At 35.7% G+C, this 57,671-nt stretch carries 52 protein-coding genes and 3 pseudogenes (1 of these 55 cut by a window edge); 42 read left to right on the top strand and 13 right to left on the bottom strand.

Translation table 11 applies throughout. The features are described from left to right. On the top strand, positions 1–740 hold a 740-nt coding region (locus ACIQZD_RS23155; RefSeq protein ID WP_402906762.1), incomplete at its 5' end, for a fibronectin type III domain-containing protein. Between the two features lie 694 nt (positions 741–1,434). Here ACIQZD_RS23155 and ACIQZD_RS23160 read toward each other — a convergent pair. Continuing rightward, positions 1,435–1,602: a hypothetical protein gene (locus ACIQZD_RS23160; RefSeq protein WP_402906764.1), complete on the bottom strand. Its 168-nt coding sequence runs from the start codon at positions 1,600–1,602 to the stop codon at positions 1,435–1,437. A gap of 288 nt (positions 1,603–1,890) precedes the next feature. Here ACIQZD_RS23160 and ACIQZD_RS23165 point away from each other — a divergent pair, with 288 nt between their 5' ends. From ACIQZD_RS23165 to ACIQZD_RS23220, 12 genes are all read left to right on the top strand, one after another. Further along, entirely contained in the window at positions 1,891–2,097 is a 207-nt protein-coding gene (locus ACIQZD_RS23165; protein ID WP_402906766.1) for a DUF5316 family protein, read from the top strand. A gap of 232 nt (positions 2,098–2,329) precedes the next feature. Continuing rightward, entirely contained in the window at positions 2,330–2,797 is a 468-nt protein-coding gene (locus ACIQZD_RS23170; protein ID WP_402906768.1) for a VOC family protein, read from the top strand. Between the two features lie 762 nt (positions 2,798–3,559). Continuing rightward, entirely contained in the window at positions 3,560–4,045 is a 486-nt protein-coding gene (locus tag ACIQZD_RS23175; RefSeq protein ID WP_402906770.1) for an HIT family protein, read from the top strand. 203 nt (positions 4,046–4,248) lie between these two features. After that, entirely contained in the window at positions 4,249–4,818 is a 570-nt protein-coding gene (locus ACIQZD_RS23180; protein ID WP_402906772.1) for a nucleotidyltransferase domain-containing protein, read from the top strand. A gap of 96 nt (positions 4,819–4,914) precedes the next feature. Further along, complete coding sequence (locus ACIQZD_RS23185; protein WP_317779035.1) at positions 4,915–5,142, top strand: hypothetical protein; 228 nt, start codon at positions 4,915–4,917, stop codon at positions 5,140–5,142. 82 nt (positions 5,143–5,224) lie between these two features. Beyond that, positions 5,225–6,469 (top strand): serine hydrolase domain-containing protein, encoded by a 1,245-nt coding sequence (locus ACIQZD_RS23190; protein ID WP_402906776.1) that lies wholly within the window; start codon positions 5,225–5,227, stop codon positions 6,467–6,469. Positions 6,470–7,214: 745 nt separating this feature from the next. Beyond that, positions 7,215–7,862 carry a type A chloramphenicol O-acetyltransferase gene (gene catA / locus ACIQZD_RS23195; RefSeq protein ID WP_402906778.1) on the top strand — a complete coding sequence of 216 codons (648 nt, stop codon included), beginning with the start codon at positions 7,215–7,217 and terminating at the stop codon, positions 7,860–7,862. A 480-nt stretch (positions 7,863–8,342) separates the two neighbouring features. Continuing rightward, positions 8,343–8,780 (top strand): hypothetical protein, encoded by a 438-nt coding sequence (locus ACIQZD_RS23200; RefSeq protein WP_402906780.1) that lies wholly within the window; start codon positions 8,343–8,345, stop codon positions 8,778–8,780. A gap of 253 nt (positions 8,781–9,033) precedes the next feature. Then, positions 9,034–9,744: a VOC family protein gene (locus tag ACIQZD_RS23205; RefSeq protein WP_402906782.1), complete on the top strand. Its 711-nt coding sequence runs from the start codon at positions 9,034–9,036 to the stop codon at positions 9,742–9,744. A 199-nt stretch (positions 9,745–9,943) separates the two neighbouring features. Beyond that, positions 9,944–10,351 (top strand): GNAT family N-acetyltransferase, encoded by a 408-nt coding sequence (locus tag ACIQZD_RS23210; RefSeq protein ID WP_260357148.1) that lies wholly within the window; start codon positions 9,944–9,946, stop codon positions 10,349–10,351. A 210-nt stretch (positions 10,352–10,561) separates the two neighbouring features. Beyond that, a complete protein-coding gene (locus ACIQZD_RS23215; protein WP_402906785.1) occupies positions 10,562–10,990 on the top strand; it encodes a cytidine deaminase in 429 nt (142 codons plus the stop codon). A gap of 256 nt (positions 10,991–11,246) precedes the next feature. Next, a complete protein-coding gene (locus ACIQZD_RS23220; RefSeq protein WP_402906787.1) occupies positions 11,247–11,519 on the top strand; it encodes a hypothetical protein in 273 nt (90 codons plus the stop codon). A gap of 477 nt (positions 11,520–11,996) precedes the next feature. Here the strand turns inward: ACIQZD_RS23220 and ACIQZD_RS23225 are convergent, their stop codons facing one another. Then, positions 11,997–12,473 (bottom strand): hypothetical protein, encoded by a 477-nt coding sequence (locus ACIQZD_RS23225; RefSeq protein ID WP_402906789.1) that lies wholly within the window; start codon positions 12,471–12,473, stop codon positions 11,997–11,999. Positions 12,474–12,776: 303 nt separating this feature from the next. Between ACIQZD_RS23225 and ACIQZD_RS23230 the strand changes: the two genes are divergently transcribed. The 22 genes from ACIQZD_RS23230 (at position 12,777) to ACIQZD_RS23335 (ending at position 32,062) form a co-directional block, all read left to right on the top strand. Further along, positions 12,777–13,589: an alpha/beta fold hydrolase gene (locus ACIQZD_RS23230; protein WP_402906791.1), complete on the top strand. Its 813-nt coding sequence runs from the start codon at positions 12,777–12,779 to the stop codon at positions 13,587–13,589. A gap of 775 nt (positions 13,590–14,364) precedes the next feature. Beyond that, positions 14,365–15,234: a hypothetical protein gene (locus ACIQZD_RS23235; protein WP_402906793.1), complete on the top strand. Its 870-nt coding sequence runs from the start codon at positions 14,365–14,367 to the stop codon at positions 15,232–15,234. A 489-nt stretch (positions 15,235–15,723) separates the two neighbouring features. Continuing rightward, positions 15,724–16,821: a sensor histidine kinase gene (locus ACIQZD_RS23240; RefSeq protein WP_402906795.1), complete on the top strand. Its 1,098-nt coding sequence runs from the start codon at positions 15,724–15,726 to the stop codon at positions 16,819–16,821. Then, entirely contained in the window at positions 16,818–17,462 is a 645-nt protein-coding gene (locus tag ACIQZD_RS23245) for a response regulator (RefSeq protein WP_402906797.1), read from the top strand. Before ACIQZD_RS23240 ends, ACIQZD_RS23245 begins: the two co-directional genes overlap by 4 nt. A gap of 132 nt (positions 17,463–17,594) precedes the next feature. After that, the gene (locus ACIQZD_RS23250) at positions 17,595–19,814 is read left to right on the top strand and encodes an MMPL family transporter (protein WP_402906799.1); all 2,220 of its coding nucleotides are present in this window, start codon (positions 17,595–17,597) and stop codon (positions 19,812–19,814) included. 559 nt (positions 19,815–20,373) lie between these two features. Next, positions 20,374–21,477: a spore germination protein gene (locus ACIQZD_RS23255; RefSeq protein ID WP_402906801.1), complete on the top strand. Its 1,104-nt coding sequence runs from the start codon at positions 20,374–20,376 to the stop codon at positions 21,475–21,477. A gap of 984 nt (positions 21,478–22,461) precedes the next feature. Beyond that, positions 22,462–23,391, top strand: coding sequence for an aminoglycoside phosphotransferase family protein (locus tag ACIQZD_RS23260; protein ID WP_402906803.1), 930 nt, complete (start codon positions 22,462–22,464; stop codon positions 23,389–23,391). 62 nt (positions 23,392–23,453) lie between these two features. Then, positions 23,454–24,029, top strand: a complete 576-nt coding sequence (locus ACIQZD_RS23265) for a histidine phosphatase family protein (protein WP_402906805.1) — start codon at positions 23,454–23,456, stop codon at positions 24,027–24,029. Positions 24,030–24,068: 39 nt separating this feature from the next. Next, the gene (locus ACIQZD_RS23270; RefSeq protein ID WP_402906807.1) at positions 24,069–24,521 is read left to right on the top strand and encodes a GNAT family N-acetyltransferase; all 453 of its coding nucleotides are present in this window, start codon (positions 24,069–24,071) and stop codon (positions 24,519–24,521) included. Between the two features lie 181 nt (positions 24,522–24,702). Further along, complete coding sequence (locus ACIQZD_RS23275) at positions 24,703–24,885, top strand: hypothetical protein (protein ID WP_402906809.1); 183 nt, start codon at positions 24,703–24,705, stop codon at positions 24,883–24,885. Between the two features lie 160 nt (positions 24,886–25,045). Continuing rightward, positions 25,046–25,666 carry a class I SAM-dependent methyltransferase gene (locus ACIQZD_RS23280; protein WP_402906811.1) on the top strand — a complete coding sequence of 207 codons (621 nt, stop codon included), beginning with the start codon at positions 25,046–25,048 and terminating at the stop codon, positions 25,664–25,666. A 291-nt stretch (positions 25,667–25,957) separates the two neighbouring features. Continuing rightward, the gene (locus ACIQZD_RS23285) at positions 25,958–26,170 is read left to right on the top strand and encodes a helix-turn-helix transcriptional regulator (protein ID WP_176474334.1); all 213 of its coding nucleotides are present in this window, start codon (positions 25,958–25,960) and stop codon (positions 26,168–26,170) included. 23 nt (positions 26,171–26,193) lie between these two features. Then, on the top strand, positions 26,194–26,565 hold the full coding sequence (locus tag ACIQZD_RS23290; protein WP_318687872.1) for a hypothetical protein: 372 nt from the start codon (positions 26,194–26,196) through the stop codon (positions 26,563–26,565). Between the two features lie 46 nt (positions 26,566–26,611). After that, positions 26,612–26,890 carry a DUF3784 domain-containing protein gene (locus ACIQZD_RS23295; RefSeq protein ID WP_318687874.1) on the top strand — a complete coding sequence of 93 codons (279 nt, stop codon included), beginning with the start codon at positions 26,612–26,614 and terminating at the stop codon, positions 26,888–26,890. Positions 26,891–27,490: 600 nt separating this feature from the next. Beyond that, complete coding sequence (locus ACIQZD_RS23300; protein ID WP_402906815.1) at positions 27,491–27,985, top strand: helix-turn-helix transcriptional regulator; 495 nt, start codon at positions 27,491–27,493, stop codon at positions 27,983–27,985. 66 nt (positions 27,986–28,051) lie between these two features. Then, positions 28,052–28,357 carry a hypothetical protein gene (locus ACIQZD_RS23305; RefSeq protein ID WP_402906817.1) on the top strand — a complete coding sequence of 102 codons (306 nt, stop codon included), beginning with the start codon at positions 28,052–28,054 and terminating at the stop codon, positions 28,355–28,357. Positions 28,358–28,615: 258 nt separating this feature from the next. Next, positions 28,616–29,029, top strand: a complete 414-nt coding sequence (locus ACIQZD_RS23310; protein WP_402906819.1) for a hypothetical protein — start codon at positions 28,616–28,618, stop codon at positions 29,027–29,029. A 228-nt stretch (positions 29,030–29,257) separates the two neighbouring features. Further along, the gene (locus ACIQZD_RS23315; protein ID WP_402906821.1) at positions 29,258–29,653 is read left to right on the top strand and encodes a hypothetical protein; all 396 of its coding nucleotides are present in this window, start codon (positions 29,258–29,260) and stop codon (positions 29,651–29,653) included. 398 nt (positions 29,654–30,051) lie between these two features. Beyond that, a complete protein-coding gene (locus ACIQZD_RS23320) occupies positions 30,052–30,561 on the top strand; it encodes a DinB family protein (protein WP_402906823.1) in 510 nt (169 codons plus the stop codon). A gap of 120 nt (positions 30,562–30,681) precedes the next feature. Beyond that, entirely contained in the window at positions 30,682–31,026 is a 345-nt protein-coding gene (locus tag ACIQZD_RS23325) for a YolD-like family protein (RefSeq protein WP_402906825.1), read from the top strand. Between the two features lie 56 nt (positions 31,027–31,082). Then, positions 31,083–31,349 carry a hypothetical protein gene (locus ACIQZD_RS23330; protein WP_402906827.1) on the top strand — a complete coding sequence of 89 codons (267 nt, stop codon included), beginning with the start codon at positions 31,083–31,085 and terminating at the stop codon, positions 31,347–31,349. Between the two features lie 530 nt (positions 31,350–31,879). After that, positions 31,880–32,062 (top strand): hypothetical protein, encoded by a 183-nt coding sequence (locus ACIQZD_RS23335; protein ID WP_402906829.1) that lies wholly within the window; start codon positions 31,880–31,882, stop codon positions 32,060–32,062. 307 nt (positions 32,063–32,369) lie between these two features. On the opposite strand, the gene ACIQZD_RS23340 is transcribed toward ACIQZD_RS23335, so the two are convergent. Beyond that, positions 32,370–33,092: a DUF5131 family protein gene (locus tag ACIQZD_RS23340; RefSeq protein ID WP_402906831.1), complete on the bottom strand. Its 723-nt coding sequence runs from the start codon at positions 33,090–33,092 to the stop codon at positions 32,370–32,372. Between the two features lie 68 nt (positions 33,093–33,160). Further along, positions 33,161–34,294: a three-Cys-motif partner protein TcmP gene (locus ACIQZD_RS23345; protein ID WP_402906833.1), complete on the bottom strand. Its 1,134-nt coding sequence runs from the start codon at positions 34,292–34,294 to the stop codon at positions 33,161–33,163. Between the two features lie 355 nt (positions 34,295–34,649). Here ACIQZD_RS23345 and ACIQZD_RS23350 point away from each other — a divergent pair, with 355 nt between their 5' ends. Together ACIQZD_RS23350 and ACIQZD_RS23355 are read left to right on the top strand one after the other, a co-directional pair. Further along, positions 34,650–36,158 (top strand): zinc-ribbon domain-containing protein, encoded by a 1,509-nt coding sequence (locus tag ACIQZD_RS23350; RefSeq protein ID WP_402906835.1) that lies wholly within the window; start codon positions 34,650–34,652, stop codon positions 36,156–36,158. A 166-nt stretch (positions 36,159–36,324) separates the two neighbouring features. After that, positions 36,325–37,839, top strand: coding sequence for a hypothetical protein (locus tag ACIQZD_RS23355; protein WP_402906837.1), 1,515 nt, complete (start codon positions 36,325–36,327; stop codon positions 37,837–37,839). Between the two features lie 590 nt (positions 37,840–38,429). On the opposite strand, the gene ACIQZD_RS23360 is transcribed toward ACIQZD_RS23355, so the two are convergent. The 4 genes from ACIQZD_RS23360 to ACIQZD_RS23375 all read right to left on the bottom strand — a co-directional run bounded on the left by ACIQZD_RS23360 (position 38,430) and on the right by ACIQZD_RS23375 (position 41,561). Beyond that, complete coding sequence (locus ACIQZD_RS23360; protein WP_402906839.1) at positions 38,430–38,678, bottom strand: hypothetical protein; 249 nt, start codon at positions 38,676–38,678, stop codon at positions 38,430–38,432. A gap of 354 nt (positions 38,679–39,032) precedes the next feature. Beyond that, a complete protein-coding gene (locus ACIQZD_RS23365; RefSeq protein ID WP_402906841.1) occupies positions 39,033–40,910 on the bottom strand; it encodes a pLS20_p028 family conjugation system transmembrane protein in 1,878 nt (625 codons plus the stop codon). Positions 40,911–40,930: 20 nt separating this feature from the next. After that, on the bottom strand, positions 40,931–41,353 hold the full coding sequence (locus tag ACIQZD_RS23370) for a hypothetical protein (protein ID WP_402906843.1): 423 nt from the start codon (positions 41,351–41,353) through the stop codon (positions 40,931–40,933). Between the two features lie 22 nt (positions 41,354–41,375). Next, the gene (locus tag ACIQZD_RS23375) at positions 41,376–41,561 is read right to left on the bottom strand and encodes a hypothetical protein (RefSeq protein ID WP_402906845.1); all 186 of its coding nucleotides are present in this window, start codon (positions 41,559–41,561) and stop codon (positions 41,376–41,378) included. 1,547 nt (positions 41,562–43,108) lie between these two features. Here ACIQZD_RS23375 and ACIQZD_RS23380 point away from each other — a divergent pair. After that, positions 43,109–43,816 carry an SH3 domain-containing protein gene (locus ACIQZD_RS23380; protein ID WP_402906847.1) on the top strand — a complete coding sequence of 236 codons (708 nt, stop codon included), beginning with the start codon at positions 43,109–43,111 and terminating at the stop codon, positions 43,814–43,816. Positions 43,817–45,817: 2,001 nt separating this feature from the next. Here the strand turns inward: ACIQZD_RS23380 and ACIQZD_RS26240 are convergent. Beyond that, a pseudogene (locus ACIQZD_RS26240) lies at positions 45,818–45,908 on the bottom strand (IS6 family transposase); the annotation flags it as partial. Positions 45,909–46,069: 161 nt separating this feature from the next. On the opposite strand from ACIQZD_RS26240, the gene ACIQZD_RS23385 reads away from it, so the two are divergent. The 4 genes from ACIQZD_RS23385 to ACIQZD_RS23400 all read left to right on the top strand — a co-directional run bounded on the left by ACIQZD_RS23385 (position 46,070) and on the right by ACIQZD_RS23400 (position 52,772). Continuing rightward, positions 46,070–47,410, top strand: coding sequence for a sensor histidine kinase (locus tag ACIQZD_RS23385; protein WP_402906849.1), 1,341 nt, complete (start codon positions 46,070–46,072; stop codon positions 47,408–47,410). Beyond that, complete coding sequence (locus ACIQZD_RS23390; RefSeq protein WP_402906851.1) at positions 47,407–48,042, top strand: response regulator; 636 nt, start codon at positions 47,407–47,409, stop codon at positions 48,040–48,042. Before ACIQZD_RS23385 ends, ACIQZD_RS23390 begins: the two co-directional genes overlap by 4 nt. Positions 48,043–48,456: 414 nt before the next feature. Continuing rightward, on the top strand, positions 48,457–49,797 hold the full coding sequence (locus ACIQZD_RS23395; RefSeq protein ID WP_402906853.1) for a peptide MFS transporter: 1,341 nt from the start codon (positions 48,457–48,459) through the stop codon (positions 49,795–49,797). Between the two features lie 599 nt (positions 49,798–50,396). Next, a complete protein-coding gene (locus ACIQZD_RS23400; protein WP_402906855.1) occupies positions 50,397–52,772 on the top strand; it encodes a M14 family zinc carboxypeptidase in 2,376 nt (791 codons plus the stop codon). Positions 52,773–53,305: 533 nt separating this feature from the next. On the opposite strand, the gene ACIQZD_RS23405 is transcribed toward ACIQZD_RS23400, so the two are convergent. From ACIQZD_RS23405 to ACIQZD_RS23420, 4 genes and pseudogenes are all read right to left on the bottom strand, one after another. Further along, a complete protein-coding gene (locus ACIQZD_RS23405; protein ID WP_402906857.1) occupies positions 53,306–53,635 on the bottom strand; it encodes an MFS transporter in 330 nt (109 codons plus the stop codon). 55 nt (positions 53,636–53,690) lie between these two features. Then, entirely contained in the window at positions 53,691–55,040 is a 1,350-nt protein-coding gene (locus ACIQZD_RS23410; RefSeq protein WP_483878410.1) for an IS4 family transposase, read from the bottom strand. A gap of 400 nt (positions 55,041–55,440) precedes the next feature. Further along, positions 55,441–56,877, bottom strand: a pseudogene (locus ACIQZD_RS23415) (alanine/glycine:cation symporter family protein). A 41-nt stretch (positions 56,878–56,918) separates the two neighbouring features. Continuing rightward, a pseudogene (locus ACIQZD_RS23420) lies at positions 56,919–57,671 on the bottom strand (glutaminase) (it continues 244 nt past the right edge of the window).

A 57,671-nucleotide genomic window follows, 5' to 3' on the forward strand; every position in this document is an offset into this window, starting at 1 on the left:
ATGAGATTTATCGATCGACATCAAGCACAGGTACGTATTCTAAGGTTGGAACGACGACATCCACAAGTTTTATGAATAGCGGCCTGACAACCAATCAATCGTATTATTACAAAATGAGAGCATACCGAACGGTCGGAAGTACGAAAGTTTATAGCAATTACTCAGCTATTGTTACGGCAAAACCGATACCAGCTGTACCAAGTTCAGTTAAAGCCGCATCTTCTTCCTATAATAGTGTAAGAACTAGTTGGACCGCAGTAAGTGGAGCAAGTGGGTATGAAGTATATCGGGCCACATCAAGCACAGGGACTTATTCTCTTGCAGGATCAACAACCTCAACAAGTTATACTAATACAGGACTTACAACGAATAAACCATATTATTACAAAATTAGAGCTTACAGGACCGTAGGAAGTATGAAGGTATATAGTAATTATTCAACTGTAGTTACTGCAAAACCAGTACCAACTGTTCCAACTAATTTTAAGGCAACCAGAATAAGTTCAACCAGCTTAAAGCTGACATGGGTCTCTGTATCTGGAGCAAGTGGCTATGAACTTTACAGGTCTACATCATTCTCAGGAACATATAATCTACTAAAAAGCACAACTTCCTTATATTATACAAATAGTAGTTTAACAACAGGAAAGACATATTATTATAAATTAAGAGCATATAGAACGGTTGGCACAACAAAGGTATACAGTGGTTGGACAACAATAATTAGTGCCAAACCTTAATTATTATTACCTGAATATGTATAAAAAGCTGACAAAATCAAAGCCCCCACTTCATACAGGAGGGGGCTATTTTCTTTTCACTTACAAACCCGTTCTTTTCTCCGATTTCAAGAGGAGAACATGGAAGAAGCAGTTTGAATGTATATGTTCTTTACAAGATAAGGAAAGCGTATGTGTTTTAGAGGAACACACCTTTTAGGACTCATAAATAATAAAGAGGTGAATGAGGTCCAACCTAGGATCCCCGCGAGTAGCGACCTATGCTCGCTCGGACATCACAACAAGTCTACAAGGCAAGGAGAACAAGGCTAAGGCCGAGGATAAAGAGAGGAACCCAAAGGCCAGGGATGCATTTCTCGTGGCGAGGCCAAGCCCGCGCATGGTCCAAAAATCATGAAGGCAGATAGATCCCCGCGAGTAGCAACCTATGCTAACCGGTAAGTACTGTACAATCTTACGGGTACGTTGATACATCCTTTATATATTATGGGGATGGATCACAGATACTAAACTCTTTTTGACATAAGGTGGAGCTCCTAAAGAATATGAAGGCTTATACAGTATGAATGCAAATATGGCGGCAGCTGAAAGTATAGTGGAGCGTGAAAAAAGTGGAGTATAGATTAACTAAACGCTGAACTGAATCATTAATATAGAGTACTCACCTTAATTGAATTGCAAGATAGGGGAGGAATTATTGGTGATTATGGGAGAACAGCAAAAGAGCGAAAGCAGAGGAAGCAACAAAAACTCCAGAAGAAAAAGCGGCTGAAGCCAAAGCCAAAGCTAAAGAAGCTGCAGAGAAAGCTGAATGCGTTTTTGAGGAGATCCGGGCATACCCTATTTTTTTACCTTTTCCCATAACTAACTCTTCCTTTCAACCTACTTATCTACTTCATTTATTATACAACTTAAATTTTACAAACAAAATCCACTTAAACTGGCATTTTTAAATGTCTATTATGAGTGTACTCAAAATTTACATTTTGCATTTGTGTTATTGTAACTTTGTGTTATCAACTAAATGAATCTAGTATGGAATTTTACTTGTGCAACTAACGGGGCAGGATAGTTCAATAAGAAACCCAATGAATCCCATGGTATAATATGTAATAAAAATACATAAGAGCCTCACAAGGGGGAGTTATTAATGTTTCAGTTTTTTCTTATTGTTGGGATAGTAAGTATTGTTATTTCAGGCGTTTTTATCGGAGCATGGACCGGTGGACAACAACAAAGAGCAAATTTTCATTCAGAAACAACAAGAAAACGAAGCTTTAGAACGAAATTAGCATTAATCTCGGGTCTCATAGCTGTAATATCTTTGGGGATTTCTGGATTAATATACTTTGTATAACAATACTTTGTTCGTCAACAAACGGGTCTTTACTTCAATAAGGAAGGTTGCTGAGGCAGCCTTTTTCTTATGGCACTAACGGGGCAGGATAGTTCAACAAAATTCTGATTTTACTCAAAAACTACAATTATAAATGTAGCTTGATTCAGGCTAATATCTGGATAATCCAAATATTGGTATGATACAGTAAATATAAGGAATTTATAGATATCATAACGAGGTGGGACGAGAAATGATAAAGGGTCTTTACGAGGCACATTTACCTGTAAGTAATCTTGAAAACTCAATAAAATTTTATAAAAAGTTAGATTTAGAAATTGCATATCAAAATGATAAATTAGCTTTCTTCTGGATTGAGAAAGGTAAAAGTTGGCTTGGTCTTTGGGAAACAAACCATGTAGAAATTCCGTACCATCCTTCAATACGCCATGTAGCTTTACAAATAGATATAGAGGACATGACATCAGCAAAAGATTGGTTAAATAGTAAAGGAATCGAAATTCGTACAACCTTTGACTTAACTGAGGAACAACAACCATTAGTTCTTGATAACAATCCACAAGCTCACGCAGCTATTTATTTTGATGACCCAGACGGAAATGCTCTTGAATTGATTGCTCCTTTAAGATTGGACTTTAAGGAATACTTTGGAGACATGTCATTAGAGGATTGGTATAGACGAAATACTGCTCACAACTAATTCTGCTCTGCTTCAGTAACGGATTATTGAGTTTAACAAGGGGATTGGTGGCAATCCTTTTCTTTATGGAACTAATGGGTGCTTTAGTTCTATAAGGGGTTACTGTGGCAGCCTTTTTCTAATGGAACTATCGGGGCAGGTTAGATGGATTGCCTGCCGAAGAATAGGAGTGGTTTGTATTTATGGCAATAACAAAGAAAAGATTTTTCATTAGTTATATAGTGGGTTTCATACTCATGTATATTGCAAGCTCTGGTCTGCAATACTTCAGGGGGCAAACGATAAATTGGTTAGAGAATTTAGCATACGCATTCTGTTTCGTAGCATTTCATTGCCTTTTTAGTTGGTTATGGGGAGATTTTGATAAGAAAAAAGCCGATCGCTAATACATAGTTTGTGTTAACTCTACAATAAGTCTTATAGAACTAACGGGTGCGTTAGTTCATTAAGGATCACAAAAATAATCAAGAAGATTAAAAAAATAAGTTGTGTTCGAAAAAGGGGAGGGTATAGATATTGCCTTCCCCTTTGTGTTTACAGATAAATTTATATGACGTATATAATGTACTCGATTTTGTATCTCAAAACAGTTAGAGATTGAATTGGTGCGGTTTTGAGTGGATTAATAACTATATGTACTCAAATTCATGTCCCCAATGTACTTATCTTTGTGTCTTCGTACAACGGGGTAGGATAGTTCAACAAGGGTTTGTTTATTTTTATCTTTTTAAGAGAGTTAATATTATGTTTTTGGAGGGAATTATGAGGGAAATTACTTTGTCTAATGGAAAAACAGTTGAAGTCGAATGTTTAAGTTGTGCTTTAACAAGTGGAGAAATAGAACCGGATGGTGGTGTAATAGTCGAAACTGAATATTTTCATGCTCACCAAGACGTTGCATATCCCATTAAAGGTTTAGTAATTTTAGCCTCTAAACGCCATATTAAGTGCTTTGACGAATTAAATGACTTAGAAAAGGTTGATTACATAAACTTATTATCTAAGATTAGAAAAGCTCAAAGGGAAGTATTAGGGATAGAACATGTTTATTACTTTTATAATGAAGATACTACTCACCATTTTCATACTTGGATGGTTCCTCGATATGAATGGATGTACGATTTTGGACGTTCTGTGGAATCTGTTAGACCAGTTTTGCTCCATGCAAGAAACAAATTGAATACTGATGAAAATGTAAAAAGTGTAATTGATGGAATTAAGGCTTTAAAAAAAGAACTATACACTTAATCCTTCCTTGTCCCACTAACAGTCGCTTTGGTAGCTCTTTTTCTTAATGAACGGGTGTAGCTGAAGATCGGAGCTGTCTTTAAGACAGCTTTTTCTTATGGAACTAACGGGGCAGGATAGTTGCATAAGGATTCAGTAAAGAAGTTTTTCAAAATAGAAAAAGAATAGATAAGGATATAAGTTTTTAAGTCTGGGGGATTCATATGCCATTTGAGCAATGTCATAGCATTACTTCTTTAATGTCAGGGTTTAATAAAACGTGGTTCTTTGCAGGTGGTTGGGCAATTGACCTTTTTATCGGCAGAGAAACAAGAGAACATCAAGATATAGAGATTGCACTATTTCGAGAAGACCCATTATATCTGAAGGAATATCTCAAAGAATGGGATTTTAAAAAGGTTATTAAAGGTAAATTCTACACTTGGGAAAATGAGTTTTTAGAGTTACCTATTCACGAAATACACGCTTTGAATAAGTCAAATGGAGATAAATTAGAAGTTCTTCTAAATGAAACAAAGGAAAATGATTGGAAATTCAGAAGGGATTTAACGATTTCCCATCCACTTAAGTCAGTTTGGAGTTATTCTGATACAGGCATTCCTTATCTAAATCCAGAAATTGTACTTTTATATAAAGTAAAAAACACAAGAGAAAAAGACCATCAAGACTTTATGGAGATAATAGACAAACTAGATAATCAGAGGAAAAAATGGCTTCATTACGCTATACAATTGCACGAACCAGAACACAAATGGCTTCAATTCTTAACATAATGTCATAAAGAACTAAAGGGGCAGGATAGTTGAAGAAGGAATTTGTATTTACTTCTAGAATATACATAATTAGGTAATATGGAGGTGGGTGCTTAAATGGATAAGGGCAGTATTTTCGCCCTGCTCGGCTCCAATGGGGCGGGCAAGACAACGGTTGTCAAAGAAGATTACTTACGGAATAATGGTGACTTTGAATTTGATGAAACCGAGAATAAACGTCCGATGAACATATGGCTCTATGCTAAGTGCAGGACATTTCTCGATTCTGATCACCCAGAACAGGATGTGAGTCATCTTTTGATTGCCAATATTCAGTCTCTTTGATGCATCGAACACGCTTTCAAGCATTGATAACAAAAGATGTAGAACAATAGGGCTGATAAAAAAGTAAAGAGAGGGAAACCAAATGAAAAAGATTACAACGGGACAAAGCAACACTGGCTTATCCGAAACAGGGCTACGCAGAATGCGCGACGTGCTGGCACGGCATGTCGAGTCCGGGAAGATTCCTGGGCTCGTCGCCCTGGTCAGCCGGTACGGTGAGACGCACGTCGAAGCGATCGGCACGATGCGCCATGACGGTGGCGCGCCGATGCGCCGGGACACGATCTTCCGGTTGGCGTCCACTTCCAAGCCGCTCGCGGTCGCGTCGGTGATGATCCTGCTCGACGAGTGCAAGCTGCATCTGGACGACCCAGTAGATACGTGGTTGCCCGAACTCGCCGACCGGCAGGTGCTGAAACGGGCCGACGGCCCGCTGGACGACACCGTGCCGGCACGGCGGCCGATCACCGTACGGGACTTGTTGACCTCCACGTTCGGGCTCGGAGTGGATATTACGTTGATGGGCTCCCCGATCCAGAACGCGATCTTTGAGAGTGGGATATATGACACGCCAGGGGCGGAGTTGCCCGAGCCGGGTGAGTGGATGCGCCGCCTGGGCACACTCCCGCTGAGCTACCAGCCCGGAGAGCGGTGGCAATACCACGTCAGCAACGAAGTGCTCGGCGTGCTCGTCGCCAGAGTCACGGGTCAGACGTTCGAGACGTTCCTGCGCGAACGCATCCTCGATCCGCTGGGGATGAAGGACACTGGTTTCTACGTGCCCGCCAACAAGATTGACCGGCTGCCGCCCGCCTTCAACCCCGATCCGCAGACCGGAGAGTTCATCATGTGGGACGAGGCCGCAGGCGGACGCTACAGCCGACCTCCAGCGTTCCAAGCAGGTGGCGGTGGGCTGCTCTCAACCGTCGACGACTATCACGCGTATTTACGGATGCTGCTGAACCAAGGGATGCACGGGACCGAACGGATCCTGTCCCGGCCCGCCGTCCAGCTGATGACCACCAACCGCCTCACGCCCGAGCAACAAGCCGCCCGAGACGCCCTGGCCAAAAACAACGTCCATTTGTCGCACGGCCAAGGGCAGCACGGCGGCTGGGGCTTCGGGATGGCGGTGCGCACCTACCGTGGTGACTACGCGTCCATCGGCCAGTTCGGCTGGGACGGTGGAACCGGCACCACGACGTACGCCGACCCGGACAAACAGCTCACCGGAATCCTGCTCACCCAGGTCGGGATGTCCACCCCGGATTCAGCGCGGCTTATCCACGACTTCTGGACCATGGTCTACCAGGCAATCGAAGACTGACACCGAGCCCGCGCCTGGTACGCCCGCCCTCAACCCACGACACCCAACGGTCAGCCCCCTGGCGGCCGATTGGAAGCAAAAGTTGCCTTTAAAAATGCTCTTTATATATTTATCAAGGTTTCTTGGATTAATTTGATCAAACTTTGTTTCAAATCTACATTAGTTAAGAAGGTTAGACCTAAATTTTGATTTACCTTTATAAAACAAAAAAGCCCCTCTCGATTATGAGAAGGGCCTTTTAAGTTGGAATAGTGGAGTAGCTGGTTAATATTATTGTCTTCCAACAAAATACATTTTATACCAAAACCTCTCTTAAGAGGGCTTACCACTCAACCCCATTTCTTTGTAAATTGTTTGCATCCATTTTGGAATAATAAAAGGAAAATCAGCTTATGTTGGAGGGTTCTTGGTTGCTACTGGAACCATCATGCTGTGGCTTTGAAATAAAGTCACGATGTTTGTAAAAAAGATGGGATGTTTAAAATAAAGTCGTGACGTTTATAAGGACAATTTTCTGAAAAAACAGGTGCGTTAGCTTAAGATAAAAACTGTCCTTTAAAGCAGTTTTTCCTTATGGAACTAAAGGGGCAGTTTAGTTGAAGAAAGTAATATCTGTGAGTTGATTTTAGTCTAGGAATACTTGATAATGTTGTGGTATAAATTAGTTTACAAAAGGATGACTGTCATGAAAAAAGCAGAGGAAATAGCCTCCTAAATCCAATAAAACATATTAGGAGGCGTGTATATGAAATTCAATATAATTGATCGTGAAAATTGGAATCGAAAAGAGTACTTTGAACACTATTTACAACAACAAACAACATTCAGTATAACGAATGAAATTAATATTACTGTTCTTATGAAGAACTTAAAGAAGAAGAATTATAAGTTATATCCTGCGTTTATTTTTATGATTACAAAAATAGTTAATTCCCATCGAGAATTTAGAACCAGTTTTAACCCAGAAGGGAATTTAGGTTATTGGTCAGAAATATTGCCTTCTTATACAATTTTTGATAAGAAGACATACACATTTTCTAGCATCTGGTCACCAAATGTAAATAGGTTTTCTGAATTTCATACTCAGTATGAAAAAGATGTAGAAGAATACAATGGTACGGGTAGTTTATTTCCAAAGACTCCTATACCAGATAATAATATTCCGATATCTATGATCCCTTGGAGTTCTTTTACAGCATTTAATTTAAATATTAATAATGGTGGAGATTTTCTCTTACCCATTATAACTGGGGGTAAATATTCTCAAATAAAAGATGAATTGTACTTACCTGTTTCGTTACAAATTCATCATGCTGTTTGTGATGGTTATCATGCAAGTGTTTTTATGAATGACTTACAAAGGTTTGCTGATGAAAGTGCAGACTGGCTCTAGTTGTTCATTGGGAAAATATCTAAAAGGGGAACTGTGAAAGCAGTTCCTTTTTTTATAGAATTACAACCAAAGTTTGTGAATAAATGTACTTAAACTAACGGGTGCGTTAGTTCATTAAGGATCACAAAAATAATCAAGAAGATTAAAAAAATAAGTTGTGTTCGAAAAAGGGGAGGGTATAGATATTGCCTTCCCCTTTGTGTTTACAGATAAATTTATATGACTGTATATAATGTACTCGATTTTGTATCTCAAAACAGTTAGAGATTGAATTGGTGCGGTTTTGAGTGGATTAATAACTCTATGTACTCAAATTCATGTCCCCAATGTACTTATCTTTGTGTCTTCGTACAACTAACGGGGCAGGATAGTTCCATAAGGTCCCATTCCTTTTTTGGTTAATTTGGCAACGGGTGAATTGAAACATCATTGATTCGGGAAACGTATAAGAAGAAACTATAAAAAAGGAATTGAAGGAAATTGGCACAGTATTTCTCTTTACTAATCTTGTCATTTGTAATGCTTGTAGGGATGTCGGCTTATTTTTGGCATTTTTATAAATTGAAAAAGAAAAACGGAGATTCGTATAAGATACCGATCAAGGACATTCTTGGAGTCGCCTTTTTATTTCTCCTATCAGGATTCCTGTTTGTTTATTCTTTGTTAGACCTGCCTAACGTTTTAGCTGATAGGACGAAACAATATAAAGGGGATTGTGAAATCGTCATATTCGATATTACAAGAGGGGGACATACAGAAGTTAACTTTGGAAAGAATGGCATTATGTTTCCTAAGAATTATCAGGGTGTAGAAGAAGGTAACTACTACTGTGAAGTGGAGTATTATCCACAAACTGAACAAGGAAAGTCATTGAGAGTTTATCAGTCAAAAGGCGGAAAACTAATGAATGAAAAATAGTGTCCCTTCATCAACTAACGGGTGCGTTAGCTAAAGATTAGAGCTGTCTTTAAGGCAGCTCTTTCTTTATGGAACTATCGGGGCAGGATAGTTACAAACAATTATATGCGAGGTTACAACTGCAACAATAAGATGAATTTGTATATATCAATAAATTGGATTAAATGGATAATTATGTTTTAATCGGAATATCGATACGTTTTATAAATAGACTTGCTACATAATTAGATATACAAGGAAGGTGTTATTATCCATGGAAATTAAATCGATTGTTTTACAGACAAACAGTTTAATGGAAATGAAAAATTTCTATATTAATACGTTAGGCTTTTCTCTAATTAATGAGGATAAGAATAGCTTTCGAATTTCTGTTGGTACAGGTGAATTTGAGTTTACAACAAAAGAAGTAGAAGATAACCCCTATTATCACTTTGCTTTTAACATACCAGCTAACAAATTTTATGAAGCAAAATCATGGGCAAAAGAAAGAGTAAGTTTACTTGTTGAAGATGGGGTAGATGAAGCTAATTTTGCTCATTTACCTGCCCATGCTCTTTATTTCTATGATCCTTCTGGTAATATAGTAGAATTTATTTCAAGATATGAAATTGCTGAAGATAGTATTGAGCCTTTTTCTGTTAAAAGTATTTTAAACATAAGTGAAATAGGTTTAATCGTAGAGGACACTATAAGTGTAAGTGAAAAATTAAATGAAATTGGTTTGACCGAGCGTGACAATGATCCAATAAGTAGAAAATCCCTTAATTTCATGGGGGAAAGAAGGAATGGAATATTTATTATATTAGCTCAACCTGGGAGAAGATGGATATTTTCTGATAAAACATCTGCCATATTTCCTCTTGAGATTACATTAATAAATAACAATAAAATAATTATCAATTCCGATAATGAATTTCAGATAAATCGGGACGAGCACAAGGGAGAGTTATTTTCTGAAACGTAATATCTGTTAGAATACCATTTCAGTAGAGATCAATAATGAACTAACGGGTGCTTTACTTCCATAAGAGAGTTGCCTCACTCAGCAGTTCTTTTTCTTATTGGGCTAAAGGGGCAGGTTTGCGGAAGAAAATATGTGAAAATCATACAAATAATGTGTTTAGATTAAGCTGTAAGATACAAAAACCCAGGGAGGTGCTCATATGGAAAAACCTATACATTATACAATAGAACCTCCTGAAAATTTTAAGCAATTACTAACCTTATATGAATCTTTAGGATGGAATTCACTTAAATTAACAGTTAATGATTTGAAACAAATGTGCACTCAAAGTTGGTATGCAATTTATGCTTTTGATGAACAACAGTTAGTGGGTATGGGACGTGTTATTTCAGATGGTGTGATTACTGGAGTGGTATGTGGAGTGTGTGTACTACCGAGCTACCAGTCCAAAGGAGTCGGCAAAGAAATGTTGAACCGAATAATTGAACATTGTGAGCAAAATCGAGTAATTCCTCAACTTATGTGTGTAGAAAGTTTGGAATCATATTATGAAACTTTTGGATTTGAGAAGTTTACCATTGGTATGACAAAGAATATAAATCGATAAGTTTAATTTGTTGTCTAATTAAAGGGTGCTTTACTTCAAAAAGGGAGTTGCTGCGGCAGCCTTTTTCTTATGGAACTATCGGGGCAGGATAGTTCAACAAGGATTTTTAGTAAAAACATGATGATACCTCATATTTATCATAAAAAACACTTCTTCTTAAGTTAGAATATAGAGATACTTTGAGGGTAAATAAGAAAAAATGAGGGAAAAATGATGAAAACTTATCCTTTAACAGAAGATGATTTTAAATTAATTGATGAAGCTAAAAGTAAAATTACTCACCTCTATGATGATGATAGACATCATGTAGGAGCAGCGTTAAAAACAAAGTCGGGAAATATTGTCTCTGCGGTACATATAGAAGCATACATTGGACGGATTACAGTATGTGCTGAAGCTATCGCGATTGGAAATGCAATTTCAAACGGAGAAAAATACTTTGATACAATTGTTGCCGTTAGACATCCATATTCAGATGAAAAAAATAGAGAGTTAAGAGTAGTTAGTCCGTGTGGGATGTGTAGGGAATTAATCTCCGATTATTCACCAGATTGTTTTGTTGTTTTAGATATAGATGGCGAGTTACAGAAAACTAAAATTGGTGAACTAATTCCACTTAAATATAGTCGAGAATCATAAATGAAAAACCTTAATGAACTAACGGGTGCGTTAGCTGAAGATTAGAGCTGTCTTTAAGGCAGCTTTTTATGGAACTATCGGGGCAGGATAGTTGAATAAGAAACGGCTAAAAAGGAAGGGTTTTACTGTTTTTACTAGAACATATAAAAATATATGGAAAGACCCATTATTTTTTAATAATGGATCTTTTAGGTAATTAGTTTACAGAAAAATGTATAATACTCCTATATGTTAGTTAAGAAAGGAGCGATCAAAGATGAAAAAAGCATTAACAGGCATTTCTTTCTTTTTCTTTTTCCTTAGTTTATTTGTATTTTTATTGATATTCAGTGGTGCAGCCGGAAAAATGGGCATAATGGGGGGGAATGCATTTTATTTAGCAATGTCCACTCCTTTTATAGGATTGATACTGTCCTTTTTCGCACAAAAAGGCAAAGTAAAAATCGCAGCTATATCATTGAATGCAATAGCTACTTTTTTTTCTGGAATCATCTTAGTGGCCGTTACGGTTTTAAATTCATACGACTGATAATACCCTTATTCAGCTAATGAAATAGTTAACGAGATAATTAAAAAAGCTTAGTCCCAGAACTGATTCTGCTTGTAATTGAATAAGTTAGGTATTAACGGCCTTCTAATATCAGTCAAACTCATTGACCTTATTGAACAATAGGGAGCTGAGTTGAACAATGGAGGTAACTGCGACACCTCTTTTTCCTATTCCAAAGTTATTTTGTGAAGGATTGTACTTAAACTAACGGGTGCGTTAGCTGAAGATCGGAGCTGTCTTTAAGGTAGCTTTTTCTTTATGGAACTATCGGGGCAGGTTAGTTCTATAAGGAAATGAGGACTAATGTGTAAATTTATACCATAAAATTGAAACTAAATAGTATAAGGGCATGTTTTGATTAATCTTTTTTCAAAACATGCTCTTTCTATTTTATTCATTTATCAAGGTTTCTTGGAATAATTTGATCAAACTTTGTTTCAACTCTACATATAATGTTCACCATACAAACTCAGGATTAAATTCCTCTGGATCCATCGTTGCTTTTATATAGGTAACTGGGTTCTCGTTAGGCATTGTGATAGTTAATTCGTTTTCTTCTTTGTTTAACTCTAAAGTGAAAAATGAATTCCTGTTTGATCCTTCTTTACTAGGCATTATGGCAGTTATTTTATTATCCGTTGATTCTGCTAGTTTGAAATATTTTCTATCCTTTTTTTCGTTTTTCTTCCCGATATTTTCCAATATATAGCCTTTATTATCGGATAATGAAATCATTATGTATGACTTATCTGTTATCCAGCCACCATATATATGATACTTGGCTGCTTCAGGAAGGCTGTTAGTTCTTGTAGGTTCTGCCTTTGTTATCCCTTCTTGGTTATTTACCTTTTCAGGATTAGTGATATGTTCGTTGTCACAAGCAGCAAGACTAACTAAAAGCAGGAGTCCTACAGTAAATTTTTTTATAAACACGAGCGAGTCCTCCTAAAAAGTTTTTAGAAAACGGAAAAATAACCTCATTATATAATTATGGGGTTATTTCCTTTTTTTTCAACTGTTGTTTACCCAATAAGCTGGTTACATACCAGTTTTTTTGTTTTTATAGTTCTATTCATCTCTTTTTCATACCCATTAAAGTCGTTTTCTTATGGCACTAACGGAGCAGTTTAGTTGAAGAAGGAATTATAAAAGTTACCCAAGAATATATAGAATTACGACATTGTTATATAGGTAATGTCTAAGGGCAAATAGAAAAATAGGAGAGGGGAGATATAAATGATAGGAATCAGGAACGGAACTTTGGCAGTGTCTGGGGCGAAACTCTATTATGAAGTACGTGGCTCTGGTCCTCTACTTTTGATGATTCATGGTGGAGGTGGAGACGCAGATAAATTCCAATTTGTCGCAGACAATCTTGCTAACCGGTACACAGTGGTTACCTACGACCGACGTGGACATTCCCGCAGTAGTCTCTTCAATGAAACTGAGAATTACCACGTGAAGACACATAGCGACGACGCTCACCGTCTGCTAGCTAACTTGACCGATGAACCGGCATACGTATTTGGAAGCAGCTCTGGTGCTGTCATCGGACTCGATTTATCCATACGCCACCCGGAGCAACTACGAATATTGATACCACACGAACCTGTTTTATTGCAATTATTATTCGGCAATGAGCTAGTACAGGCAAAGCTATTCTTGGAATCCCTTAAGAAGAATCATCAAAGTGAGGTCTTAAAGTTATTGTCAAATTCGGAAAGGGACACAATTAACTCCGAGAAATCGAAGGATGCGATAACGGAGCGTCTTTTAAATAATTCAACGTACTTTGTTGAACATGAGATCCCGGGGATTATAAACTATTCACTAGATATTGATAAATTGAAGAATGTATTAAAATCTTCATCGATACAGGTACTTCCAGCCGGTGGCATTGCTTCACGAGAATTTTTTGCTTATGGATGCTCGGTAGCTTTAACGGAACAACTAGGAGCAAATTTTGTGGAGTTTCCAGGGCATCATGGGGGCTACAATTCTGAGCTGCATAAGAAGTTTGCTGAGAGGCTGCACGAGGTTCTACGTTAATATCCAAGACGGAATTTAAACTGAAGGAAATAAGACAATTGGAATTTTTAGCTCAAGATGGCTGGGAAACCTATACAGTGCAAGACTTTCTAAAATGGAACTGAGATTAACCAGTTCTTTTTTTGCGGATGTTTACAAATAACCAAGGATAAGGGAGAAGCTAGGGCAGCCTTTTTCTTATGGAACTAACGGGGCAGTTTAGTTGAAGAAGAAAAAAAATGATAAATAGGTTAAATGGGATAATGTGGTGTATTAGAGTATAATTGGATTGCAATTAGAAAGGGTGGGGAATTGAAAAAATCGGGTTTGTTCAACATATTAGCAGGACTTATAATCATTGTAGTACAGGTTTTTCATATCGTGAAAAATGGGGGAGATCCTTTATTCCATGGTATTATAATAGGTTTATTTGTAGTTTCGTTTATTATGGAACGAAAGGGTGTTAGCTCCGTTTACTGGGCAGGAATAACCATCTTATTGTTGTTGTTCTCCTTATGGACTATGCTTCCGCAATTGTTTTTTGGACCTTAAGGTAATGAAAAAACCCCGTTTAAAAAAACGAGGTTTTTTTATTCTTTATTTTTGTCAGAAACTCGCTTTAACTCATAAATTGTAGTTTTAAAATAAAGTCGTACCGTTTATAAAAATGATAAACCGTAATCCAATACTTGATTTTGGTTTTCCTTAATGAACTAAAGGGGCAGGTTAGTTCCATAAGAAGAGCGAACTTACATAGTATAAAGACTTACAAAAATTAATCGAGAGGACTAAATAAATGGGGAAAATAAATGAAATTATTTATGGCCTTATAAACCAAGGCATAATAAAAAATGATGATATAGACATAAAGAAATTAAAAAGTGGTACTACAAATGGAGTTCTATATACTCTACATAATAACGGAATACCAAAATATGTGATTAAAATGGACAAACCTAAATTAATAGCTGCAACAGAGGCTTTTCTCCTTACTTATAAAGATGTAAATTTGTTGCCCAATGTACTTTATACAGACGAGAAAAAAGAATTTATAGTATACTCTTATGTTTCTGGAGAAACTCATTTTAATCGAGGTTCTAAAATTGAATGGATGACTATTTTAATTAAGGAACTATTAAATAAATACAAAAAAGTAAACAAAGAAAACTGGGGAAGAGTAAATGGAATACATAGAAATTCATGGGCGGACTTCAATTTAAGTAGTTTGGAATTCGCCCAAGAGGATATAGGCAATTTATTACCAAGTGAGGATCATAAAAAAGTAGAGTTATTGGTTAATAAATTGAAAACATACGAACATCAAGAAGAGAAGTATTACCTTCATGGAGATGCTGGTGTTCATAATTTTGTATATAAGGGCAACAAATTAAATGGGGTTATTGACCCTATGCCTTTAATCGGCCCAAAAATTTATGATTTTACGTATGCTTTTTGCTCTTCTCCAGACGATTTAAATTTAGAGACGCTGTTGTCATCTTTCTCATTATTGACTCAAGATGTCCCCTTTAATATAGAAAGGCTTTTGGAGGAAGTTATTTTTCAATTATACACACGTATAGGCGTTTGTATTAGGGTTCACCCACATGACTTAAGTGGCTATCTTAAAGCTTGGAAAGAATGGAGAATATATCTGCCTTCAATGTAAATAGCGATTCTTAGTGAACTAACGGTGCGTTAACTGAAGAACAGAGCTGTCTTTAAAGGCAGCTCTTTCTTAAGGAACTAACGGGGCAGGTTAGTTCCTTAAGGATTTTCCCCTCCATTATTATAAGTTATATAATGAGGACGGCATTTTTGGAGGTAGTGAATTAGGTGAAATTTGTAAGGTGCCGTTATTCAAGAATTATACATATTATTCGCAATACAGAAAAGTGAGTGAATTTGCCCAATCGTACATATACCGTTGCCCCATTGTACATTTTCTTTTTATTTGTTTTCCTCTACAATTAATAATAAATATGTATAAAAATTTCAACTCATGAGAATTGCTATACCAATAATAATAAATGTGGTGAATAAACTGAATAATTTTAACGATCAAAACCATTTTTCTTATACAATATCGGATTCTTTCATAGTAAATAAGATCCCTATTCTATTATGGATAACATTAGTATATATAGGTGCAATAGTGTTGCAATATATTAATAAGCCACTTTTCATGCCTTTTTTTATAGTTGCGATAATTATTGCCATTCATATTTTACTTTATTGGTTTTCAGATACATTAACTAAAAATAAGCACACTTATTATTTTATAATACAAGGCTTGATTATTTTTATTGCATCTTTCATATTACCGAAAGGATCAATTGTACTATTAGTAGGTTTGCTCCCAATTTTGATAGCTCAAAGCATAACTATATTTCATCAAACATTTAAAGTCGTTTTTGTTTTTTCTCTTTTCTATATTCTATATTGCATAGCTATTATCATTAATTATGATATTAGTGAATTGCCTAAGTTTATCCCCATATTCTTTTTTATACTGATAATTGTGAGTTTTTACTCAATTATTTACAATAGGCAGGTTAATGCTAGAATTCGTATGCAATACTATTTGAATCAATTGGAATTCGTACACAAAAAAGTAGAAGAGCTAACTTTGTCAAATGAACGGCAGAGGATGGCAAGAGATTTACATGATACATTAGCACAAGGTTTAGCAGGTTTAATTATGCAACTAGAGGCGGTGGAGTCACATTTACAAAAAGGGAATGCTGTGCGATCTCAAGAAATCATTCTTATGTCTATGGAACATGCGCGTAAGACATTGCGTGATTCAAGGGTAGCTATTGACAATTTAAGATTAAAATCTTTAGGCGAAAAAGATTTTAGAGAAGCAGTAATTGATGAGATAAATAAATTTTCAGAAGCAACTTCCATTCCAGTAGAATATGACATTCAGGCTATTTATAAATTAAATAATTTAATACGCGAACATAGTCTTTATATCATAAGTGAAGGTTTAACTAATATAGCTAAGCATTCAAAAGCTACAAAAGCAAAAATTACACTAAATGAGGGAAATAAATTATTGTATATAGCAATGGAAGATAACGGAATAGGATTTTCGGATAAATTAATAGGTAAACAACCTGGTAAATATGGCTTACTTGGCTTACATGAACGTGTTCGCCTAATTGGAGGTCATATAAATATTCAGAGTAATCATGACGAGGGTACAAACATTTATGTGAAAGTACCTTTAAATGGAAAGGGGTATTCATGAAATATAATGTGTTGATTGTGGATGATCATATGGTGGTTAGGGAAGGATTGAAATTAATTTTAGAAACAAACGATTTATACCATGTTCTAGGTGAAGCCGAAAATGGTCAAATTGCTCTTCAGATTATTGAAAATCAACGTCCAGATGTTATTTTGATGGATTTGAATATGCCAATTATGAGTGGTTTAGATACAATTAAAGCGATTAATGATCAGAAAATTTCCATTCCTATCATTATCTTGACTACTTATAATGAAGATGAATTGATGTTAAAAGGAATAGAGCTAGGTGCAAAAGGATACTTATTAAAGGATACTAGCAGGGAAGTCTTATTTCGCACTATAGATTCAGCAATCAGAGGCGAAACGTTAATACAACCAGAGATTATGATGAAAATAATAAACAAAAAAGAAAATAAAGAACTTGAAGTTACTCCCCATAAAACAAATTTAACAGAAAAGGAGCTATTTATATTACAAGCAGCAGCCAAAGGATTTCGAAATAAAGATATAGCTTTTGATTTGGGGATTGCAGAAAGAACAGTTAAGGCCCATTTAACTAATATTTTTAATAAGCTTAATGTATCTAATAGAATGGAAGCAGTAACTGTTGCATTAAATCAAGGATTAATCAATATATAGAATTATGCCCTTTCGTACATTGGAGCTTGCCCATCCGTACGATTTTTTTTTTTCTTTTTTCGTCTAAAATAAAGTTTGTATCTAGTGAGTAACTTTACAAAAGCTCTATTAAGAATCGGAAGGAGAAAAAAAATGGCAAAGTTTCTTTATAAATTAGGCAACTGGGCAGCAGAAAATAGAAAAAAAGTATTAGGTGGTACAATAGGATTTCTTTTGGTGATAGCTATCATAGCTTTAAGAATGGGACCATCTTTTAGTGAAGATATGTCTATACCTAATACACAATCTGCTAACGCTGGAGAACTGCTTGATAAAGAATTTCAATCATCTGAAAATACCGCAGGAGGACAGGTACAATTGGTATTTAAGGCTCCAAAAAATGAAACATTAGAGTCTGATAAAATAAACCTGATGATTACTGAAACTCTAAATGAAATAAAGAAGGACGATGCTGTGGCAACTACAGTAACTCCAAATGAGTTAGGTAATTTAAGTGAGAATAAAAAAATAGGATATGCTACAGTAACGTACAAAGTAGCTGCAGATAAAGTCACTGAAGCTTCGAAAGAGAAAATATTGGAACAAATTGAAAAAACACGTGAAGCAGATCTCCAGACAGAACTAGCTGGGAATGTTGCTTTTTCAGAAATGGAAATTGGTGGAGTTACAGAAGTAATTGGTGTAATTATAGCCTTTTTGGTATTGGCTCTTACACTTACCTCGTTCTTAGCTGCTGGAATGCCAATAATGACAGCTGCAATAGGAATCGGTATTGGATTAATGACTATAATTATTGGAACAAGCTTTTTTGATATTACTTCTGTATCGCTTTCTTTAGCAGCGATGCTAGGACTTGCAGTAGGAATCGATTACGCTTTATTCATTATTGTAAGATTTAGGCAGGAAGTAGAAAAAAATCATTCTATTCAAGAATCGATTGCACTAGCCACTGCAACCGCAGGTAGTGCTGTTGTATTTGCGGGTATAACTGTCATTATAGGGCTTTTAGGGTTATCCGTTGCAGGCATTCCATTTTTAACAATGATGGGTGTTTCAGCCGCGGTCTGTGTATTAATTGCAATTCTTATCGCAATAATCTTAGTACCAGCTATATTAGGCATTATTGGACCAAAAATTAGTTCTTCTCGAAAAAACCAATTTTTAAGTAGAATATCATCAAGCGATAAAAAACAAAAAGGATCTAACAAGTGGGGAGAGTTTGTTACAAAACGTCCTATATTGGTTACTATATTTGGAGTGGTTTTGCTTTCAATTATAAGTATTCCTTTTTTTCATATGGAACTTGGATTGCCTGACAACAGTACAAAATCAGATGAAACAACCGAAAGAAGAGCCTATGATTTGCTGACTGAAGCTTACGGCCCAGGATATCATGCATCGTTGGTAGTCGTAGCTAAAGTGGATAAGCAATCGAAGGATCATGAAAAAGCCATAATTGAGGCAACGGAGGAGATAAGTCACATATCCAATGTTAAAAGTGTGGGTCCAGCAATCACAAGTCCGTCTGGCAAAGTATACATGATTTCCATCATCCCAAAAACCGGACCTAACGATTCTAAGACAAAGAACTTAGTTCAAAAAATTAGAGATAAATCAAAAGAAATGAAAAAAGAAAATCATATAGAATTGTTAGTAACAGGTTCAACAGCCGTTAACATAGACATTTCGCAAAAATTAAACGATGCAGTTCTGAAATTTTCCTTAATAATTGTAGGATTTGCGTATATACTTTTAGTTCTTGTGTTCAGATCGCTCCTTGTACCTCTAAAGGCTGTATTAGGGTTTATCCTTTCTCTAGGTGCCACATTAGGCTTTGTTGTATTCGTTATTCAAGATGGAAATCTAATCAATTTATTTGGATTCCCTACCGCAAGTCCTGTCTTGAATTTTTTACCGGTTATTGTTGTAGGAATACTGTTTGGACTAGCAATGGATTATGAAGTTTTCTTAGTAAGTAGAATACGTGAAGAGTTTACACATACTGGGGATGCTCGTAAAGCTATATTGGTAGGTATAAAAGAAAGTGGTAAAGTAGTTACGGCTGCGGGTCTAATAATGATGGCTGTATTTGCTGGATTTATGCTGGCTCCAGATCCAATCTTAAAGTCAATGGGGTTAGCCCTTACATTTGGTGTTCTCTTTGACGCTTTTATTGTGAGAATGGCTATAGTTCCTGCCATAATGACTTTATTAGGAAATTCGGCTTGGTATTTGCCAAAGTGGTTGGATAAAATCTTACCCAATATAGATATTGAAGGAGAATCAGTCATAAAAGATATGCAAAGAGAGAAAAAACATTATAAAAAACCTAAATTGGTGGAAGACAATTAATTATTAACTCTAGAACATAATTAGAGAAAATAACTTCGATCGATATATTAGGGACTAAAAATTCAAGCACATTGTTTGATTAACATTTGTAAATATATTCACTTAAACTAACAGGTGCGTTAGCTGAAGAGCGAAGCTGTCTTTAAGGCAGCTTTTTCTTTATGCAACTAACGGGGCAGGATAGTTGAAGAGTACTGTTTGATCTTTATTCAACAATTGGGCCATTTTCTTGAATAAGAAGTTGCATAAAATCCCACTTTTTTATACAGCCACCAGGTGCGCTAGAGTGTGCGCAAACTTTGATTAATGATAAAATCCTGCATAAACAATAAATTGTGACAGGTTGAACCCTCTTAGATCCCAAGGTGTTTTTTGTAAGAGGGAGCTTCTGTTAGGACATATTATATCATCCTAATATGTATACATATATATACATAATTTTTGTTCTTTTTTGGAAATATAAAATTGTACCGTTTATAAGAAATAGCGTGGAAAAATGAGAAGTAATGAACTTTTTGAAAGTAGCAACCCTAAATTGTGAATAAGGAAGTGACCAGCAATGATTAACAGTTTTAAAGACCGAATCACGACTGGCCAAGTAACTGTTATTGTTGCCAATGCTATATTCGGGGTAGGAATCCTCACCTTGCCCAGAACTGCAGTAGAGAAGGTGAAAACCCCAGATATATGGATCAGCGTTATTTTAGGCGGTCTGATCGCGATGATCGCAGGAGTGATCATGGTTAAATTAAGCCAACAGTTTCCCGGAAAAACCTTTTATGAATACAGTCAAGAAATTGTTGGAAAATGGGTTGGAAGGTTAATTAGTCTGCTTATTGTATGTTATTTTTTCACAGCTTGTGGGTTTCAAGTCCGAGCGCTAGCAGAAGTATTGACATATTTATTGTTGGAAGGCACCCCTGCCTGGGCAATCATTATGTTATTTATGTGGGTAGGTCTGTATCTGATCATTGGCGGAATAAATCCGATCGCCCGAATGTTTGAGATAATCTTGCCTATTACCGTCATCTTTTTTATAATTGTTATCTTTATGAGCTTCAAACTATTTGAAATTGATAATCTACGCCCGGTCCTAGGGCTGGGCGTGATACCGGTACTAAAAGGAGTACAGACAACTGGTCTATCATACACTGGTTTTGAAACCATTTTGTTCCTTTTGCCATTTATGAAAGAACCAAAGAAAGCAGTAAAAGCCGTTATAATTGGAATTGCTATACCGTTGATTTTTTATTTGCTAACGGTCGTCATGGTTATCGGATCATTATCTGTTGATGGAGTGGTCACGAGAACATGGCCGACACTTGATCTAATACGAAGTTTTGAAGTCACCGGTTTGATCTTTGAACGATATGAGACTTTGTTGCTCGTAATATGGATTATGCAAATGTTTTCTGCCTTTACAATCTTCTACTATGGTGCTGCTTTAGGACTGGCTCAACTCTTCAAAAAGAGCATTCGCCCATTTATGTATGGCTTGCTTCCGGTAATCTACATCACTGCCATGATTCCGAAAAATATCAATGACATGTTTAAATTAGGGGATTTACAGGGCAATGTCGCGTTGTATTTATTCGGTTTACTGCCACTGGTGCTTCTAATGGTCTGGCGATGGAAGGTTAGAAAACATGAAGAAAAGTCATAACAATTTACGGTTTCTTTTGGTTTCACTGTTGGTTCTTTTTCTCCTATCTCTTACCATAGATTTCTAATAAAGCGACTTCCGATAACCATTTTCATGTAAAATAGGCAGACAAGATATTTTTTATTCCGCAATCGGGCGCGATTCTTGAATAAGGTTCGCTTTTCTTAATGAACTAACGGGTGCGTTAGCTGAAGATCGGAGCTGTCTTTAAGGCAACTTTTTATTATGGAACTATCGGGGCAGGTTAGTTCATTAAGCGTAGCTTAGTCGAACCGAAATTATTGACTATTTTTATAAAAAAAAACTAAAATTTGGTTAATGATATTAATTGGGCGGTGTGTATTTGTTGAGTAATATAGGTATTCCAGGATTAATTCTATCTTTTCTTTTCGTAATATTAGTATTGTTTTTACTAAGAAAACTAGTGAAACCGAAAAAAGAACTTCAACAAAAAATAGATAAACTAGAAGAAGAGGTTCGAATATTAAAAAATCACAAATAATAAACTATGCTTTAATGTACTAACAGGTGCGTTAGCTGAAGATCAGAGCTGTCTTTAAGACAGCTTTTTCACTAACGGGGCAGGATAGTTGAATATGAATATTACAATAAAAGAAAAATGAAGCAAGGTGATATTATGGTTGGAACGTTTTTAAGTTTTTTTGTTATCTTTTTTATTATTGCAAGGCTTGTTAGCCAAATGGGTAAGATAAGCTGGATGCCACTGATAAGAACAACTACGAGACAAGATGCAATATTAGCCATAATCTTTTCATTAATTGTCTGTTTTACTTAATGAATAAAACACTATTTAGACCATGTTGAAATATCAGCAAGATCGGGGCTGTCTTTAAGGCAGCTTTTTGTTATGCAACTATCGAGGCAGGATTGTTAAACAAGAATAGAAATTAAAAACCTTCTCTTAAAAGGTCATTTGTTAGTGTAATAGAAAAACAAATATAAAAGAAATAATGGAGGTCTATTATGAGTGAAATTATACAAAATCTTCAAGAAAGGATAAATTTGTTACAAAAGGCTACCAGAATTGAAAGGCTATCTAAAGGGTTCTCTCCTGATAAAAAATATGTAGTTTATGTTGATGATAAAAAATTATTGTTACGAGTAGGTGATATAGAGGGTTATGAAAAGAAGAAGACAGAGTTTGAAATATTGAACAAAATGCAACAGTTTAATGTTCAATCGCCAAAGCCGATTGATATAGGTATTATTGATGAATTGAACTCCTGCTATAATATTTATTCTTATATTGATGGTGTAGATGCAAAAGAGGCAATACATACTCTTACAGAGCATGAACAATATAAAATTGGATTGGAAGCAGGTATACAACTATCTAGGATGCATTTATATGAAGCACCTTCAAAAGTTAAAACTTGGTATGACCGAGCAATGGAAAAGCATTATAGATACCTAGATGTATATAAATCTTGTGGTATAAAGATTAAAAATGATGAAAAGATTATTGATTTTATTGAGAAGAATAAGCAGCATATAAAAAATCGCTCTAATCACTTTCAGCATGATGATTATCATCTCGAAAATATCATTGTGAAGGATAAGCAATATGCTGGCGTAATTGATTTTAATAATTTTGATTGGGGAGACCCACTTCATGACTTTGTAAAAGTAGCATTATTTCAAAGAGAATTAAGTGTTCCATTTTCAATTGGACAAATTGAAGGATATTTTGATAATAATGTTCCCGATGATTTTTGGTTGCATTATTCTATCTATGTTGGAATGGTTATCTTTTCATCTGTAGTATGGTCTTTACGGTTTGCACCAGAACAATTAGATGAAATGATAACACGATTATACGTTGTTTTGGAAGACCACAAAGATTTTGAGATACTAAAGCCAACATGGTATGAACCAAATCTGTTATTAAACTAACGGATTGGAAAATTACAGACAAATATAGAAACTAGTATTTACTACTTATGTGGGGGATCTGTATGCTAAAGAAGATTTACATTGTCAGACATTGCGAAGCACAGGGGCAACCTTCGGAATCTCAATTAACAGAAAAAGGTTCGAAACAAGCGAAATATTTAGTTGATTTCTTCAGTAATGCAAAAATTGATCGAATAATATCGAGTCCCTTTTTGCGTGCTATTCAATCAGTAGAACCATTAAGTGAGAAAACAAATATTAAAATAGAGATTGATGAACGCCTCTCAGAACGAACACTAAGCACAACGGACTTACCTGATTGGTATGAAAAACTAAAAGCAACATTTAATGATATGGAATTAAAATTTGAAGGAGGAGAGTCAAGTCAAGAAGCGATGAATCGAATCGTAGATGTTGTAGAAGAAGTCTTTAAAAGTGGGACTGAAAACACAGTAATCGTGAGTCACGGAAATATAATATCCTTACTTTTAAAGAATTATAATCGTGACTTTGATTTCGAGTGTTGGGGAAATCTTAGTAATCCTGACGTTTTTCAAATAAACTGTATTAATAATGAAGTGATCTTGGAACGTATATGGGATGAAGATAAAATGAATGGGTGTAGCGTGATCCTCTAGTAAGTATCGCGCTAATAAGATACCCGAAGGGAAAGTCTTATGCAAATTATTAGCGTTAGAGAACATCCAGAGTACAAAGAAAAAGCAATAAAATATTTTCAGTGCAAATGGGCAAACGAAAACAGTATGAAAGTATATGAGGACTGTATTACACACAGCATAACAACGGATAGTCCATTTCCTATTTGGTATTTAATGGAGGATTATGGTGAAGTTATTGGCTGCGCAGGTCTTATTAGCAATGATTTTATTAGTCGTATGGATTTATGGCCTTGGATATGTGCCCTTTATATTGAAAATAGTTATCGTGGCAGGTCTTTAGGCAAAGAGCTACTTAAACGTGCTAAAGCTGATGCCGAAAAAGCAGGATTCAATAAAGTTTTCCTTTGTACTGACCACATTGGATACTATGAAAAATACGGATTTACTTATATAGGTGACGGATACCATCCTTGGGGAAGTAGTTCAAGAATTTATGAGAGCAATAACTAAAATAATCATGTTTCAGGTTAGTGATTATTCAATAATCGCTTTTCTTAATGAACTAACGGGTGCTTTACTTCAATAAGGAAGGTTGCTGAGGCAGCCTTTTTCTTATGGCACTAACGGGGCAGGATAGTTGAATAAGAAATGGTAAAATATGATATGCAGATAAAAAGTACAGGGGGATAAAATGGCATCTTTAGTTGTTTGGTTATTAATATTAGTTTTCGGTGGAATTGGTGGAATAGTTATTTGTAGTGTTATCGAGGGAAATGAAGTATTTTCTGGCTATGCTGCAATGTTAGGAATGATAATAGCTTTATTGAGTGCTGTTTTCTTCCAATTAAATTTGATGCACCGAGATAAAGAATAGTTGTTAAGCTAACAGGTGGGTTAGCTGAAGATCAGAGCTGTTTTTAAGGCAGCTTTTTCTTTATGGAACTATCGGGGCAGGTTAGTTCCATTAGAGGAATCAAATAATTAGAAAGAAATAGTAAATAAACGCAATAAGAAACCTTCAGGGGAGGAAAATAGTGAATAATTCTTGGAATAGAGTAGTATATAGAATCTGGTCTCCATTTTATGATAGAATTTTTAATTCCGGTGTTTTCTTAAAAGCTCGAAGACAAATATTTCAGGAGATACCTTTTAATAGTGGTCAAAAAGTTTTATTTGTTGGTGTAGGAACAGGTGCCGATTTGGAGTTAATTAATTCATCGGATTTGAATATAATTGCAATTGATTTTTCACCTGATATGCTAAATCGGGCAAGGGGAAAATTTAAGAACTCCTCTATTAAGTTCTTAGAAATGGATGCTCAAAACATGGAGTTTAAAAATGAAACATTTGATTATGTAGTTGCCAGTCTAATTCTTTCCGTTGTACCTGATGCAGATAAGTGCATCACAGAAATATCGAGGGTGTTAAAAAAAGAAGGGAAAATACTCATTTTTGATAAATTCGTATCTAAAGATAAATTATCTTTACCCAAAAAACTTCTTAGGCCACTAATTAAAGCATTAGGAACAGACATTGGATTGAATTTTGAAAAGCTGTTCAGTAATAATAATACACATTTAACGATAGATGAAGATAAATCTGTAATGATGAATGGAATGTATAGAAAAATAATACTTAGTAAAAAAAATAGTTAATTGTGTTTCTTCAACTAACGGGTGCTATAGTTCATTAACAGGGGTTGCTGCGGCAGCCTTTTTCTTATGGCACTAACGGGGCAGAATAGTTGAAGAGTGCTGTCTTATCTTTATTCAACAATTGGGCCATTTAATGGAATAAGGCTTATCTTGGGAAACATTATTTAGTTCCTATAACTACATCTCATAAAAGGATGTGGTTTTTTTTCATAAAATATGTAATATATATTTATAAAAAGTAAAATATATATTACAATGTAAATATAAGGATAAAAGGAGTGGGTAAAGTATTTGAAGGAGTTCACAGTGAAAAATAAGGTAAAAGTCGCCCGTATCGAGAAAGGTAATTTAACTCAAGGTGAACTGGCAAAATTGGTCGGCGTAACACGACAGACAATGAATTTAATAGAAGCACAAAAATATAACCCCACTATTCGAGTATGCTTAATCATTAGTAGACATTTAGAACGACCATTAGATGAATTGTTTTGGATAGAAGACTAACTTATAAAGGAGATGATAAAACCATGCCAGTAAATTTCTTAACAATTCTTATCAGTGTGATTGTGAGCTTTGCAATTGTAAGCCTTATAACGGGGCAAATTCAGTGGGGGATAGTAGTGGGACTTCTTGTAGGCGTTGGAAGTGCTAAATGGCTTAGATTGAAAAAACAAGAAGCTAAAGATGAAATCGAGTATGACGAAAGAGTCAATGATAATATTAAACAGTATTCATTACAGACATTCTCAATTTCCAATTTAACCCTCTTAGTTTACTTATTAATCTCAGACCAAATTCTTAACACACATTCGATTAAGGCGAATTATTTAATTATTTATCTAACCATCACATTTATTGTTTCATTTTATATAGCCCCATTAATAGCAAGAAAGAGATAAAAAAAGAGTCAAGAATTGAAACAAACTTACTAAGGGAGGTAAGAAAATGAATCAAATATTCATTGTTACAGCAATCGTTCTTTTTATTTTAGCGTATCTCGTTGGAGTGAAAAAGCAAACTTGGTTATTATCGGGTTTTAATCAAAAACGTGTAAAAGACCAAGATAAACTGGCAAAATTAATAGGTTCTTACAACCTACTAATGGGGATAGTAATGTTCATAGGAGCTTTTATTGACCATCCAGATACACAAGTATTATTTCCTATTATGATAATTGGTTATGTGATTCTACTTGGCTATGTAAATACAAAGATGGTTGAGTAATAAAAAAAGGAAGAAATAATGCAAAATATTCCCTGTTTTTTTGCATGTCATTTTAGTTTCTTTTTTATTTCTGCAGTTTCAATTAATGAATAATAACTCTAATTTAAATTGTGATCTTCCACAATCGGGCGCGATTCTTTAATAAGAATCGCTTTTCTTAATGAACTAACGGGTGCTTTAGTTCATTAAGGATCACAAAAATAATCAAGAATTTTAAAAAAATAAGTTGTGTTCGAAAAAGGGGAAGGTATAGATATTGCCTTCCACTTTGTGTTTACAGATAAATTTATATGATTGTATATAATGTACTCGATTTTGTATCTCAAAACAGTTAGAGATTGAATTGGTGCGGTTTTGCGTGGATTAATTACTCTATGTACTCAAATTCATGTCCCCAATGTACTCATCTTTGTGTCTTCGTACATTAGTTCAGCAAGCGTTAATTAAGAAATATTCCCATTTCAAACTTATTTAGAGCAAGGTTATTTCTTGCTTTTTTCTTCGTGTTTTAAAGTTGCTTTTTATTCAAAAAGGGTATTTTTTTATTGAAAAATAATACTATTAGTGTAAATTTACACTAAAAAGGAGTATTTAGTATATATGGAAAAAGAAGAATTCATCAATTTAATATCAGAAAAAATGAAACTTGTCCGAACAGAACAAAGTTTTTCTCAAGATAAGATGTCTGAAATTCTAGGGATTTCAAAAAAAACACTAGTTCAAATTGAAAAAAGAAGAACAGAAGCCAATTGGACCACCGTTGTTGCATTTTGTGCTTTGTTTAATCATAGCCAATTGTTGATATCATCAATTGGTGACAATCCAGTTGATTTTGTTCAGTTAATTGCTAGCAAAAATGGTGGTACGCCTAAAGAAAAAACAATGGGTGGTAAGATATGGTGGAAAGAAATCGAGTATAGAGGGGATTTTCGTTTGCAACAAAATTTGATTAGTAACCATTACCGTATATTAGATCAATATGATTATCGTTGGCATAGTTCTTTTAATAAAGAAGAGAGTTTAAGTCGTTTAAATGAATTACAGGCGGTGGGGACTATCGAGATAGCCAAAGGTATAGGGATATATGAAGAATAAGATTTTAGTTACAGTATTGATAATCAGTATAGGGATTAATTTGTTTTATTTGGAAGATGGTATTTTTTGGAACAAGCCTATAAACCGTCCGAAAGTGAACAGGCTATTTTAAGTGAAATGGTGCTGAAAACAGTTGAGAGTGAAGATTATAAAAAGATAGCAGAAAAAGAGAATATCATTGCTATTGATAGAAGTATGGATAAAAATAAAGGGGGAATGTTCCCCTACTATTTTGAGGTAAGTGTTCGTACTGATAAGCAGACCTATCTCTTTTTTTGCGATAATGACCAATGCTCTAATATGGAAAACGACGGAGCGACGACTTATTCTCGATATAAAGACGAAGAACCAAAAATTCCATTTAAAAAATAGAGAAAAAAAATAACTGAAATAAAAGAAAGCCTACTTCCTTAAATAGCAAGGATCGTAGGCTTTCTTTATTCTTATAGGTGTTTAATTTACAATAAAGTCGTACCGATTTGAAAAAAGTTTAACCGTTATTCTTATGGAACTATAGGGGCAGGTTAGTTCAACAAGTATTGTGTATTCGAAATGTGCAATAAAGAATTTTATGGATAGAACCTATTTTCTTGTGAAAAATAAGATAATAATTCACAAGGAGACTTTATAATGAAAAAAATAGTCTTAATCTTTCTTATCCTTTTCATCTCTTCTAGTAGTGCTACTGAAGCAAAAAACACAATTGAAACAATTCCTCAAAACAAGCCACCTTCCATTATGGAATTAGCTTTTTTAAGATATCTTGGTGGAACCATTCTTGAAGTTATGGAAAAACACGGTGATCGTCAATTATTCACATTTAATAGAATTGAAAAAATTTCAAGAGATATTCAAAATGATACATATGATGTGTCATTACATGTAATTGGATATGAGGGACCCGGCAACCCACCATTTAAGTTAATTCAAATGACTATTCGTATACCAGGAGAAAAATATACTAAATATAGTGTGATTGCATACAAACATCGGTATATTAATGACAAAGAATTGAATGAGCTAACTAAATATGTTGCTGATTAAATTAGGTTTCATAATTTCGCAGTTTGTGCCAACTCTACAATAAGCCTTAATGAACTAACGGGTGCGTTAGCTGAAGATCAGAGCTGTCTTTAATGCAGCTTTTTCTTTTAAGAAACTAAAGAGGCAGGATAGATAAAGTAGGCTATTCAACTTTTTAAAAATAAGGGACATAAAATAGATAGAACCCCACACAATAAATAAGAACTAATATAAAAGAGGGGTTTTAAAATGGTGTTGAAGGTAACTTTGAAAAGAGTACTTCTTTTAAGTGCAGTATTTTTAACTTTTTCACAAAGTGTTCAAGCAGAAGAAAATAATAATCAAGAAGGGAAAGTAATTTATCAACTCCACTATGATTATGAACCAATCTATAATTTGCTAAAAGTTAATAAGAAGGAATATGACCAATACTGGAAAGAGGGTCTTTCTATTGCTGAAATGGCAAAGAAACAGGGTATTTCAAGAAGAGATGTGGAAAGCTATTTTATAAGTTTACACTATAAAGAAATGCAAAAGTGGAGAAAAAAAGGTGCCCTTTCAGAATTTGATTATTTCGACCTTGTCTATAGGTTAAAAGAACATGAAATCGAGGAGTTTATTGATCGCAATCCAAATAATCCTTAATCAACTAACGGGTGCGTTAGTTCATTAAGGATCACAAAAATAATCAAGAAGATTAAAAAAATAAGTTGTGTTCGAAAAAGGGGAGGGTATATATATTGCCTTCCCCTTTGTGTTTACAGATAAATTTATATGACTGTATATAATGTACTCGATTTTGTATCTCAAAACAGTTAGAGATTGAATTGGTGCGGTTTTGAGTGGATTAATAACTCTATGTACTCAAATTCATGTCCCCAATGTACTTATCTTTGTGTCTTCGTACAATTATTGGAAGGAAAGTTTTATCCTTTCGCGAATTCATTATACATGCCGAAATTACGAAATTTGCAAAAAAATCGCGGTAGAGCATTGGAAAGAGCATTTTAATTTTCTATAACTCCATAGAGAGGTGATTACGCATGAATCAAAGACCGTCAGAAGAAGAATATGCCGGGGACTTCGGAGAGTATATCCGGTTGGTGCCGGATGGCAACATCATCGACATTCTGCTCGCCCAGGAAAAGCAAATGACCGAGCTGCTGGCATCGTTGACCGAAAGCAATGGCGCGTATCGGTATGCGGAAGGAAAATGGACGCTGAAAGAAGTCGTGGGCCACATCGCAGACGGAGAACGCGTCATGACCTACCGCCTGCTCCGGTTCGCAAGAGGGGACCAGACGCCTCTGTCCGGTTTCGACCAGGAATTGTTCATGCCTCCTTTCGGAAGCTGGACAACCGCGCAATTGGCCGAAGACTACCGGGCCGTACGGCAATCGACGATCACACTTCTGCGCGGGTTACCGGCGGAGGCGTGGTCCCGCAAAGGCACAGCCAACAACGCAAGCATTACGGCGCGTGCCCTCGCGTACGGCATCGCAGGACACGAGATTCATCACATGGGGGTCATCCGAAATCGGTATTTGAGTTAGTTGTCCGGAAGATCGGGACGGAAGCTGCGCGGAAAACGCGGCTTCCGTTCTTTCATTTTTTCCTCCTTCCTACAGGAACACTAGTTCGTATATAATAAATGAAAAGGAGGGATCCTTCTAATGGGTACAATTCGTGATAGAGGAATCATTAAATGGAAAGCAGCATTGATGTTACCAGAACATAAAGCATTACAAAAAAGAAAGGATAAGGACGATTATTTCTTAAATAAAAAACCTGTCCTAGATGAATACCAGGTTGAAGAATTTGAAAACAATATTCATTATGCAATGGAATATCATTTACCGATAAGCTTTAGATTGTATAACGAGGGAGATCCAATTGAACTGCATGGATTCTGTGTGTATATTGATCCTGTCACGATAGAGTTAAGTATTCAGAAGAAAGATAGTTCCTACAAGAAAATTAAATTTAATGAAATTATTAGTGTGATCGTTGAGGATTAAAAAAAGCCCTTTTAAAATTCAGGAAGGAAAAGGCACAGAGATTTAGGAGTATATAAATGGAAATTCAGATTGAGGTTCAATTGTTTGCGAACGGTGCTAAGTTCTTACAGTCCGGAAGTTGTTCAGTAATAACAACTGACTTTAGAAAAGAACCGGAATGGACTGCTGCTATATCAGCTTATGAGTGGATACAAAAGATAAAAAACTCTGTTCGCTATCCAAACGACTTTCAAATTGTTAGTGTTGTTTACAACGGAGAAAATGACATTACAGATTTAGTAAGAAAAGTACACCCTATAATAAAGGATAATTTACCTTTTTAAAATTAATCAATTAAAAATATAATTTAGGGACTACAACTGCGTTTTAAGGTGGAGTTAAGACAATATGGTCAAGTAATTTAACTGACTGTTACAGTGGATTAGTGTGTAACTATATTAGTATTCCAGTAAATACTTGCAAGTGGGCCAAAAAAACCGCATAATGTAATTAACATTAATATTAATATTAACATAAAAAAAAAGCTTAAGGTGTTGGCGCACCTTAAGCCAGTATACTTATACTACAAGTCCGATTATGGAAACTATTACTGATAGCAGTGCACAGACTGCAACTACAGTATCTTTATCCATTTGCTCACCACCATTTCGAAAAAGTCTATCCACTTCCGGCAAAGTGAATAGGCTTTTTTGTTTATTAATCTATTATATCTAATACACTATAAAACTGAAACTAGTAAAGTGGTGAATTTATACAATTATTTCAGGTCACAGGTGAAAAATGTGCAATTAATATGCCTATTGATCAATATCTTCAGGTAAAATATAGAAAAACATTAAATTGGGGGATGTAAATGAAAATTTTATCAAAATTATCGTTAATCCTTATCTGTTCGTATTTTTTGATTCCTGCATCCGAAGATTGGATGACTTGGAAACCATCCGTTTACATTTTTGATGAAAATGGAAAATTAGTGGATAAATTAGAAGATACACCTAAACATCCTCCAATTAATTTGGCAGATTTTTTTCCTTAATGAATCTCTTTAGAGATTCTTTTTTTAATTTGTTTAGAATCTGGAATATTCTAAAATGTGTTCTTTTAATGACCGTCAGAAGAAAACTAAAAGGAATGGGGCTAAAATATAGAGAAAGTTTAAGCGGCTCAGCTAACCAGGTCTGGATGGTTTTGTATGTCCAGTGATACTTTATACAACTACCGGGTGCGTTATAAAGACAAAAGGGTATGTACCCTCTTTTATTATTAAGGTTTTTTATAATTTAGGTTTTGATAATTGAATTAGTAATAGAGGCACACCAAATGGATAAAATGAAATCCTTACTTTAATAAGCAAGGATTTCATTTGGGTATTCATCATATGTTCTATTATCTAATTCTCTACCATACCGATGTTTCTGAACGCCTCCCCATTGTTTAAAGAAAAATGCTACCTTTTGAGTTTGGCATTGGTCACGGATTGATCTAACCCAATCTGCTTCCATTGGTCTTGCACCTGGGCCAGACTCCCCACCAACTATGACCCAATGGATTCTGGTTAAATTAAGGTCATCAAGTGGACCAAGTAAAGGTTCGCAAGATAGAAACCTAACTTTTGCAGGCACTTGTTTTAAAAGTTCAATCCTATTAATAACTTTTACGTTCTCAACACTAGTTCCCATCCAAATATTAGGGGTGAAGTTTAACCGATCAGAAAGGTCTACAGCTCTTTCAGGCCGTTTAGTTAAAACTTGATAGGAGTGTTGGGGTGTCTCATTCATGGTCTTGAATACCTGTTGAATAAATTCAGAAGGTATCTGCTCATGAAATAAATCTGACATTGAGTTAACAAAAATTTTTTTAGGTTTAACCCACTTTTTAGGCGCATCTATTAAATCATGGTGAAGTGTCACATTAAATTCATTTTCATATCTAGGGTTACCCATCGCATGTAGGCGTTTTGCCATTCTTTCTGCATAGCAGTGTTTACAACCATCTGAAACCTTGTTGCAACCAGTGACAGGGTTCCAAGTTGCTTCAGTCCACTCAATACTTGAATTACCAGCCATTTTATCCCTCCTAGGCATAGTATACATTAATACTACAGCATTGGGAAGTTTTTACAAGAACAAACGTTCTATTTTAAAAAGGTGATCTTTACTTTATCGCCCATTGTTTTTAATCCATTCCTATTTGGCCTTTTTATAGCTGGAGGGTCAGCAATAATATAACCTTCATCTTCTAATCTCCTTAGAGCTTCTTTAAAGTTAGCAGAAGTAAAAGGGGTACCTACTTGGTGATGGTCAAAAATCTGTTTAACAGTCAATGTTTTTCCTTTAAATATACTTATTAACTCTTTTCCTAAGCTATCTAGCGGTCTCTCATATTGTGCTAAGAGAGATAATTGAACATTCTGATATTTCTCTATGTGTTTTACAGGTATGTAAGAAAAACTAGCCACACCATCATCCTTCATAGTACTTTCATTAACCATGATATCCTTCATAATGGTATAGCCAAGTGTATGCTTTGAGACGAAGATTAAATAATGACTTGTTTTATTCTTTTTCTCATCTAAGAAACGGAAAGGTAAAACTAAGTTTGAATGTTCATCAGAAAGAGCTTCGGCTAATTCGTTAACTATATAAGCTTCTTTCTCTTCAGAACTCAAATCTTTAAGTTTTACACGCATCTCGTTTGCTCTTTCTTCTCCAAATAGTGCGTTCATATGTTGTACAACTAACGGATTATTAATCCCCATGCTAATACGATTATAATTAAAAAAGAAAATGCAGTCCGAACCAAAATCCTTTATGAGTGCATTTATTAATTTGGTTGTTAATCCTTTATATCCCCAAGGGTCAATAAAAGCAAGAATAGGTATTAGTTTTTTTGCAGAGAAAATACCTGCAATCTCATCTCCAACTTCAGTATTTAGAACTTGAGGCTTAAATTTTAAAGTTCCTAAATGAGGTAAATCCATAATGTTATCCTTTAATTGCTGACTAATATCAGGATGCGCATCGTTAAAAACTGTAACTACACTGTTGCGTAACTTATCATCATTGATACACTTTTCTAAGATGAGAAGTGGAGTTGATACGCTGCCATCACTAAACTTGCCTGGCCCACTAAATAAATCGACATAAGCTATCTTTCCGTTTGACCTCGGAAGAATTATTTTAGTCCAAACATCAAAATATTTAGTGAGAATGGCAGTTTTGATTCTTGATTGTTCCCTTTGTTCCACAAAAAAATTAACATCAGCCATACTAATCCTCTCCTATCTGTTATTTCAATATTCAATAAGAAAATTATACTATATTTTTACAAATTAGGTGTAGGTATCCATATTTTATTTAAATTATGAATAAGGACATGGTTTAATAGCTAATTTTAAAGGAGGTCTACTAATGACCGAACAGCTAATAGTAAGAGTTGAGATACTCATTAAGGAGAATTCTCAGAAAGTTTAGGAAGTGCTTACTAATCCACTTAATTTTTCAGAATCGGATGAGGGAATCTAAAGTAGAGTTAAAATAAAAGTAAGAACAATCCTCCATTGTCTATTATTGTAAATTTGGGATATGAATAAAAAAAGAAGCTATGTTTTGGGAGTGGTATAAATGAAGAAGAGCCTAGCAAGTGGTTATCCAGAATTGGCCAATGAATGGGACTATGAATTAAACGGTGATATAAAGCCAAGTGATGTTCCTCCAAAAGGAAGACAGCATGTATGGTGGAAATGCAAAGAAGGACATCCAAGTTATAAGGCTAAATTAGCATCAAGAACTAATGGAACAGGGTGTCCATATTGCAAAGGGTTAAAAGTATGTTTTGAACGCTCATTATTAGGTAAAAGACCAGACCTAGTAGCTATGTGGGATAAAGAGAGGAATAATCCATCTACTCCTAAGGGAGTGCTTGCAGGCTCCAATAAAAACTATTATTGGATTTGTGAAAAGGGTCATTCGTTTGATATGCCAATTAATCAAATGACTAGAAAAAGAAGGAGTAATGGATGCCCGTATTGTCGTGGTTTAAGAGTTAACGAAACAAACAGTTTAGCTAAACTCTATCCGCATATAGCATCTGAATGGGTCGAATGTATAGAGAATATAAGTAAGACTGCAGAAGATGTCCCACCTGGTTCTTCGGTTAAGGTTTTATGGAGATGTAAGAAGGGACATGAGTGGAAAACAACTCCAAAACATCGGACAAGTGGTGGAACAGGGTGTCCAGTGTGTAATAAAACGAGGAAAGTGTCAAAACAATCATATGCACTCTTTTATTATTTTAATAAACTTTTTGATGATGTTGAAATGGAAACACTACTTTTAGGCACAAGTATGGTTTTGGATATTTACATTCCATCGATAAAGTTAGTAATTGAGTATGACGGAGGTATATATCATAAGGATTCTAAGCGTGATATAAAAAAAGACATTGCGTTACTAGAAAAAATGCCATATACAAAGCTCATTAGAATTCGGGAACCGGAATGCCCTGCATATAAATCACCAAATCCAAATACATTTTTTTATAATCTTAAAAATCATTCAATGAAATCATTTCAAACTTGTCTTGAAAAGATATGTATGGAGCATATTAAACATAGTCCTGATATAAATATTGAAAGAGATAATGTGTCAATTATAGATTTAATGGATCGTTGGGAATATGAAAATTCATTAGCCAATGTTAGACCCACACTTTTAAAAGAATGGGATTACCATAAGAATGGGGATTTAAAACCAGAAAATTTTAAAGTTGCAAGTCATGAAAAAGTAAATTGGGTTTGTATTGATGGGCATCAATGGTCTGCTACAATTGCAAGTAGAACAAATGGAGGTAACAATTGTCCATATTGTGGAAATAGAAGGATAAGTCCAACTAATAATTTAGCTGATGTAAATCATACACTTGCGAATGAATGGCATCCAACTAAAAATGAAAAAGGCCCGCAAGATTACTTTGCAAACTCTCATTTTAAAGTTTGGTGGTTATGTAAAAAGTGCAGTCACGAATGGGATGCACGAATATACAATAGAAATGGTAATCGTAGTGGGTGTCCAAATTGTTATAAAAACAGTTTTAAAAGAAATAGTTCTAAAGACGCTAGGAGTTCTTCTTAATTTTCAAAACGGTAAAATGCTTGAATCAACGACTCAACCCTTTCTCGGATAACCGAGGAAGGGTTTTAAAATATCCTATTTTATTACCGGAATTTTAAAAAAGATTTAACTAAATCTAATTTTGGAATATAATTTAAAAGTTGGAATAATGTTAGAGGTGGGAGAAATGTCATTTAATCTTTTGTTAATATGTTTATCGGTAATATTAGTTATTTGGATTTTTAAAATTAAACATACTATGAAAATTTCCAAATTGGTTTTAGTTAGTTTAACTTTTTCGGGTGCTTTATTAGGAGGAGCTTTAACGTATGGTGTGATGGCATATTTCAATTTCACTCCTAAAGTTGGAGATTTAAGTAGTCGTACAGATGATATTATTAAAATTACCATTCCATTGATTGGTAGTTTTATAACGGCATTTTCAGTAGTAATTGCAACATATAATACATCTAATAGTGAAAAAAGTGCTAAACGACAAAGTATTTTAGACTTAATAAAATTCACTAACGATATTATTAGTGACCATGACTTATTAACTGAAAGTCAGAAAATATTAAAAGATTTAGAGTCTAAATTTAAATCGGTAAATACTAAAGTGGATATACTTGTTAATAAGGGCGCTTACTTTGTATTTGAGTATTTGAACGGTAATAACTCGTCAAATAAGATGGAAATTTTGGAAAAACTAAATAAATTAAATTTTGCTAAAGACACACCCCTTGACAAAGAGAAAGAAGAGTTAATTCGTCTAATTAATAGTAGTGATATAAAAGATATGCGTTCTCTTTGGGTTACTATAAATGCTTTATCCGGTAAACCCGCTATAAAGTACAGAATTTTAGATAAACCCAACGTATATAAATTAAATAATGACTGGATTGGTAAAAGTTTGAAAAAACATTCTTTTTATTCGGATACAATTTTGAAACCCGAGAGAAGTATACTTTCCGATATGATTAAAGAAAATGCCAAGCGTGACTATGCATCAGAATTTTTATCATATGATGATGTTTTTAGAGTATGTGATGTTCTTTTCAATCTGAAATATCAAAAATTGGGGCACTTTTTTAGAACTACTCATCGTACGATTAAGCTTATAAATCAATATTTTGGTGAAGATAGCCCAGAATATAAACAACAGATAGGATTGCTTCGAGCTCAAATACCGGATTCAGTTTCTGTTCTTTTGTTTTATAATGCTTTTTATACAGAAAGAGGGAGAGGGATGGCTAGAGAATTAATAGCTTCCAATTTCTTTGGTGATGTCGATGATTTTAAATTTATAAATAATAACGGGAAATTTAATTTATCTAAAAGCCAACATTTTTATACCAAAGGTATGTTTTTAGTGGACCAAAATAGTTTTATAATACATGAATTATTTGCTCAAACTAAACAGAGTATGAGCCTGAAAAAGGAAATAAATAAACGACAACAAAAAAGTGAGCCCAGAAAACTAAGTAAGAGTACAAAAGAATTTTTAAACTATCTTAAATCGTTAATAAAAGGTAAAGAAGAGAGTCATTTACCAAGTGAATTTGAAGAAGGAATGAATAGTACAGACCTTTTTCTTTTGAAAAATTTTAGAGAACATTTTTTGAAAAATAGCACAAATTATGGAGAAGGATTTGAAATGTTTGTAATTGACAATGTTAAAATCAATGTGATAAAATACGGTTAAGGTAAAATTATTACCGCGGAATTCTATAAATTAGGATCCGGAAATTGATTATTATTTGTTATATATGTGTTTTAGACGGTTTTACACTTAAAAAAAACCGAGAAGGGCCTGGGTTTATACTCAGGTTCTTTGATTTTATATTGATAAAAAGAATTACAAAGAATATTATGATAAATAAGGTTGATTTAAAAAGCAGAATTCGTGACAAAAATATTTGGTTTGAAAAAAGGAGTCCTCAAATTTGAGGGCTCCTTTTTTATTGCTTAGAATTTAAGGTATTTTAGTTTTCTTTGTATGTTTTTATGATAAAACACCTTTCAATTGAACATGAAACAAGAGCGCTGAAATTCTATTCCAAGATTATCAAATATCCTATGGATTATTCTAAACCCTGGTCATTTTCTAACTAAAATACTCGTCCACCATTCGTTACAAACGGTTGGCGGTGTTATGTCCGTAGCTTTTTCAGCTTTCATAGATGCAAATTTATAATTCATCTTTTGGCATTTCTGTTGTAAATGTTAATCCTTTCATCACATTCTTAAAAATACTCTAAGAAAAAAGAGCAAATTATATCATAATAGTACTGTTTATTCCTCCATGAGATCGTACATTAAATTCTCAAGCCTTTCAACAGCCTCTGTCATTTTTTCCATGACTATAATGTTTTTTGAAATAATCATTTCATTTCGCATGTCTTTTTCATTTTGTTCCTTTTCATATGCTACCTTTTCAATGACTGCTTTTAAAAGTTCTTGTCTCGAAATTGATTTTTTCTTTGCCGTTTCATCAAATTTTTTTACTGCGATTGGGTCTATATTTCTTAATAAAATATCCATTGTTCAACTCTCCTTTTGGGTAGAATACAAAATTGGATTTAAAGGCTATAGAGTGAGAAAGAGCATAAGGAAAAACTGATATCACCAAGGGTGATATCCTAGGCAAAGCCTAGTGTTTTATATGATATCGTTAATCTCTTTCAGGTGGGCTGACGTGGGGCTCATGAATAATATAGGTGGGCTGACATGGGTCTTACATTATTATTAAAAAGCAAGTATTTAGTGATATCACTAAATGCTAATCAATGTCCCCTTTAAGTCCCCTTATTTTCAATCAATGTCCCCTTCAAGTCCCCCTTTTGTTGGGTGTTATTTAAAAAAAGAGAAGGGAACCTTCTCTTTAATTTTCCTTTTTTACTGTTTTTTTCGACGATACTTAGCTATGTTGTTTCTTACACTTGCGCCTGTATTTTGACCGATTTGATAGGTTCGTTTAACTGTTTTTACTGATTGACTGTTCTGCACATTATCAGAAATAATGCTTCCAACATGACGAGTTTCTCGGTCAGTTCCTTTTTCTTGTAGTGGTGTTTCCTTATTAGGTTCTGCTTGCATTTCAGATGAAACCGAAGGAAAATTTAATTGGGAAAAGGAAGGTGATGATGGACTGGGACTGTCATAGTCACTTAATATTTTCTCGTTTTTTTGTACATCGCCATTGTTCATTTGGTTTGGCGATCCAGACGAAATGGAGTGGGGCCTGTTTACAGCTGCATTCCGTTTTCCATTACTGGAGACACCTTTCAAAGCCATTTGATCATGCAACCCTATTACTTTTCCTGTTTGCCCTTCTTCTTGTTGCTGTTGTTGTGCCATTTCTTGTTCAATTGAGGAAGTAACTCCTAGCATTTCAGTTTCAATTTCGCTGGAACCTTCCGAACCATTTAGACTTTGTTTTTCTTGATTTTGATCTTGAGCCTTTAAATCTGCAGAATGTCCACTTTCAGAACGATTCGAAGTCTGTTCTGTGGATTGGTCCCGTCCTTTTGCTCTTAGGCCTTGTGCCATTCCTGCAACTCCTGCAATACCACTTACACCCTTCAATGCAGCCGATTTACCTTCACTTGATAATCCTTTCAGGGTATTTGCAGTACCCTTTGTTGCACCGGTTACACCTTTTGCAAGAGCATAACCACCAGCTACGGCTCCCCAGCTAGATTTCAGTCCTGCATCAATACCAAATAACCGTTCAACGATATTGGGACCATCAATTACAGCAAGAGAGAAAGCAAATAAAGCAATTAAATAGGCGACACCATCCAATTTATCGGTAATAAACTCTGTCCCAATTAGATAGATTTTCATTGATAGGAAAACCATAATTGTCACTAGAAAAATATTTAGGATACTTTGAAGGATTTGCTTTGTCTTTTGCCCAGAATGAATATCAGCAGGGGCTATAATGATTGCTAAGACATAGTTGAAAGTTAATTCAAAGAACAGTTTTGCTAGTTTTATAGCGATTGTCAGCATTGTAAAAGCCGTTATACCTAAAGTGATTGCAATTGTCCAAAAGTTCCAGTCCCAACGGTAATATTTTTCTTTAAAGGCAGTGAAGAAACCATTATCTAATTTAACTTTCTTGGCATTACCAAGATCGTCATACTCCAAACGGTGAGAGTAAACCTCACGCCCTGTATCAGTCATTTTTTCTCCTGCAAGTTCAAAATCTTTATCAATAGATTGTGTGATATTAATTTTTAAAATTCGATTTTTTGCAATTCGGTTTGGATGCTTAAGTTCAGTTGTATTCCAACCCGTTACGTCAAATTGAGCAAGGTCAGTCATATTGTCTTTAATAACTTTTTGACTAATTGAACCTTCTTCAACAACATCAAGAGCATCAATAGCTTTATCTGTGAATTGATTTGCCTTTTCCATACCTTCTTGTATCAAAGCGAAAAAAAACATTATCATAAACACATTCACTATAATGGCTTCACGATCCAACTTTTTTTGAAAAATGAGCTGATATCCTGTGTAGAGAAGCGAAAACCCCATCAATATCACAGAAAGGGGAACAAGAAATTCTACAAAATTTGTAATTTCAACACTGTCGTAAAACATTTTTAATCCCAGGATTGAATCCGTTATGTTTGATAGGGAATCAACAAGCCATGCAAGCCCCTTAATAATGACCCATCCTATCCAACGAAGCATATAACTGATTGGATTGGTTACTTCGAGAAAATCAGAGAATTTTTCAAGTATCCTTGTTACTTCTTCATCCATGCAATCTCCCCCTAGTTAACCTATTTTAAATATTCCTGCTGCACACTTTGAACAAATGTTGCTACTTCAAAATGAATATCATCTTCTGAGAGATCGATAAAATCTAGTTTCTTTTTTACTTCACCATCTTGATAAAAAGCAAATGTTAACGAATTTTGTTTTAATCCAAGTTTTGAAGTATCTTCTTTAGCCTGATAAATATATAAATCAATGTTTTTGGCTTTAGCTACACGTTCAATTTCCTTAATTTTAAAATCTTCTTCTTCTTTTCTACTCTCAAATTGTGACCTTACATATAAAAAGCCTGTTTCAAACTTCTCAGCTTCCTCTAGACTCAATTCAGTTGTTTTACCATTTCCTTTTACACCGTCACTCCCACAAGCTGAAATATTCAATACAAGGAATAAAACAAGACACCCATTAAGAATCTTTTGAAAGTTCATTTATAAAATCTCCTCTCAATTTTTATAATAATATTGCACCTTTCACAGTTTTGCAGGGAGATTCAAATTTATAAACATAGAAAATCATATCTTCTGTTCCTTCTAAAATGAAAGCCTCAGTTAAAATGCCATCTTTTTCTTCAAACTCATTTATGTGTTTCTTTAATAATTCATCTTGCATTTGATTTAAGGATTTTTTCATTTTCATGATAATCTCTCCTTCCGGTATAATATATAATTAGGTTTATTTAAAAAATATGCTCTCTTTTGTAATAGGGGGGAGGCCAATTCTACATATTTAATTGAAATGCTCACCTATTTGCTCACCTGACATTGAAATAACATGACATTAAGTGAAGTTATTTTAGGTGGCATTGACCAAAAACGTTGATATTATTACCTTGTTACTTCCTATTAAACAATTAATTGAATGGGCGGCATGATGTAATCATCGCTTAAACCCCTTAATATAGGGGTTTAACGAGGATTCAGAATGAATGCTCACCTGACATGTGAATATCAATTTTAAAGAAAAAGGCCTCTCACAGTTTACTGTGGGAGGCCTTTTCTTCGATTTTGAAAGGGAAACTTCATACATCCAATTTCAACGAAAGACATACATATAGTTCCGGGCGATGGGGGGGAACAACAACTACTAGAGTCTTTTCAAGTATATGGAACTGGTGAAAGTTGGATTAAAAATGTTTTAACTTAGTGAAGTATCATCCAAAGGCGGTTTTCCCTTTTTTCGATGGATGTTTGATTTGTAGATTGATAAAAGAATGTTAACGCTTACATTTCTGCGGATTGAAGTTGCAAAAAGATGTCCAACAAGAGGATATGACACCTTTGAATTAGGGGAATTATATAAAGTGGATGTATCAAATTATACAAAAGTGAATTATTCTAGGTTGTTGGAAGATATAGAACTGGGATACATTAAAAGGTACATTTCTGAAACTAGCAAAGAATTGTGAAATCCAAAACTTAGAGGCTTTTTTAATTACATTATATTAGTCATCTCTTTAAGCATATAACCCTTGGTGCAGAATCTAAGGGCTTGAAGGAATACTATTTTACTGTAGAGGATGTCGTGACAAAGTAAGAGAATTATTGAAGTTCCTCACTATGAAAACTTATAACTTTGTTAGTGCAGAGAAACATTGAGAAAGAAACTTTCTCAAAAAATAAAAGGTGTATCCTCAGAGGAGTTGGAACAAATTGTTCATTACGCTCTGAAATATCACGCTAAAGTCCAACATCATCATCGTAAAGGTGATGATCACGAGTATACTAGTCGTGATAATAAGCACATGTACTATAAGGTTCTTGCTGACACTAATTTATAAGTGGTGACAAAACTGACTATCGCTTTGAGGTAGTCAGTTTTTAATTAAATTACAGAGGAGTTTCCAGAGAACCCTGATTTAGACTTAGGGAAATAAGGTACCAATTGGTGGCACGGAACTAGGTGGTAAATCTTGAGGATAAGGCTGGCCAGTTTTTTTAAAGGCACGGGACCGGGAGCCAGGCCCAACCAGATGTAACACCCACAATGGATAAGGATAGATAGAGGCTATGCAAGAGAAGGAAGGTAAGCGAATAGATGATCTAATCCTAGATGGAAACAGAAGAAAGGAAAAGGAAATCTTATCGGTATCCCTTACAACTTCTGGATAGGCTATACTTATCTAGACAGAAAATTCAAGGTCAGGTAGACTACAGATACAACTAGTTATAGAAAAGAGGTCCGATATGCGACGTGATATACAACTGAATGAACGAGCTTTCTCTTCCAAGGAAGTGGCAGAAGAAGTGGGGATTGCAACTCCCACTGTTCGAAAGTATGGTCAAATCTTAGAGCGGAATGGATATGAGTTTTTGAAAGATGGAGATCGACGTATCTTTGTTCAATCTGACATCGTAGCGCTTATAGCGCTACGCGATACGGACAAGCCCCTAGACGATACAGCTAAAGACCTTGTATCTCAACAAAAAGAAAGATTAGAAGAATCCAATGAAACACAGATAGCGATACCCGATACATATGAAAATTTACCCCACGACCCCAATCAATTAAACGAGGCCCTAATATTTTTAGTCAATGAACTCGCAGCCACACGTGAAATGAACGTCCAACTGACAAACGATATGTCAGAGCTTAAAACAAAGGTTTCCCGGCTCCAGCAGGATCATCATGTAATAAGTTCTAGTATTGGAAATTCAGCGCAAAGAACTAATGCTAAAATTGAACAATTAACTGAACAACAAAATACCCATTACGAAACATTGCTGGAACAAGAAAAACAAAAAAGTGAACTCTTACAAAAAGAAATACAAAATATGCGGGACGAACAGAAAAAAGAATGGAATTCACAAAATGAATTTAATAAACGTTTAGAAGTGACTATACAAAAACGTTCCGAAAAATGGCGGGGGCTTTTCTCCATATTCAAAAAATAAGGTGACTGTTTTTTTGCCTAGCTGTGTATTGTAGAAAGTCTTTTTTAAATAAATAATGAGGGATTAAAGCTGAGATGCGAATCCACAAAACTTATAAAAAATCATAGTGCCATATATGATTCGCGTAGCTAAAGCACAGAATTAAGAAAGAATATTTCAAATTAACAGGATTTGGTACCTGCTATGTAAGAGCTCGGCGATACCGATGTATCGGACGTTCTACCAAAGGCAAACGAAGGCTCAATTGAAATTCATTGGAGATTTGTTTAAGCGATATGCATCTAAAACAAGAGTCATCCTTACTAGAGTTGCTCCAGACAGGGGTGTATCGCTGGGCGATATAACTTGCAAATAAATTCGAAACCTTTAGGTTTAATAGAAAAGCGGCGTTCGATATGCAAACAGGATATACATCCGAATGAACGAGTATTCTTTTCTAAGGAAGTGGGGATGCAACACCCACTGTTCAAAAGTATGGTCAAAACTTAGAACGAAACGCATATGAGTTTTTAAGATGGCGGTAGTCTCTCTTTATTCAATCCGACATCGAATCGCACATAGCGTTACGCGATACGGACAAGTTCCTAGAGGATACAGCTAAAGACCGTGTGTATCTCCAAAAAGATAGATTAGATGAATCTAATAAAACAGAGATAGCGATACCCGATATATATGACAATTTAACCCATGATTTCAAGCAAATAAAAGAGATTTTAATTGTTTTAACCAATGAACTCCAGCTACGCTTGAAATGAACGTCCACAGACAAAGGATATTCTCAGCTTAAAACAACGGTTTCGAAGCTCCAGCAAGATCCATGTCCCTAATAGTGTTCCTCAAGAAAGGGGCTTATCGGTTCTTTTGTGTGTTGTGTATCGCTGGGCGATATAACAGAAAAAAATCCACAGAATCTTTATCTTTAATGGAAATGGAGGTCCGATATGCGACAAGATATACTCCGAATGAATGAGCATCCTCTTCCAAGGAAGTGGCAAAGAAGTGGAGATGCAAAATCAATGTTCGAAAGTAAGTTTAATACTTAGAGCGAAATGGATAATTATTGTTAAAATATGGAAATAAACTCCCCTTCGTTCAATCCGATATCGAAACGCTTAAAGCGTTACGCGATACGGACAACCCCCTAAACGATAAAGCAAGAGACACTTATATCAAGAAAAAGAAAGATTAGATGGAACCAATGAAACAGAGATAGCGATACCCAATACATATGAGAATTTTTTTAACCCATGTTCTCATTCAATTAATAGAGAGCTTGATTTTTTAACCAATGAACTCGCAGCTACACGTGAAATGAACATCTCACTGACAAACGATATGTCACAGCTTAAAACTGAACAACAAAAAACCCATTACGAAACCTTACTTCAATAAGAAAAAGGTTTCATTACTTTTCAGTCTCTTTTATGATATTGGGGTGTTAATAACTTTTTAAATCTAAGGCAATCTAATCAAAAGTGTAAATTCTTTTGTTCCAACTATTCAGAATCACTATTTTCAAATTTCAACAATTTCCCGAGAAATATCTACAAATTCTGAGTAGATATCGACAAAGTTAGAAGCTTCTAAAAGATGTAGTAAAACATAAGAAAGTAAAATGACGAAATGCCAGGCAAACTTATTGGGTGAAATTGATATTCTATGCAGTAATTATTACAGGATTTTCAGATAAAGTTGCAAAAGAGAGCTTCTTTATCGAGCATAACGAAGAGTTTAATATTAATGAAGTTAATACATTGGTGAAAATCATGACCAAATGAGCTGTTACTTTATTAAAATTGCGGGATAATGGCTGTGAAAATGGAAAAAAATGTTTTTTTAAACTAATGGCTTGTTTAAAAAAGAGCCATCAATATCCTTTTCATCTATGAATTCAATCTCTCTTTGGACAGACTTCACGCCTTGTTTTTGTCATTTTCAGCCCAAACAGATCATCCCCACTCCATGGATGAGCTGTTGGGCTGTTCGAAATGTTTTTAATCCTAGCATAGAACGGACTCTCTTATCCAACTCAGGAACAATATTGATGGACGTAACGCAAAATGGTTGTTTGGGCTATGGGTAAGCCTCGTTCAATTTTTACACCAGAACCCATTTTTTTGTAATTTTCATAATTACGGTGAATTGCGTATAATGGGATAATGGAAGAGGATACATACATTTAAATAATACGAAATGAAAGAATGGTTATCATTCTATTCTATAAGCAAATAATCTATTAAAGGTGAAATGATTATGATAGCTAGTTTTTTGAAGTCTTGGACAATATGGATGAAAATTGGAGTAATGTTATTTGGAGTATTCTTATTATCGTGGCTGGGTCCTGACGAAATTGGCCTTACTGATTTGCTTATTTCATTAAGAGAAGATGAAGAAACAGGAAATAAGTTAATGCTTGCCGTTTTTTTGTTAGTGTCTTTAAATACAGTTTTAGCTTTGTTTCATTATATTGGTGCACTGCTGTTGGGAGACGAAATCGGTGATCGTTTAAACCGTCCATGGTTAAAGATCATCATTCCTCTTATTGTGATTCCTCTCGACTATATCGTGATAAATGCTTATTATTCTTTAACATACTCTTTTAGCGCATATGCGCTGTTATTGTTGTTAGCAATCTTATTATTGCAAGCCTTTGAAAAGGATAGGCTAAAGCCAATTATTAAAACGATCATTTGTTCTCAATTAATCTTCGGGATTGAATGGCTGAATGAGATTCCTTCTTTATCCCAATATGGATTTGGCCAAGGGTCGCTTTCAAAGGAAATAAAAGATATAGCAGTACAAATTGGATTTGAGCAATCTTTAACATTGTACAGTTTAACTTTGTGTTTAATTTTTGTTATTAATGCGGTTATTTTAGCTGTGTATTTTTCATTAGCTGAACAAAAGTGGAGGATAAAACAAGAGCTTCATTATGCGCAATTAGAAGCAATGCAGTCTAGATCAGGACGGGAAGCACTATATCTGGTCCACGATTTAAAGACACCTCTTACAGCAATTGAAGGGCTTAATTCTTTAATTAGTTTGAAAGTGGACGATTCTAAAATTAAAGAATATTGTCAAAAGATTTCATCATCGATTCATTCCGTCAGCGACATGATTTCCGAGATTTTATATGATGATAAAAAACATTGGTGCCGTATAAAAGATTTAGTTGAATACGTGAAAGCAAGCAGACTGAGCGGGACAAACCTTAATTTGAAAGTAGACTTTGTAACAGATCCTGAAATTAAAATTTTAATTAATAAAATCCGAATGACAAGGGCATTAGTGAATTTAATTGACAATGCTTACGATGCAGTGAATGGAATGGAAGATGGCAAGATTTTGCTTAAGATAAAAACCTATGAAAATGAACTTTGGCTGGGCGTATCAGATAATGGGAAAGGGATTGCACCTAAAGAGCAGGAGAAAATATGGAAAGCTGGGTTTAGTACAAAATCGCATCCAGGGATGGGGTTAGCTTTCGTACGACAAGTTGCTAAAGGACATGGTGCATCATTGGAAATTGACAGCAAGCTTGGACACGGGACAATAATTTGGATAAAACTAGCTGAGAGGAGTGTGTCAAGATGAACATTTTAGTCATTGATGATGACGCATCAATTCAATATATGCTAAGTGAAATTTGTGAATTTGCCGGCTGGAATGTAGATACGGCTAACAACGGAAAAGAAGGATTAATTGTGTTTGCAGAAAAAGGAGCGGATGTTGTTTTAGTTGATTATCATATGCCGGAAATGGACGGAATAAAAACAGTGGTTGGGCTTCGTAACCTTAATGCTGATGTTCCGATTCTTGTATTAACCGTCGATGAACGACAGGAAATTGCTGATCGCTTTCTTGAAGCAGGCGCAACAGATTTTGCATTAAAGCCTGTAAAAGCGCCTGATCTGATTTCAAGAATTCAACTGCATGCACGCCTTGCAAAATTAACTCAATCAGTTACGCAGCAAAAACCCAGTGAAGAAAATGATGTATTTGTAACAAAGGGAATCAGTAAAAGAACACTTTGTCACGTTAGTGATTTTTTACATTCTAATCGTGAACCTTTTTCTGTTGATACAATTTCTAAAGAAGTTGGTTTGGCTTATCCGACCGTCTATCGCTATATTATGCATTTACTTGATGAAGGAAAAGTGGAAATTATTGTGAGTTATCAAAAAATAGGAAGACCGAAAAATTTATATCAATGGATTGTTGACTAAGAAACTGCCTTAATACAAGGCAGTTTTTTATTATGATGGGGGTCTCCGTTGCTGCACAGACCGCTAATCCAGCAAGACTTTTTTTCTTTTTTTTCTGTATTTTTATATTTTCTGATAATATAAAATTATTTTACAACACTAAAGATTCTTTGAAATTTAAATGCTTTCATTGAATAAAATGAATGAATTTATTAGTTAATGCTCATTTAGATTTTGCTATCTGATTCTTTTTGTAACAGAGTCAAGATTAAAAAATGTAAACGCTTACCAAGGGTGGGTTGGATGGCATGCGTGGCCATCATCGTATTAGGGGTAGGTGGAACGAATCAATAATTTGTCTATTAAAATAAAAACCATGCAATTATTTTGTGAATGTAACGATTGGTGGTTAACCATATTTAGGGGGACTTTATTATGCAAGCAATATTAAAAAATGATGTTCAGCAGCCAAACCAGCCAAACCAGTCCAGGAAAAAGCATCCTCCAGGACTGTATATGCTGTTCGCTACTGAGGCATGGGAGCGCTTCAGCTATTACGGAATGAGAGCAATTCTTGTTCTTTACTTAACAGCAACTGTTGTAAACGGCGGGCTTGGAGTCGACAAAACTACGGCTATGGGCATATACGGATTCTTTACTGGTGCCGTTTATATTACGCCGATGATTGGCGGATACTTAACTGACCGTTTCATAGGCAGAAGATTGGCGATCACGATTGGCGGTATTTTAATGGCGTTTGGTAACTTTTCGCTATTCGCAAGTCAGAGTTTGACAGCCCTTTACATTGGTCTTGGTTTATTGATTATCGGTAATGGTTTCTTCAAGCCAAACATCTCGACAATTGTTGGTGATCTTTATGAAGACAACGATCCGCGTCGTGATGGAGCTTTCACCATCTTCTATATGGGTATTAACGTTGGGGCTTTCTTCGCACCATTAGTAGTTGGGCTTATGAGCTATAAATATGGGTTCTTGACAGCAGCAATTGGCATGATTGTAGGGCAGTTAGTTTTCAACTTATTAGGCAATCGCTATTTAGGTGATATCGGTAAAGAACCTACTGGCAAACCGGAAGTTACAGCTGGTCAAAAATCAGCTGCACCGTTAACGAAAAGAGAACAAAAACGTACAGCGGCAATCGTTATTTTGGCAGTCTTCGTTATTGCATTCTGGGCCGCTTTCGAGCAGGCAGGAAGTTCATTGACATTGTATGCTAATGACCAAATTGATCGGAATGTATTCGGTTTTGAGGTTCCAACTGCCTGGTTCCAATCATTGAACCCATTATTCATCGTGATTTTAGCGCCAATTATGTCTGCTTTATGGTACAAGCTTGGCAGCTCAAAACGCGGTGACTTAAAAACTCCAACGAAGATGGCTCTTGGTTTAGTCACTGTTGGTTTAGGTTTCTTAGTACTGCTTCCTGCTGTTATGTATACAGGAAACGATACAGCGCTGAAAGTAAACATCCTGTTCATGATTGTAACGTATTTCCTTCATACATTAGCCGAATTAATGATTTCACCAGTTGGTTTATCAATGGTAAGTAAAATTGCTCCAATCAAGCTTGCCTCTCTTCTAATGGGAGTATGGCTGGCAAGTTCCGCGGTAGCTAATATGGTAGCAGGCCAATTAGCTGCATATACGCAGTCTTTAGGTTACCTGGAAATCTTCAGTGTAATTGGTTTTGTAACAATTGGATTAGGTATTGTTTTATTGCTTCTTTCGAAGCCAGTAGCAAAGCTGATGAAATAATGAGAAAAGGAGCTGACCCAAAAGGCATATAATGTGCCATTTGGGTCGAGCTTTTTTTAGTGTAAAAAAATAATAGAATCGGTCCAAACTGGTGTAAGAGGAGTCTCCACGACCCAAACCAGAAAGGAACGATTCTCTTATGAAACATAATCATCTTTCTTTTACAGAGAATACCCATGGATAACCGGTTTCGGTGCAGGAAATCCATCCAACTTGCTCGTAAATTATTTATAAATACTAATGCTTCTGAAGGATGAAAATCAATTATAATTAACTGAAAATTCTTAATTAACACAAAAAAGAGTGTATAATATTATAAAACAGTTATCTGAAATTGTGGGTTACTATTTCTTAAAAAGGAGGCGATACTCTTAATTTTTAGAAAGGAAATATTAGTAGGGTGCAGAAAATTAGTTTAGAAAGGAATTAAAGTAGCTACAGTAGCCGCTGGGAATACGGGTTAGATAGTGCGTTTCCACAAGTCGTCAATCAATGGTATTTGTTCTGCCCATTAGCCAGTCATCTTGTGTTGTATTCAATTAAACTATGTATTAATTAATATATACAAAAAATCACTATATATACTTGGAGGTTTTAGGATGAAAAAGAAAAATGCATTTTCCGGCCTGGTGGCTGTGAGTTTACTAACAGTAATTCCGTGGAGTTCTGGACATGCTGAGAAACCTCAATGGACAAATGTGAATACATATGAGGAACAGGACGGAAGCAAGTTTAATAGCGAAAACTATGACTTTGTGAAATTCTCACAAATTGGTTCCAAATTAAAAGAGATTGAAAAAATTTCAAACCGTGTGAAAGTTGAAGTCCGTGGAACATCAGCTGATGGAAACCCACTCTACGTTGTCACGATTGCTGACCCAACAACGCAAGGGAAGTTCGGAAAAGTGAAGGCACTTAGAAAGCAAATGTTTAAGAATCCAGGCAAAGCTCAAGAATGGGTTGCCAATAATCCTGACTTTAAAGTTCCAATCATGATTAACGGTTCTATTCATGGGACTGAATTTGTCGGAAGCGATGCAATCCTTCAATTAATTGAACGTTTTGCTACCCAAAATGATGCAACGACCAAAGGCGTTTTGGAGAATAATATTCTTATTTTCAATGTCGTACAAAACCCTGATGGACGTATTGATGCCACCCGCTTTAATGGTGAAGGAATTGACATAAATCGAGACTTTATCACCCAGTCGCAGCCAGAAACAAAAGAGATGGTTGAGCTCATTAAAGAATGGAATCCGATGGTGTTCCTTGATACACATGGTTATGTGAAGAATTATCAGCCAAATCTGCAGGGGTTAATTGAGCCTTGTACGCCACCTCATAATCCTAATTACGAGTATGACCTATACGAAAAATGGGCCTATAAACAGGCAGAAGCGATGGAAGCGGAAATCATGAAGGATCATGAAAACTATTCGGGATCCTTGTATCAAAACATGAAGGGTACCTATATTCCGCTGCGCGATGATTCCGCCGGCTGGGATGATTACCCACCAATTTTTACACCAATGTATGCGATGTACCATGGTGCTTATGGTCATACATTAGAAGCTCCAACAAATGATTGGGATGGCGTACGATGGATGTATAATTCGATTATGGGGGCACTGAAATTTGCAACAGCTAACAAGCAATCCATGATTACTGATCAAATTGAAATTTTTAAAAGAGGAATTAACTTTGACCATCCTTTTCATAAGGAAGAGTTATTTCCAAAAACCTACATACTTCCATTAGACCCTATGGATCCGACTGTTACGAATAAGGCAGTAAATCATTTGATCAATAATGATATTGAAGTTGTTCAAGCTGTGAATGCATTTGAAGCGGATGGAGTGTCATATCCAAAAGGAACTTATCTCGTTGAGATGGATCAGGCGAAAGCCGGATTAGCAAACACGATGCTCTGGGATGGGGAAGACATCACGAACGATACCCCTGCAATGTACGACATTTCCGCATGGAGTTTACCGGAGCTTTGGGGATTCGAGGCAGTAGCCATACAAAATCCTATTAAAGTCAATACAACGAAAGTAAACAGAATTACAGGTCAAGGAACGGTTTCAGGTAAAGGGCCGTTTATGATTCCGAACAGCTCTGTTCAATCGGTAAATTTAGTAAATGCATTGCTTAAGCAAGGAATACCTATAGTACGTGATGAACAAGGCAACTTCTTCGCAAAAGCAGTGGCTAATCAGGTATCAGCAGCGGTGAAAGAATCTGGGCTACAGGTTGGAACTGCTGAGGTACCAGCAGATGCTGTGGCTATTACGTCTTTAAAAGTGGCTATATTAAAGGATGGAGGTATGGGTAAACAGAAATCACACGCAGGAACAAAGCTCGCTTTGAAAAGACTAGGTTTTGATGTGACAGAAGTTACGCCAGTCGAAGTGTCTAAAAATACTCTTAAAGGTTTTGATATTTTTGTCTATAGTGGAACGGAAAGTCTCATTTCTACCAACCTATCTGAAGCCAATAAAGAATTTGGATTACAGACCGACGGGCAATTTAATGCGTTTAAAGACAATGTGACAAGCTTCTTAAATGAAGGAGGCAAATATATAGCTGTAGGTGCTGGTGCATCTAGAGCAACTAAAACACTTGGTCTTACAGACGACATCATTAATGTGGGAGGTTCCAACAGTAATGGTATTGTAAAAGTTGATTATGAGGGAACTGGTTTAACAGCAGGGTATGGAGAGGATGATATCGGCTTTGTCTATCGTCCAACATGGTTCACGGGTACGGATAATGATGAAGTCGTCGCGACCCTTGCAGATTCAGATAATTTCTTCGTAGCTGGTCACTGGAAAAATAACATAACCGCCAAGGGCCAAGCCGTAATTGTAAAAGAACAGAATAAAGATGTAACTCTTATTGGATTAGAAGCAGGTTTCCGCGACCACCCGGATTACTTGTTCCGTCTTCTATCAAATGCAATTTTCGAAAAATAGTAGAAATAGCCTCAGCCGGATTCAGCAATGAATCCGGCTGAGGGAGGCTGCTGAGGCAGCCTTTTTCTTGTGGAACTAACGCGACAGGTTAGTTCAAGAAGCATAGATTCTTCGGACTGTTCGGTAACTACTAACCATGAAAAATGAGAGAAAGCTCTAGAGATTTCTTCATTATTTTACAAGAAGTGAATTAGCAGACGGGATCATGGTACCAAGCACCGTACAGCCTACCCTGTATACTGATATAATAGGTTCTATTAAAAAAAGATCAACCGGTAATTTTTACAGGTTGATCTGATAATATGAAGTATTTATTAGCTTTGCCCTCGTTTTATTTATAAGCCAGCTTGTCAATCTAAGTGTTGAACTGCTTCATATGCTGTTTTCCACTGTAAACATTTCGTTGTCTATGATTCGCCCATTATTGACTTTATTGAAAAAATGTAAACGGATACATTTTTGGATTAAAATGTCAGGATGTAGCTATTTCATGGTCATCTTTTTCTATCACCAATTTAGCTTTTTCCATTGGTTCAATGATTGTAAAGAGGAGGATAAAGGTTCGTTAAAGAGCTGACTGATAAAAACATGAATACCATATTCCAATTAAATGAATCTAAGATCAAACCAACTACGAACGGAGCAAATGCACCGCCTAACGATCCTCCAGTATTAACAATTGAAGCGGCAAGGGGCAATTTTTCTTTGGATGTAATCCCCATAGGATATGCTAAAAACGCTGAATATCCCAAATTCAACAATATACCCGTAATAAGAAGAACGATACTTAAAAACATTGGGTCATTTGGGGCGTACAACAATGCATACATGCTGAAAATTGTCGATGCTGCAGTCACTATCATAAGAGGTTTTCGACGTTTGTTAAAGATGTTATCCGAAACCCAACCACCAATTAGATTACCTCATTTTCTTATACCGATGACATTTTCGACCATTCTTTTTGAGCAGATGAAAAAGGCGATGCAGAATTTTCAAAAGTTCTTCTGTGCCTACTGACATCGCTTGAAACAGTAACGGGAAGTAATCCTTAATCATATAAATCGCTTTGTATTCACTTAATTCCTTCTTTTTCTTTTTAAGAAGTAACTGTCGCATTTGAAACATTGTAGAAGAACAGAGGGGAATGCCGATAAGTTGGCCATATAAATGGCACTCAAGGCGTTCTTTTTTGATTGTTTTACATTCATCGATTTCAAAGAATGACTTCCATGTTTTAAATAAAATCTCAATCTGCCACCGCAGGGAATAGAGGGAATGGACATAATCAGTGGGGACTTTTTCTGGAGATGTGTTCGTAATATAGACGTTCATGCCCATCAATTGCTTACTTTTATCCTTCATGACATTGCCTTTCTTCTTTTCTCGTAGTGCTTGGTTTTTTAGGCGTGTTTGCGTTTGATCGTCGGTTAGCCGATGGATAATAACACGTGCTTGGAGCTTCTGATTTTGTCCAATGTATGCCTCGGGTATTTCCAGCGTTTCACTAGGGGTTAGACTAGACATCATTTGTGTCATATCATCCTGGATGTATTCCGTTTGTTGTTTTATAATGCCATTGTTGAAGAATTCTGGGTGGGGGTTCTTGATATAAATACGTGTGTTTAGCTTCAACCGAGAGATATAATAAGCCTCTTTAACATGAATGGCTTGTAAGTCTCCTAAATCAAAGTAACCAAGATCACATAAACATAAATCGCCTTTCTCAACAGTTCCAAGGCAGGTCGTACCGTATGTTTTATCATTGTTCTTTCCTGGTCCTGGCTGTACGTTTAAAAATTGGCCACTTAATAAATCGTATTCCAATTGGATTTTCACCCCTGCAGCATTACTACTTCCTCCAGAGCCTTGATAATTTGTGGCGAAGGAATCAGGTAGCTGAAATACAGTCGCATCTAAAATTCGAATACGTTCGAAAACAGAAATCGTGTCTGAAAAAAGTGATTGATTTAAACAGAGTTTTTGTTTTAGGAGTGAAGTAAAGACTTCTCGGAGGAATGCGACAGCTGCTGGATTAAAGCGTTGATTTAGCCCTTCTGGGTTTATTAGTACACCCGTCGAAGCCTCTAAACGGCTACATAATTGCGTAAGAGATGTACTAGCGACTTCTTGGCTGAGCCAAACGCAAAGGGCGATGAGTTCAGCTGCTTGATACTTACTAGATCGCTGTACAAAGCCCACCTGTTTGGCAGTTTCTTGTAGGACTATTGGGGATAAAAAACGTTGTAATTCTTGTGCAAAAAGTGTCATTTCACTGGAGATGATAGGGTTCAAAAAAAACACCATCCTTTCTCGTAAACTTCTTACGATAAGCATAGCGTTTTTCATTTTTAAAGGTATTGTTTAAACTTAGCTTGATGGGCATGTGGCAGGACCCCTAATTTCACTAATCAAGCCATTAAGAAAGTATGAGGATTATGTTTATAGAGCCTATACATATGAGAATTTATTCTTATATTAAAGTGCACTAAATTCATATAAATTACTTAAGTGTGTGGTCATCTTGTGGTCAGTGGTCAATTTGTTATCACCTAAAAAATGAAGTTTGAATAATCGGGGCAACTCATTAATACTTCCAAAGGTTGCCCCACAAAAATATCCTGTAACTTTACCACTCTTTTAACTTCCATAAGAATGTCTTAGTTGTTTTTTACGCATCCTTCTTTAAAGATTGTTTTTCATCGGCTCCCCAGCATTCTACATTCTTTAGACCAGGAATGTTAGAAACGTGAAAGACAGGGTTTCTGCCAGCTTTCTTCTGTTTCATGTAATCACCCAATGCGGCAAAAGCAATCTTGCCAAGTAACACAATCGCAATCAAGTTAATGATGGCCATAATGCCCATGAATACGTCGGCTAAGCTCCAAACGGTTGCAAGCTGGGCTAATGAGCCAAACATAACCATGCCAATTACTGCGATACGGTAAATAACTAACCATGTTTTATTTTTACTAATAAATTCAATGTTCGATTCACCATAGTAGTAGTTGCCGACAATAGAGCTGAACGCAAACAGCAAAATTATAATGGCGACAAAAATAGTGGCCCAGGATCCCATTTCAGAACTTAGCGCTGACTGTGTAAGGATGATACCGTCAGATTCGGATGATTTATAAACGCCTGACAATAAAATAATAAATGCTGTACAGCTGCAAATCACAAGTGTATCGACGAACACGCCAAGTGCCTGGATAAGCCCTTGCTTAACAGGGTGGCTTACATCTGCAGTTGCTGCAGCGTTTGGCGCACTACCCATACCAGCTTCGTTAGAGAAAAGACCTCGTTTTATCCCATACATCATTGCGGCTCCAAGTCCTCCGCCGACAGCTTCATTTAAACCAAACGCATTGCTGAAAATAAGTGAGAACACGGTAGGAAGTTCCCCGAAATTTTTTGCAACGATATAGATTGCAATAAGGATGTACATACCAGCCATAGGTGGGACCACCCATTCGGCAAATTTCGCAATTCGTTTAATACCGCCAAAGATAATAACCGCAGTTACAGCAGTAATGATAAGGCCTGTCCATACCGGATCGAATCCAAATGCATTGTTAAAAGCGCTCGTTATCGTATTCGCTTGTACAGAGTTAAACGCAAGACCGAATGTTATGGTGATGATAATTGCAAAGAGAACACCCATCCAGCGGGCTTTCAATGCTTTTTACATATAATAAGCCGGTCCGCCCCGGAATATATTTGTATCTTTATCCCTAACTTTATAAATTTGCGCCAGTGTCGCTTCTACGAAAGCGGATGCAGAACCGATAAGGGCAATTAACCACATCCAGAAAACAGAGCCCGGCCCACCGACTGTAATCGCCAGAGCTACACCTGCCAGGTTGCCCGTACCTACACGGGAAGCTGTGCTTATACAGAATGCCTGAAATGATGAGACACCTTTCTTTTCAGAAGAAGATGCTGCTCCCTCCCCTAACAGGCGGAACATTTCACCGATCATGCGGAATTGGACAAACTTTGTCCTGAATGTGAAGTAAAGACCGATACCAATAAGCATAATAATGAGTACATAACTCCAAAGAAAATTACTAAAGTCTATTGTAAGCCAGTTGATAACTTCCTTCATTTTAAAATCCTCCTATACATCAATAAATGTATCAATCTATTTCAAATGCCAAAAATGAGGCAAAAGATCCTTGAAGTGTTTGCCATAATTCTTTTAGAAATACTTAAATCCCATTTTTCCGCAATGTGCCTTAGTAACATTACACCTGCATGGCTATTTCCATATTCATCAATAGCCGGTCCATAAATACCGATACCACATCCATTTGGAAAAGGTCCTTCTTGCCGGCTCCTTGGGGGTACGAGCGCCATAATACCTCCAGATACACCACTCTTTGCTGGTATTCCGACAAAAGCGGCAAATTTGCCAGAAGCATTATACATTCCACACGTGAGCATTAAACTTTTCGTTAATCTAGCTACTTCTTTCGGAATAATTTGTTCATTGCGGAGAGGATGGTATCCATCATGAGCAAGAATTAACCCAATCATCGCGATGTCTTCTGCATTTACCTCGATCGCACATTGCTTCAGATAAATCTCTAAGGCATCCTCAACCTCTACTTCTACTTCTAAAAAGCCCGTCTCTTTTAGATAGTAGGCTAACGCTCTATTTCGATGAGCCGTTTGCCACTCAGATGGGAAAACGGCTTCATTAATCGTTGGCCGTTTTCCCACAATGCTTTCTATTATTGTGCATAGAGATTCTACTTTATTTTGTGGTGACTCCCCAGGAAGAAGGGAAGCTACCGTAATCGCTCCAGCGTTGATCATCGGGTTAAATGGCTTCCCTGGTTTATGCATTTCTAAACGAATAATCGAGTTAAAGGGGTCTCCTGTCGGTTCAACATCTAC

The sequence above is a fragment of the Peribacillus sp. NPDC096447 genome (assembly GCF_044762725.1).
Taxonomy (GTDB): domain Bacteria; phylum Bacillota; class Bacilli; order Bacillales; family DSM-1321; genus Peribacillus.

Coding starts and splice junctions, on each gene's coding strand:
- ACIQZD_RS23160 (WP_402906764.1), bottom strand. CDS start 1,602: ATGGGAAAAGGTAAAAAAATAGGGTATGCCCGGATCTCCTCAAAAACG.
- ACIQZD_RS23165 (WP_402906766.1), top strand. CDS start 1,891: ATGTTTCAGTTTTTTCTTATTGTTGGGATAGTAAGTATTGTTATTTCA.
- ACIQZD_RS23170 (WP_402906768.1), top strand. CDS start 2,330: ATGATAAAGGGTCTTTACGAGGCACATTTACCTGTAAGTAATCTTGAA.
- ACIQZD_RS23175 (WP_402906770.1), top strand. CDS start 3,560: ATGAGGGAAATTACTTTGTCTAATGGAAAAACAGTTGAAGTCGAATGT.
- ACIQZD_RS23180 (WP_402906772.1), top strand. CDS start 4,249: ATGCCATTTGAGCAATGTCATAGCATTACTTCTTTAATGTCAGGGTTT.
- ACIQZD_RS23185 (WP_317779035.1), top strand. CDS start 4,915: ATGGATAAGGGCAGTATTTTCGCCCTGCTCGGCTCCAATGGGGCGGGC.
- ACIQZD_RS23190 (WP_402906776.1), top strand. CDS start 5,225: ATGAAAAAGATTACAACGGGACAAAGCAACACTGGCTTATCCGAAACA.
- catA (WP_402906778.1), top strand. CDS start 7,215: ATGAAATTCAATATAATTGATCGTGAAAATTGGAATCGAAAAGAGTAC.
- ACIQZD_RS23205 (WP_402906782.1), top strand. CDS start 9,034: ATGGAAATTAAATCGATTGTTTTACAGACAAACAGTTTAATGGAAATG.
- ACIQZD_RS23210 (WP_260357148.1), top strand. CDS start 9,944: ATGGAAAAACCTATACATTATACAATAGAACCTCCTGAAAATTTTAAG.
- ACIQZD_RS23215 (WP_402906785.1), top strand. CDS start 10,562: ATGATGAAAACTTATCCTTTAACAGAAGATGATTTTAAATTAATTGAT.
- ACIQZD_RS23220 (WP_402906787.1), top strand. CDS start 11,247: ATGAAAAAAGCATTAACAGGCATTTCTTTCTTTTTCTTTTTCCTTAGT.
- ACIQZD_RS23230 (WP_402906791.1), top strand. CDS start 12,777: ATGATAGGAATCAGGAACGGAACTTTGGCAGTGTCTGGGGCGAAACTC.
- ACIQZD_RS23235 (WP_402906793.1), top strand. CDS start 14,365: ATGGGGAAAATAAATGAAATTATTTATGGCCTTATAAACCAAGGCATA.
- ACIQZD_RS23245 (WP_402906797.1), top strand. CDS start 16,818: ATGAAATATAATGTGTTGATTGTGGATGATCATATGGTGGTTAGGGAA.
- ACIQZD_RS23250 (WP_402906799.1), top strand. CDS start 17,595: ATGGCAAAGTTTCTTTATAAATTAGGCAACTGGGCAGCAGAAAATAGA.
- ACIQZD_RS23255 (WP_402906801.1), top strand. CDS start 20,374: ATGATTAACAGTTTTAAAGACCGAATCACGACTGGCCAAGTAACTGTT.
- ACIQZD_RS23260 (WP_402906803.1), top strand. CDS start 22,462: ATGAGTGAAATTATACAAAATCTTCAAGAAAGGATAAATTTGTTACAA.
- ACIQZD_RS23265 (WP_402906805.1), top strand. CDS start 23,454: ATGCTAAAGAAGATTTACATTGTCAGACATTGCGAAGCACAGGGGCAA.
- ACIQZD_RS23270 (WP_402906807.1), top strand. CDS start 24,069: ATGCAAATTATTAGCGTTAGAGAACATCCAGAGTACAAAGAAAAAGCA.
- ACIQZD_RS23275 (WP_402906809.1), top strand. CDS start 24,703: ATGGCATCTTTAGTTGTTTGGTTATTAATATTAGTTTTCGGTGGAATT.
- ACIQZD_RS23290 (WP_318687872.1), top strand. CDS start 26,194: ATGCCAGTAAATTTCTTAACAATTCTTATCAGTGTGATTGTGAGCTTT.
- ACIQZD_RS23295 (WP_318687874.1), top strand. CDS start 26,612: ATGAATCAAATATTCATTGTTACAGCAATCGTTCTTTTTATTTTAGCG.
- ACIQZD_RS23300 (WP_402906815.1), top strand. CDS start 27,491: ATGGAAAAAGAAGAATTCATCAATTTAATATCAGAAAAAATGAAACTT.
- ACIQZD_RS23310 (WP_402906819.1), top strand. CDS start 28,616: ATGAAAAAAATAGTCTTAATCTTTCTTATCCTTTTCATCTCTTCTAGT.
- ACIQZD_RS23315 (WP_402906821.1), top strand. CDS start 29,258: ATGGTGTTGAAGGTAACTTTGAAAAGAGTACTTCTTTTAAGTGCAGTA.
- ACIQZD_RS23320 (WP_402906823.1), top strand. CDS start 30,052: ATGAATCAAAGACCGTCAGAAGAAGAATATGCCGGGGACTTCGGAGAG.
- ACIQZD_RS23325 (WP_402906825.1), top strand. CDS start 30,682: ATGGGTACAATTCGTGATAGAGGAATCATTAAATGGAAAGCAGCATTG.
- ACIQZD_RS23330 (WP_402906827.1), top strand. CDS start 31,083: ATGGAAATTCAGATTGAGGTTCAATTGTTTGCGAACGGTGCTAAGTTC.
- ACIQZD_RS23335 (WP_402906829.1), top strand. CDS start 31,880: ATGAAAATTTTATCAAAATTATCGTTAATCCTTATCTGTTCGTATTTT.
- ACIQZD_RS23340 (WP_402906831.1), bottom strand. CDS start 33,092: ATGGCTGGTAATTCAAGTATTGAGTGGACTGAAGCAACTTGGAACCCT.
- ACIQZD_RS23345 (WP_402906833.1), bottom strand. CDS start 34,294: ATGGCTGATGTTAATTTTTTTGTGGAACAAAGGGAACAATCAAGAATC.
- ACIQZD_RS23350 (WP_402906835.1), top strand. CDS start 34,650: ATGAAGAAGAGCCTAGCAAGTGGTTATCCAGAATTGGCCAATGAATGG.
- ACIQZD_RS23355 (WP_402906837.1), top strand. CDS start 36,325: ATGTCATTTAATCTTTTGTTAATATGTTTATCGGTAATATTAGTTATT.
- ACIQZD_RS23360 (WP_402906839.1), bottom strand. CDS start 38,678: ATGGATATTTTATTAAGAAATATAGACCCAATCGCAGTAAAAAAATTT.
- ACIQZD_RS23365 (WP_402906841.1), bottom strand. CDS start 40,910: ATGGATGAAGAAGTAACAAGGATACTTGAAAAATTCTCTGATTTTCTC.
- ACIQZD_RS23370 (WP_402906843.1), bottom strand. CDS start 41,353: ATGAACTTTCAAAAGATTCTTAATGGGTGTCTTGTTTTATTCCTTGTA.
- ACIQZD_RS23375 (WP_402906845.1), bottom strand. CDS start 41,561: ATGAAAATGAAAAAATCCTTAAATCAAATGCAAGATGAATTATTAAAG.
- ACIQZD_RS23380 (WP_402906847.1), top strand. CDS start 43,109: ATGCGACGTGATATACAACTGAATGAACGAGCTTTCTCTTCCAAGGAA.
- ACIQZD_RS23385 (WP_402906849.1), top strand. CDS start 46,070: ATGATAGCTAGTTTTTTGAAGTCTTGGACAATATGGATGAAAATTGGA.
- ACIQZD_RS23390 (WP_402906851.1), top strand. CDS start 47,407: ATGAACATTTTAGTCATTGATGATGACGCATCAATTCAATATATGCTA.
- ACIQZD_RS23395 (WP_402906853.1), top strand. CDS start 48,457: ATGCAAGCAATATTAAAAAATGATGTTCAGCAGCCAAACCAGCCAAAC.
- ACIQZD_RS23400 (WP_402906855.1), top strand. CDS start 50,397: ATGAAAAAGAAAAATGCATTTTCCGGCCTGGTGGCTGTGAGTTTACTA.
- ACIQZD_RS23405 (WP_402906857.1), bottom strand. CDS start 53,635: ATGATAGTGACTGCAGCATCGACAATTTTCAGCATGTATGCATTGTTG.
- ACIQZD_RS23410 (WP_483878410.1), bottom strand. CDS start 55,040: ATGACACTTTTTGCACAAGAATTACAACGTTTTTTATCCCCAATAGTC.